The 42,330-nt window shown below is 61.7% G+C and carries 36 protein-coding genes; 26 read left to right on the forward strand and 10 right to left on the reverse strand.

Translation table 11 applies throughout. The features are described 5' to 3' along the window. Window positions 1-410: 410 nt before the first annotated feature. The 4 genes from HB376_RS37000 to HB376_RS37015 all read left to right on the forward strand — a co-directional run bounded on the left by HB376_RS37000 (window position 411) and on the right by HB376_RS37015 (window position 4,417). Complete coding sequence (locus tag HB376_RS37000; protein WP_213768651.1) at window positions 411-1,313, forward strand: phosphoribosylaminoimidazolesuccinocarboxamide synthase; 903 nt, start codon at window positions 411-413, stop codon at window positions 1,311-1,313. Between the two features lie 298 nt (window positions 1,314-1,611). Continuing rightward, window positions 1,612-2,139, forward strand: coding sequence for a 5-(carboxyamino)imidazole ribonucleotide mutase (purE, locus tag HB376_RS37005; protein WP_097265832.1), 528 nt, complete (start codon window positions 1,612-1,614; stop codon window positions 2,137-2,139). Window positions 2,140-2,207: 68 nt separating this feature from the next. After that, window positions 2,208-3,395: a 5-(carboxyamino)imidazole ribonucleotide synthase gene (locus HB376_RS37010; protein WP_213768652.1), complete on the forward strand. Its 1,188-nt coding sequence runs from the start codon at window positions 2,208-2,210 to the stop codon at window positions 3,393-3,395. 5 nt (window positions 3,396-3,400) lie between these two features. Then, window positions 3,401-4,417, forward strand: a complete 1,017-nt coding sequence (locus tag HB376_RS37015) for an L-threonylcarbamoyladenylate synthase (RefSeq protein ID WP_213768653.1) — start codon at window positions 3,401-3,403, stop codon at window positions 4,415-4,417. Between the two features lie 60 nt (window positions 4,418-4,477). On the opposite strand, the gene HB376_RS37020 is transcribed toward HB376_RS37015, so the two are convergent. From HB376_RS37020 to HB376_RS37035, 4 genes are all read right to left on the reverse strand, one after another. Continuing rightward, on the reverse strand, window positions 4,478-4,729 hold the full coding sequence (locus HB376_RS37020) for a ParD-like family protein (RefSeq protein ID WP_255631791.1): 252 nt from the start codon (window positions 4,727-4,729) through the stop codon (window positions 4,478-4,480). 172 nt (window positions 4,730-4,901) lie between these two features. Beyond that, on the reverse strand, window positions 4,902-6,092 hold the full coding sequence (locus HB376_RS37025) for an SGNH/GDSL hydrolase family protein (RefSeq protein ID WP_255631792.1): 1,191 nt from the start codon (window positions 6,090-6,092) through the stop codon (window positions 4,902-4,904). Window positions 6,093-6,347: 255 nt separating this feature from the next. Next, complete coding sequence (gene dacB, locus HB376_RS37030; protein WP_213768655.1) at window positions 6,348-7,847, reverse strand: D-alanyl-D-alanine carboxypeptidase/D-alanyl-D-alanine-endopeptidase; 1,500 nt, start codon at window positions 7,845-7,847, stop codon at window positions 6,348-6,350. Window positions 7,848-8,093: 246 nt separating this feature from the next. Then, the gene (locus HB376_RS37035) at window positions 8,094-9,062 is read right to left on the reverse strand and encodes a LysR family transcriptional regulator (protein WP_031359589.1); all 969 of its coding nucleotides are present in this window, start codon (window positions 9,060-9,062) and stop codon (window positions 8,094-8,096) included. 127 nt (window positions 9,063-9,189) lie between these two features. Between HB376_RS37035 and HB376_RS37040 the strand changes: the two genes are divergently transcribed. The 9 genes from HB376_RS37040 (at window position 9,190) to HB376_RS37080 (ending at window position 18,886) form a co-directional block, all read left to right on the forward strand. Continuing rightward, a complete protein-coding gene (locus tag HB376_RS37040; protein ID WP_213768656.1) occupies window positions 9,190-10,500 on the forward strand; it encodes an MFS transporter in 1,311 nt (436 codons plus the stop codon). 19 nt (window positions 10,501-10,519) lie between these two features. Next, a complete protein-coding gene (locus HB376_RS37045) occupies window positions 10,520-11,764 on the forward strand; it encodes a Zn-dependent hydrolase (protein WP_213768657.1) in 1,245 nt (414 codons plus the stop codon). 13 nt (window positions 11,765-11,777) lie between these two features. Further along, window positions 11,778-12,800 carry a histone deacetylase family protein gene (locus tag HB376_RS37050; RefSeq protein WP_213768658.1) on the forward strand — a complete coding sequence of 341 codons (1,023 nt, stop codon included), beginning with the start codon at window positions 11,778-11,780 and terminating at the stop codon, window positions 12,798-12,800. Between the two features lie 121 nt (window positions 12,801-12,921). After that, a complete protein-coding gene (locus HB376_RS37055; protein ID WP_213768659.1) occupies window positions 12,922-13,584 on the forward strand; it encodes a response regulator in 663 nt (220 codons plus the stop codon). Then, window positions 13,584-14,909, forward strand: coding sequence for an ATP-binding protein (locus tag HB376_RS37060; RefSeq protein ID WP_213768660.1), 1,326 nt, complete (start codon window positions 13,584-13,586; stop codon window positions 14,907-14,909). Before HB376_RS37055 ends, HB376_RS37060 begins: the two co-directional genes overlap by 1 nt. Before the next feature lie 65 nt (window positions 14,910-14,974). Further along, window positions 14,975-16,510, forward strand: a complete 1,536-nt coding sequence (locus HB376_RS37065; protein ID WP_213768661.1) for a DegQ family serine endoprotease — start codon at window positions 14,975-14,977, stop codon at window positions 16,508-16,510. A gap of 243 nt (window positions 16,511-16,753) precedes the next feature. After that, window positions 16,754-17,314: a carboxypeptidase regulatory-like domain-containing protein gene (locus HB376_RS37070; protein ID WP_346730653.1), complete on the forward strand. Its 561-nt coding sequence runs from the start codon at window positions 16,754-16,756 to the stop codon at window positions 17,312-17,314. Between the two features lie 262 nt (window positions 17,315-17,576). Next, the gene (locus tag HB376_RS37075) at window positions 17,577-17,939 is read left to right on the forward strand and encodes a DUF427 domain-containing protein (protein ID WP_213768662.1); all 363 of its coding nucleotides are present in this window, start codon (window positions 17,577-17,579) and stop codon (window positions 17,937-17,939) included. 182 nt (window positions 17,940-18,121) lie between these two features. After that, entirely contained in the window at window positions 18,122-18,886 is a 765-nt protein-coding gene (locus HB376_RS37080) for an SRPBCC domain-containing protein (RefSeq protein WP_213768663.1), read from the forward strand. A 29-nt stretch (window positions 18,887-18,915) separates the two neighbouring features. On the opposite strand, the gene HB376_RS37085 is transcribed toward HB376_RS37080, so the two are convergent. Beyond that, complete coding sequence (locus tag HB376_RS37085) at window positions 18,916-19,566, reverse strand: TetR family transcriptional regulator (RefSeq protein ID WP_213768664.1); 651 nt, start codon at window positions 19,564-19,566, stop codon at window positions 18,916-18,918. A 455-nt stretch (window positions 19,567-20,021) separates the two neighbouring features. Between HB376_RS37085 and HB376_RS37090 the strand changes: the two genes are divergently transcribed. From HB376_RS37090 to HB376_RS37100, 3 genes are read left to right on the forward strand one after another with little or no spacing between them, the layout of a single operon-like run. Further along, entirely contained in the window at window positions 20,022-21,275 is a 1,254-nt protein-coding gene (locus HB376_RS37090) for an efflux RND transporter periplasmic adaptor subunit (RefSeq protein WP_213768665.1), read from the forward strand. 28 nt (window positions 21,276-21,303) lie between these two features. Further along, entirely contained in the window at window positions 21,304-24,495 is a 3,192-nt protein-coding gene (locus HB376_RS37095) for an efflux RND transporter permease subunit (protein WP_213768666.1), read from the forward strand. 1 nt (window position 24,496) lies between these two features. After that, entirely contained in the window at window positions 24,497-26,137 is a 1,641-nt protein-coding gene (locus HB376_RS37100; protein WP_213768667.1) for an efflux transporter outer membrane subunit, read from the forward strand. Window positions 26,138-26,264: 127 nt separating this feature from the next. Here HB376_RS37100 and HB376_RS37105 read toward each other — a convergent pair whose 3' ends face one another. Beyond that, window positions 26,265-27,638, reverse strand: coding sequence for a nucleobase:cation symporter-2 family protein (locus tag HB376_RS37105; protein WP_213768668.1), 1,374 nt, complete (start codon window positions 27,636-27,638; stop codon window positions 26,265-26,267). Window positions 27,639-28,025: 387 nt separating this feature from the next. Here HB376_RS37105 and HB376_RS37110 point away from each other — a divergent pair, with 387 nt between their 5' ends. The 4 genes from HB376_RS37110 (at window position 28,026) to fghA (ending at window position 32,847) form a co-directional block, all read left to right on the forward strand. Next, window positions 28,026-29,456: an FGGY family carbohydrate kinase gene (locus tag HB376_RS37110; protein ID WP_213768669.1), complete on the forward strand. Its 1,431-nt coding sequence runs from the start codon at window positions 28,026-28,028 to the stop codon at window positions 29,454-29,456. Between the two features lie 76 nt (window positions 29,457-29,532). Next, window positions 29,533-30,765 (forward strand): AGE family epimerase/isomerase, encoded by a 1,233-nt coding sequence (locus tag HB376_RS37115; RefSeq protein WP_213768670.1) that lies wholly within the window; start codon window positions 29,533-29,535, stop codon window positions 30,763-30,765. A 58-nt stretch (window positions 30,766-30,823) separates the two neighbouring features. Further along, window positions 30,824-31,930, forward strand: a complete 1,107-nt coding sequence (locus tag HB376_RS37120; RefSeq protein WP_213768671.1) for an S-(hydroxymethyl)glutathione dehydrogenase/class III alcohol dehydrogenase — start codon at window positions 30,824-30,826, stop codon at window positions 31,928-31,930. A 71-nt stretch (window positions 31,931-32,001) separates the two neighbouring features. Continuing rightward, window positions 32,002-32,847, forward strand: coding sequence for an S-formylglutathione hydrolase (gene fghA, locus HB376_RS37125; protein WP_213768672.1), 846 nt, complete (start codon window positions 32,002-32,004; stop codon window positions 32,845-32,847). Between the two features lie 7 nt (window positions 32,848-32,854). On the opposite strand, the gene HB376_RS37130 is transcribed toward fghA, so the two are convergent. The 4 genes from HB376_RS37130 to HB376_RS37145 are packed head-to-tail and all read right to left on the reverse strand — an operon-like array spanning window position 32,855 to window position 35,657. After that, the gene (locus HB376_RS37130) at window positions 32,855-33,046 is read right to left on the reverse strand and encodes a hypothetical protein (RefSeq protein WP_213768673.1); all 192 of its coding nucleotides are present in this window, start codon (window positions 33,044-33,046) and stop codon (window positions 32,855-32,857) included. Then, window positions 33,043-33,825: a metal ABC transporter permease gene (locus HB376_RS37135; RefSeq protein WP_213768674.1), complete on the reverse strand. Its 783-nt coding sequence runs from the start codon at window positions 33,823-33,825 to the stop codon at window positions 33,043-33,045. The genes HB376_RS37130 and HB376_RS37135 overlap by 4 nt, the downstream gene beginning before the upstream one ends. Continuing rightward, the gene (locus HB376_RS37140) at window positions 33,818-34,717 is read right to left on the reverse strand and encodes an ABC transporter ATP-binding protein (protein ID WP_213768675.1); all 900 of its coding nucleotides are present in this window, start codon (window positions 34,715-34,717) and stop codon (window positions 33,818-33,820) included. The genes HB376_RS37135 and HB376_RS37140 overlap by 8 nt, the downstream gene beginning before the upstream one ends. A gap of 43 nt (window positions 34,718-34,760) precedes the next feature. Then, entirely contained in the window at window positions 34,761-35,657 is an 897-nt protein-coding gene (locus tag HB376_RS37145; protein ID WP_213768676.1) for a metal ABC transporter solute-binding protein, read from the reverse strand. Window positions 35,658-36,085: 428 nt separating this feature from the next. Here HB376_RS37145 and HB376_RS37150 point away from each other — a divergent pair, with 428 nt between their 5' ends. From HB376_RS37150 to ugpC, 6 genes are all read left to right on the forward strand, one after another. Next, window positions 36,086-36,859, forward strand: coding sequence for an L-iditol 2-dehydrogenase (locus tag HB376_RS37150; RefSeq protein ID WP_213768677.1), 774 nt, complete (start codon window positions 36,086-36,088; stop codon window positions 36,857-36,859). Between the two features lie 192 nt (window positions 36,860-37,051). Continuing rightward, window positions 37,052-38,359: a sugar ABC transporter substrate-binding protein gene (locus HB376_RS37155; RefSeq protein ID WP_255631794.1), complete on the forward strand. Its 1,308-nt coding sequence runs from the start codon at window positions 37,052-37,054 to the stop codon at window positions 38,357-38,359. Window positions 38,360-38,559: 200 nt separating this feature from the next. Continuing rightward, window positions 38,560-39,402, forward strand: a complete 843-nt coding sequence (locus tag HB376_RS37160) for a sugar ABC transporter permease (RefSeq protein WP_255631795.1) — start codon at window positions 38,560-38,562, stop codon at window positions 39,400-39,402. Beyond that, window positions 39,399-40,247 carry a carbohydrate ABC transporter permease gene (locus HB376_RS37165; protein WP_213768680.1) on the forward strand — a complete coding sequence of 283 codons (849 nt, stop codon included), beginning with the start codon at window positions 39,399-39,401 and terminating at the stop codon, window positions 40,245-40,247. The genes HB376_RS37160 and HB376_RS37165 overlap by 4 nt, the downstream gene beginning before the upstream one ends. A 34-nt stretch (window positions 40,248-40,281) precedes the next feature. Then, the gene (locus HB376_RS37170; RefSeq protein WP_213768684.1) at window positions 40,282-41,010 is read left to right on the forward strand and encodes an HAD family phosphatase; all 729 of its coding nucleotides are present in this window, start codon (window positions 40,282-40,284) and stop codon (window positions 41,008-41,010) included. Window positions 41,011-41,059: 49 nt separating this feature from the next. Next, window positions 41,060-42,181, forward strand: a complete 1,122-nt coding sequence (gene ugpC, locus HB376_RS37175) for a sn-glycerol-3-phosphate ABC transporter ATP-binding protein UgpC (protein ID WP_213768681.1) — start codon at window positions 41,060-41,062, stop codon at window positions 42,179-42,181. Window positions 42,182-42,330: the final 149 nt, after the last annotated feature.

A 42,330-nucleotide genomic window follows, 5' to 3' on the forward strand; every position in this document is an offset into this window, starting at 1 on the left:
ACACCAACCCGGCATTGACTCTGACCGCTAACCCCAGAACCGACCACCCCGGCATTGACCCCTGACCACTGGACGACTGGACGACTGGACGACTGGACGACTGGACGACTGGACGACTGGACGACTTTTTTTGAGATAGCCATCCTCAACAGCATAGCGGGCGGTTTCGCCGAAAACCTTACCCTCGATGAACCAAAACCGGGCCGTCCGCCCGACCGGTTTACAATAGCGGTGAGTCGCGCTTGTCGCCCGGTTTTGCGCCGGGCATCAATACGAAGAATGAATGCAAAGGCTGACCCCGGGCGCATGACAGGGCCAGTCGACACGAACCGCCGTTCCCGCAATTCCGGGGAACGGCGTGTTGGTTTTTTCTCTCAGCCTGATTTGCGGCACTTTTCCGGTAGATGACGATGTCCACCTCACATTCCCCGCTGTACGAATCCACGCTGAAATCGTTGCCCCTGCTGGGGCGCGGCAAGGTCCGCGACAACTACGCAGTCGGCAACGACAAGCTCCTGATCGTCACGACCGATCGCCTCTCGGCGTTCGACGTGATCATGGGCGAGCCCATTCCGAACAAGGGCCGCGTCCTGAACCAGATGGCCGATTTCTGGTTCGCGAAGCTCTCGCACATCGTGCCGAACCACAATACCGGTATCGATCCGGCAACGGTTGTCGCCGCCGATGAAGCCGATCAGGTCAAAGGCCGCGCCGTCGTGGTGAAGCGCCTCGAGCCAATCCTGGTGGAAGCGGTCGTGCGCGGTTATCTGGCCGGCAGCGGCTGGAAGGACTATCAGGCAACGGGTTCGGTCTGCGGCGTGACATTGCCGCCGGGCCTGAAGAACGCCGAAAAGCTGCCCGAGCCGATTTTCACGCCGGCAGCGAAAGCGGAAATGGGCCATCACGACGAAAACATCACCTACGATGAGATGGAACGCCGGATCGGCACGGAACTTTCGGCGACCATCCGCGAGATTTCGATCAAGCTGTATAAGGAAGCGGCCGAGTACGCGGCGACGCGCGGCATCATCATCGCGGACACGAAGTTCGAATTCGGGCTGGACACGCGCGGCGAACTGTTCCTGATGGACGAAGTGCTGACGGCGGATTCATCACGCTTCTGGCCGGCCGATGGGTATCAGGTCGGCACGAACCCGCCATCGTTCGACAAACAATTCGTGCGCGACTGGCTCGAAACGCAATCGTGGGGCAAAACGCCTCCGGCGCCGAAGCTCCCCGACGATGTCATCGCGAAAACGGCCGAGAAGTACGAAGAAGCGCTGCAACGGTTGACCGGGCAGTCGCTGGCGTAATTTTTTAGGCGGGGCCGGCCTGGCGCGCAATTCCGCTCGATTCTGCGGGCGGGTCCGGTGGCTCAAACGTGATAACGGTGACGGCAAAAGCTGTCCGGAATCAGCGCACGAGAGCAACGGACCGAAGCAACGGACCGAAGCAACCGGGCCGAAGCAACGGACCCGATTAACGGACCCCGGCGTCCGGCCCTGCAGCGCCCAGTCCCCAAAGCCGTTCCATGACGACTGAAATGCTTTCTATCCGCATCACCCGAAAAAGGCCGCCAAAGGCCTGTCCACCCCAAAGGAATGCAGCACGATGAGCGAAGTCCAGACCGCCACCGCGGCCCACACGCATGACGCACCGTTGATCGGCGTGTTAATGGGTTCCAGTTCCGACTGGGACGTGATGAAAAACGCGGTCGCGATCCTCCAGGAATTCGGCGTGCCTTACGAAGCCAAGGTGGTGTCGGCTCATCGCATGCCCGACGAAATGTTCGCCTACGCCGAAAGTGCGCGCACGCGCGGGCTGGCCGCGATCATCGCGGGGGCGGGCGGCGCGGCGCATCTGCCGGGCATGCTCGCCGCCAAAACCACGGTGCCGGTGCTGGGCGTGCCGGTATCGAGTAAATATTTGAAGGGTGTGGACTCGTTGCATTCGATCGTGCAGATGCCCAAGGGCGTGCCGGTGGCGACGTTTGCTATCGGCGAGGCGGGCGCGGCGAACGCGGCGTTGTTCGCGGTTTCCATACTCGCTGTCACCCAAACCGCTTACGCGGACAAACTCGCGGCATTCCGCGCGCGCCAGAACGACGCGGCGCACGCCATGGTCCTGCCGCCGCTATAAACGCAGCAGTTTTACGGAACACCTCCGGCACTATTTCCGGCCCGAGACCGACTGACCGACCCCACAAGATGAACGCACACACCCAACCCAGTTCTCCCATCCAGCCGGGCGCATGGCTCGGCATGGTCGGCGGCGGCCAGCTCGGCCGCATGTTCTGTTTCGCCGCACAGTCCATGGGCTATCGCGTGGCGGTCCTCGATCCGGACGAGACGAGTCCGGCCGGTTCCGTCGCCGATAAACACATCCGCGCCGCGTACGACGACCCTTCCGCGCTGACCGAACTCGCGCGTTTGTGCGCGGCGGTATCGACGGAATTCGAGAACGTGCCGTCCGCCAGCCTCGATTTCCTCGCGAAAACGACCTTCGTGAGCCCCGCCGGCCGGTGCGTCGCCATCGCGCAGGATCGCGTGGCGGAGAAGCGGTTTATCGCGAGCACTGGCGTGCCTGTGGCGCCGCATGTGGTGATCGAGTCGCCCGAGGCGCTGGCCGCTTTAAGCGACGAACAGATCGCCGCCGTGCTGCCGGGCATTCTGAAAACGGCCCGTCTCGGTTATGACGGCAAAGGCCAGACGAGCGTGCGCAACGTCGATGAAGTGCGCACCGCGTACGGTTCGCTCGCGGGCGTGCCTTGCGTGCTCGAAAAGCGCATGCCGCTCAAGTTCGAGGTGTCCGTGCTGATCGCGCGTGCCGGCGACGGGAAGTCGGTCGTCTTTCCGCTCGCGCAGAACGAACACGTCGGCGGCATCCTGGCGAAGACCGTCGTGCCGGCGCCGGACGCGTCGCCCGCGCTCGTCGCCCAGGCACAGGACGCGGCGCTCACGATCGCCGCGAAGCTGGATTACGTCGGCGTGCTGTGCGTGGAGTTTTTCATCTTGGAAGACGGCACGCTGATCGCCAATGAAATGGCGCCGCGTCCGCATAATTCCGGCCATTACACCGTCGATGCCTGCGCTACCAGCCAGTTCGAACAGCAAGTCCGCGCGATGACCGGCATGCCGCTTGGCGACACACGTCAGCATTCGCCGGCCGCCATGCTGAATATTCTCGGCGACATCTGGTTCGAGGGCACGAAAGCGCGCACGCCGCCGTGGCATGACGTGATCGCGTTGCCGACCGCGCGGCTGCATCTGTACGGCAAGGAGGAAGCGCGGGCCGGCCGGAAGATGGGCCACGTGAATTTCACCGGCGCCACGCTGGAAGAAGTGCGCACGGCGGCGCGCGATTGCGCCCGCATGCTGCACATTGCGCTGGATTAACGTTGATGACTTTCGAAGCTCCCACCGTCGCGCAGATCCAGGAGGCGGCCGCGTTGCTCGATGCCGGGCAACTCGTCGCGTTTCCGACTGAAACCGTCTACGGACTGGGCGGCGATGCCGAGAATCCCGAGGCCATCGCAAGGATCTATGCGGCGAAAGGAAGGCCGTCGAATCATCCGGTGATCGTGCATCTCGCGCCCGGCAGCGACCCGGCGTACTGGGTTCAATCCCTTTCAGCCGATGCGCAGAAACTGATCGATGCCTTCTGGCCCGGCCCGCTCACGCTAATTCTGAAGCGCGCGGCGCACGTGCCGGCGGCTGTCAGCGGCGGGCAGGATTCCGTCGCTATCCGCTGTCCGTCGCATCCAGTCGCGCAGGCGCTGCTCACGACCTTCAGCACTTTGCGCGATGGTCATGGCGGCGTGGCGGGGCCATCGGCGAACCGGTTTGGGCATGTCAGCCCGACCACGGCGCAACATGTCCGCGATGAATTCGGCGCAAGCGTGCATGTGCTGGATGGCGGGGCGGCGAAGGTGGGTATCGAATCGACGATTCTGGATTTATCGCGGGGCTTTCCCGCCTTGCTCCGGCCGGGACATGTGAGTCCGATCGAGATTGCCGATGTGCTTGGCGTGATGCCACGTCTGCCCGATGGCACCGACGCCAGCGCGCCGCGCGCCTCCGGCACACTGAAGGCGCATTACGCGCCGCGCACGCCGCTCAGCTTGTTGCCGTTCGCGGCGCTGGAACCGTTGCTCGCTGCGCATCCGTTCGATGCCAGCAAGAAGCTGGCGCTGGTCGCGCGGGCATCGAGCGCGGGTAAATGGGCGGACGCGCCGAACGTGCATTTCATCGCCGCGCCCGACGATCCGCAGAGCTACGCCCGCGAACTGTACGGGCTGCTGCGCGCGCTCGATTGCGCTGATGTCGAGAGGATTCTGATCGAGACGCTGCCGGTATCGGCGGAATGGAGCGCGGTGAACGACCGGCTGGGGCGTGCGGCAGCGGCGTTTGAGGGGTAGAGGCGCGGCGGGCTGGTGTCCTGCAAAGCAGGATTAGCTAAAAAACCTTTCGAAGTGTCATCACGAAGAGAATTGATATTCCGCTAGCTGACCCGCTTTGGCTTCTTCGACCGCGAGGAGCGTGACCTGGATGAACTGGACGGGAAGCTCAGGATTCTCTTCAACCGCCTTTCCGAGTCTCGCCCAATACTCGATTTGCTTTGGAACCGAGCAATTTTTTGCCGTCGCATGCGGCTTCGCAATCTCGATCAGTTCATCCGATAGTTTGAGTGGCACCGCCATGATGAAGGCCTTCTGAAGTAGGAGAAGCATTATGGCTGATATGCGATTTTTGCAGCCTGCGTGCCCGGAGATTATGGCTTTCTGATCAAAGGCCGCCATCCTCGCGAAGACCGTCGAATAGAGCCTCGGCCGCCCCTCCAAAAAGCAAAACGCCCGGTCTTCCGACCGGGCGTTTCAACATCATCGGCTCATCCGGCCGCGCTTATTTCCCCAGCCCGCTCGCAGCAATCTGCTGTTCCACGTACGTGGAGAACAGCGCATGCAGATGCGTCGTCGGATGGACCGTATCGGCGTACATATACGTCTGGTCCGCGCCGGCAACCGTGTAGGTTTGCGGCGAGCAGAACAGCGACGTAGCGAATGCCGAGGGGTCCGGCTCGCCCAGCTTGGTCGCGGCGGCGGTCATCGCGGCGAGATTACAGGCGGTGTCCGTATTCGATACCGTGAAGCCGTTCGCCTGAAAGTTCGCCTGGATGCCGTCGACCCAGGTGTAGGCATCGACGTAGACCACCTTCGACAACAAGCCCGACTGCTGCAGCGCGCCTTTCAGCGTGCCGTTGAACAACTGCGTTACTTGCGACAAAGTCACGCCTTTATCGGCGCTGGCCAAGCCCTCAGGCGATCCGCCGATGTCAGGAATCGCCGATACCACCACGTGTGTCGCGCCGGCTTGGACCACCCGGCCAACGACCGTCGCCAGGTCGATTGCCGCCTGGCTGATGGCGGTCGTCGCGGCGGTCGTCGCAACAGTGCCCGCTGCCGTAGCCTGCGCCGGCGTGATGGTTCCCGCGGCGAGCTGGGCCTCGATGTCGGCGGCAGTCGCTTGCTCCACGGTCAGGTTGTAGAAGATGTCGTTGGCGCCGCCGTTCACCAGCACGAGCTGGTTCGCGTTGAACGTGCCATAGGTCCCAATGTACTGGGTCACCTGGTCGTTGATCGGGACAGTCGTGGCCTGCGCAAAGTCGGCGTTCGCCGTGCCCGGGGTGGCGTGGCCAACGCCCGGTTGCGACGTCACGCGTGAGCCGCCTTGTGCATAGCCCAAACCGCCGGCCGGCGAAAGCGGGATGCCGAAGCCGCCGGTGTTCGCCGCCGTCAGCGTGCTGCCGTAATACTGCGCCACGTTCTGGGTCCAGATCTGGCCGGGGTTCGTCGTGAAGCGGCCGCCGCCGAAGCTTGCCGTTGCGACTGGTGCATACGTGCCGACGTCCGAGAGACTGTCGCCGAACGACACCGCTTGCAGTTTCACGCCGCCCGCTGGCGTGTTGTTATTGTTGTTATCGCTGCCGCCGCCGCACGCGGCCAGCATGGCGAACGCGGCGCACGCAGTGGCCGTCTGGATAGCGAGCAGCCAGCGCGTTTGACGCGCGGCGGGTTTCGTCAGGGCGGGTTTCATCGACTTCATCTCCTCGTTCCTCGTTTATCTGGTCATGTGGTCTGCACGCCGCTTCGAGGTTGCTGTCGGCTGGCTTTCCGCTTGAGCGTTGGCTTCGAATCTTCGAACAACATGCACTGCGAACAATGCGTGTCGTCGGCCAAGCGTGGCGATAGCTTACCGAATCTTTAAGAGGATTTGAGATTGTTTCCTACGAGGGTTTGCCTGTGCTTGCAGACCGCGCGCCCTCGGGTTCTAAGTCGGCCAGGAAGCGGCTCATTCAGCCGGTCCCGTGCGGCGCGCGCCCTCGTAAACCCACTCGAGCAGCGCGTCATGCGCCGCCCGGGCCGCTTCGGCACGCGGGTCGTTGATAAAACTCACCACCACGTAGCTCTCGCCATTCTCCGCGCCCACGTAGCCGGCGATGGCCCGCACGTCGCGCAGCGTGCCCGTCTTGATGTGGGCGTTGCCGCCCGCGCCCGCGTTGGTGAGCCGGTTGCGCATGGTGCCGTCCACGCCCGCGATAGGCAACGACTCCACGAAGACCTGCGCCACCGGGCTCGAATTCGCGGCCGTGAGCAGGTCGGCGAGCGATTGCGCCGTGATGTGTTCTTCGCGTGACAGGCCCGAGCCGTTATCGAGGTAAAGGTCGGTCATGGGCAGCGCGTTGTGATGCAGGAACGCCGTGATCGCCGCCGATGATTTCTGCGTGGTCGCGGGCGGTTTGCCCATCGCGGCGCCGATGGTCAGGAACAGGTTGCGCGCCATCACGTTGTTGCTGAACTTGTTGATGTCGCGAACGATGTCCGACAGCACCGGGCTGCGGTGCGTGCCGACGAGCCGCGCGCTGACCGGCGTCGGGCCTTCGCGGGTGGTGCCGTTGAAGGTGCCGCCCGCCTGTTTCCAGAGCGCGAGGAAGCCGCCGGCAAAGAAGGTGGAATGGTCTAGCGCAGCGACGTTGATGGTGCGCGGGCCGCAGCGCAGCGGATAGTCGCCGATAAACGACGCCTGCACAAAACCGCCCGTGGTTTGCGCCACGCTCGGCGACGCCGCCGGCAGCGAGCCCGCGCAAGCGCCGCGCGTGACCTTGAGTTCGTTGTCGATCTGCAACTGCGCGAGTTGCGGCAGCACATCGATTGCAACCTGGCCGTCGGGGCTCGGCGTCAACGTGAACGACAGCGACTTGAACGCATACAGCAGCGGGTCCGGGCCGACGTTGTAGGGTGCGCTTTCGTCGGAGTCGAAGGCTGGGAGATCGCGCGTGGAGGCATCGAAGTAACGTTTGTCCAGGACCAGCGCGCCGTCAATGCCCGTAATGCCGTTGCGGCGGATCTGGTCCACCAGGTCGATGAGTTCTTCCGGCACGAGTTTCGGGTCGCCGGTGCCCTGGATGTACAGGTTGCCGTGAAGGACGCCGTTTGCATCGACTTCACCGTCGGCGTAGGCCGTGGTTTTCCAGCGGTAATCCGGACCCAATAACGACAAGCCCGAGTACGTGGTGACCAGCTTCATGGTGGAGGCGGGCATCATCGGCTGGTTGGCGTTGATCGCAACGAGCGGCACGCCGCCGCTGCCAATTCGCTCGACCACGACGCTCATCGACGAAAGCGGCACGTGGGCGCGTGCAAGCGCCGCCATGACAGTGGCCGGCAGCGGACCGGCGGGGACCGCGACGCGCTGGAATTTCGTCTTCTTCGCCGTTGCGCGTTTCGGCGTTGGTTTCTGCGTTTCCGCCTTCGAGCCGCCACCACCGCGGGCCTCGACGGGCGTGTTCATCGCAAAGGTGAAAGTGGCTGCGGCTATAACCAGGGTCGCGGCTGCGCGCCAACGTTTGGCAAGTGGATTTGTCCTGTGCAAAAAGGGTGCTCTATACATGTGGTCGGATCGTGATGTGGTGCGGTTTTGCAGATTGCAGGGCGAGGGTGCCCCAAGCGGTGCGGCTATTGTATGGGGGTTCTGCTTACGGTTTAAGGTTTGCGGGCTTTCAACCGGCAGCGGGTGCGACGCCTTGGCGCTTGGGCCTCAGCGCGGGGCGAGCCGTTCGGGCAGTGAATAACGCTGCATCGTGCGCTCCATGCCATCGAGGAACGCCTGCTCCGCCGCGTTCATCTTGCGTCCGCGATGCCACAGCAGATCGACGTCGACATCGACCAGACCCTCTTCCGGCGGCAAACGCCACAGGCGCTGCTGCGTAAGGTCGTCACGGACAATGTGCTCGGGCAGGCAGCCGATGCCATACCCCGCGAAGATCAGCCGCCGCACTTCGTCCAGACTGGGCGACGCCGCCACGATCCGTCCCGTGAACCCACGCTGGTCGCGAAAGACGGTCAGCGGCGACAGGCTGTCGCCAATCTGGTCGCTCGTGAATGACACGAAGTTCTCCGCGAGCAAATCTTCCATGGTCAGCCCATGCCGCCCGAACAGCCGATGGTACCGGCCACAAAAAATGGCATATCGCTGGCGCAGGAAACAACGCTGCTCGAGTTTATCGATAGGTGTACGGCACAGGCTGAGCCCCGCCGTCGCGGTTTTTTGCAGCAGAGACGAAATGATGTCCGACGACCGCATTACCTCGATATGCAAGTCGATACGCGGATAAGTCCGGTGGAATTCGCCGAGAAACTCGTCGTACACGCCTGAATCGATGCGGCTCACCGTGAGCAGGCGGATCGAACCGGTGATGTCTTCGCTGCGGTCATCGAGCTCGGTTTCGAGCCTCGACATATGGCCGTAGATATCGCTTGCGATCCGGTACACCTCTTCGCCCGCGTGCGTTGGCTCGAAGTGCGGGCCACGGCGCTGGATCAGGTTGCGCCCGAGCGTGTCTTCCAGGCGCTTGAGCGCCTGGCTCACCGCCGGTTGCGTCAGATGCAGGCGCGCGGCGGCGCGGCTCACGCTGCGCTCCTGCATGATGACGAGGAAGGTCCGCAGCAGGTTCCAGTCGAGCCGGTCGTTCAGGAACCGCGCAATATCTACACGCCGTTGAGCCATGGGGAAATGTCCTGGATATTAGTAAAACTTATACGGCGAATAATAAATCGAAATTGGACTAATGTTTTATGGCTGGCGATAAAACGCCCTGACTATCTGCATTAAAACAAGCGAATCAGGAGCCACCGTGACCCCAACACTCAGTCCGACTCGCCAGCCCGTGCGCGCGGCGGCCGCCGCTTTCATCGGTACGATGATCGAGTGGTACGACTTTTATATCTACGCCACCGCCGCCGCGCTTGTGTTCGGTGAGCTGTATTTTCCGTCGCACGATCCGTTCATCAGCACGATGGCGTCGTTCGCCACGTTCGCCGTCGGGTTCTTCGCGCGGCCCTTGGGCGGGCTGATCTTCGGTCATCTCGGCGACAAGATCGGCCGCAAGAAAGCGCTGATGACCACGCTGATGATGATGGGTGTGGCGACCGTATGCGTCGGCTTGCTGCCGGCTTACGCGAAGGTCGGTCTGCTCGCGCCGGTGCTGCTGGTGTTGCTGCGCGTGGTGCAGGGCATTGCGGTGGGCGGCGAATGGGGCGGGGCGGTGCTGATGGCGGCCGAACACGCGCCTAAAGGGAGGCGGACGTTTTTCGCATCGTTCGCGCAACTCGGCAGCCCGGCCGGACTGATTCTTTCGCTCGTCGCGTTTCGCGCGGTGACGTCGATGCCGCATGAGGCGTTCATCGCGTGGGGCTGGCGCCTGCCGTTTCTGGTGAGCGCGGTGTTGCTTGTGGTCGGCATCTTGATTCGAATGGGCGTGAACGAGTCGCCGGAATTCGAGCGCGAGAAGCTGTCCAGGCGCACGGTGGAATTGCCGATTGCCGAAGTGTTCCGTTCGTCGGGCGCGCTGGTCGCGTTCTGCATCGGCGCGAATACGATTGGTATTGCCGGCGTGTATTTCACCAATACCTTCATGATTTCGTACACCACACAGTATGTGGGCGTGACGAAATCGCTGATCCTCGATTGCCTGTTTGCGGTTGCGATCATCCAGTTCCTCACGCAGCCGCTAGCCGCGTTGCTCGCCGAAAAGATCGGCAGTGCGCGCTTCCTGAAGCTCACGGCCCTGTGCGCGATGATCTCGCCGTACCCCATGTTTATCCTCGTGCAAAGCGGCAACATGGTGTCGATAATTATTGGCATCGCGATTGCCGTGGTCTGCATGGCGAGCTTTTATTCGGTCATCGCGGGTTTTGTCAGCGGCGTGTTCCCGGTGCGTGTGCGCTACTCCGCGATCTCGATTTCGTATCAGGTCTGCGGCGCGATTGCGGGCGGCTTGACGCCGCTTGTAGGTACCTGGCTTGCACATAAATTCACCGGGCAATGGTGGCCGCTGGCGGTGTTTTATACGTGTCTCGCCGGGATTTCGCTGCTGTCGATCGTCGCGCTTGATGCATTGAAACATCGTCGCGCCGATGCACCGGAAGCACTGGCTACTCGCTGAATCTAGAGGATAACGAAGCATGTTGAAAATCGACGGCCCACGCCTGTGGGCGACCCTGACGGAGATGGCGAAAATCGGCGCGACGCCCAAGGGCGGCGTGCGTCGTCTTGCGCTGACGGAAGAAGACCGGCGCGGCCGCGAGTTGTTCGCCACGTGGTGCAGCGAAGCGGGAATGACGGTGCGTACCGATGAAGTCGGCAACCTGTTCGCGCGTCGTGACGGCTCGAATGCGAAAGCGAAACCCGTGCTGATCGGCAGTCATCTGGATACGCAGCCTGAAGGCGGTCGCTTCGATGGCGTCTACGGCGTTCTGGCCGCGCTCGAAGTCGTGCGCACGTTGAACGATCACGGCGTGGTGACGGAGAAGCCCATCGAGATTGTCTCGTGGACGAACGAAGAGGGCGCGCGTTTCACACCGGCCATGCTTGGCTCGGCGGTGTTTGTCGGCGCGACGCCGCTGGAAACTGCATTGCAGACGAAGGACGCAGACGGCGTGACGTTGCGCGAGGCTTTGAATGAAAGCGGTTGCGCCGGAACGCGCGGACTTGGCGTAGAAAACGTTGATTCGTATTTCGAAGCGCATATCGAACAAGGGCCGATTCTGGAGAGCCACGGCAATCCTATCGGCGTTGTTACAGGCGGTCAGGCGATCCGCTGGCTTGATGTCGAAGTGACGGGCGTGGCCGCCCACGCTGGCACGACGCCGATGCCGTATCGGAAGGACGCGTTGTTTGCGAGCGCGGCGATGGCGCTTGAACTTGAAGCTATCGCGCAACGTTTCGCGCCGCTCGGCTTGGTCACGATTGGTCAGGTGGACGTGCCGAATTCATCGCGTAACACCATTGCCGGGCGCGTTGCGTTCACCGTCGATCTGCGTCATCCGGATGACAAGAAAATCGACGCGATGGAACACGAAGTCCGCACGGCCTTCGGCAAGATCGCCGGGGATCGTGGGCTTGAAGCCGCCATCGCAACATACTGGAAAAGCCCTGCCACGCCGTTTGATTCCGCGTGCGTAGATCTTGTGGAAGAAGCCGCGGAAGGCTTCGGCTACGCATACGAGCGTATTGTCAGCGGCGCGGGTCACGACGCCATCCACCTCGCGCGGCACGTGCCCACGGCGATGGTTTTTATCCCGTGCGTAGATGGTCTTTCGCACAACGAAGCCGAGGACGCGCTCCCCGAAGACGTCACCTGCGGCGCGAATGTTTTGATCAATGCGGTACTGGCGCGCGCGGTGATCGGCTCGACGGTTGACGCATAACAAGGACCGGACAATGCTGACTTATTTCCACCCCTCACAACTGAAACATCATCCACGCACGTACCTTTCTCGTGGTCAGATGCGCACGCCGCAGGAGATTGCCGAGCGCGCGTTGCGGCTGGTCGAGGCGTCGAAGGCCATGGGTTTCGATGTCCGCGAACCCGCCGACTTTGGCGCTGCGCCGCTCGCTGCCGTGCATGGCATGAACTACTTGCGCTTCCTTGAGGAAGCGCATCGCGAGTGGAAGAAGGTGCCGGCTGAATGGGGCGACGAAGTAATGTCGAATGTGTATATCCGCGAGAACAATCCGCTGCGTGGCGTGCTTGGACAAGCAGCACGTTATCTCGCCGATGGCAGCTGCCCGGTCGGCCCCGACACGTACGAATCCGCCTACTGGTCGGCGCAAAGTGCGCTGGCGGGGGCGAACGCGATCATCGAAGGCGCGCGCGAGGCGTATGCGTTGTGCCGGCCGCCGGGGCATCATGCGCGCGCTGAAGCCGCGGGCGGTTTCTGTTACCTGAACAACGCAGCAATCGCGGCACAGGCGCTGCGTGGGAAATACGGCCGCGTCGCCATCCTCGATACCGACATGCACCATGGCCAGGGCATACAGGAAATCTTCTACGATCGCAGCGACGTGCTGTATGTCTCCATCCACGGCGACCCGACGAACTTCTACCCGGTCGTGGCCGGCTTTGACGACGAGCGCGGCGAGGCCGCCGGCGAAGGATACAACGTGAATTTGCCGATGCCGCATGGGTCATCGGAGGAAGTGTTTTTTGATTCCCTCGATACCGCCACGCGTGTGCTTGAGCGCTTCCAGCCGGACGTTCTGGTGCTGGCGCTGGGCTTTGACATCTACAAGGACGATCCCCAGTCGATGGTCGCGGTGACAACCAAGGGTTTCGGCAAGCTGGGCGCTCAGATTGGCGCGCTGAAATTGCCGACGTTGATCGTGCAGGAGGGCGGGTATCACATCGATACGCTGGAGGTGAATGCGCGCGCATTCTTCGATGGGTTTGGCGCGGGACGTTGAAGCAAGGGGAGGGGGGAAACCGCTGCCCCTTGTCTTAAGGCCCCTTTAAGCCCGCCTTAACTCGTCCCGGCTAGAATGAACGTCCGGGCTGCAAAGCCAAGACAAGCCGTGACCCAAATCGATGCGAATCCTACTGGTAGAAGACGACCGAATGATTGCGGAAGGCGTCCGCAAGGCGCTGCGCAACGACGGATTCGCGGTGGACTGGGTGCAGGACGGTGAAGCGGCCCTGACGGCGGTAGGCGGCGAACCTTACGATCTCATGCTGCTGGACCTGGGCCTGCCGAAACGCGACGGTCTCGATGTCCTCAAAAGCCTGAGAGCAAAAGGCAACGCATTGCCCGTGCTCATCGTCACCGCTCGGGACGCCATTGCCGACCGCGTAAAAGGCCTGGACGCCGGCGCCGACGACTATCTGGTCAAGCCCTTTGACCTCGACGAACTGGGCGCCCGCATGCGCGCCCTGATCCGCCGCCACGCCGGCCGCGGCGACTCCCTGATCCGACACGGCGCATTAACGCTGGACCCCGTGGGCCACCAGGTCACCCTGGAAGGCAACCCCATTGCCCTCTCCGCCCGCGAATTCGCGCTGCTCGAAGCCCTGATGGCACGCCCGGGCGCGGTTTTATCGAAGAGCCAGCTTGAAGAAAAAATCTACGGCTGGGGTGAGGAAATCGGCAGTAACACGGTCGAGGTCTACATCCATTCGCTGCGCAAAAAGCTCGGGCCTGACCTCATCCGCAATGTCCGTGGACTCGGTTACATGGTATCGAAGGAAGCCTGATGCATTCCATTCGCCGCCAATTGCTGGTCTGGCTGCTGGCACTGGTGATCGTCGGCGTGGGGTTTGCGGGCTGGCTGATCTATCGTCAGGCGCTGGCCGAAGCGAACGAACTGTTTGATTATCAACTGGAACAGATTGCGGCCGCGCTGCCGTCGGAACCGTTTTCGTCCGTGCTGCAATCGCGCAGCGACAGCGACGAAGGCGTCGTGATCCAGATCTGGAACCGCAACGGCGTGCTCATGTATTACTCGCACCCGCGCGTACCGCTTGCGCCGCATGCGGAGCTGGGGTTTTCCACCGAATCCACGCCGCGCGGCGTATGGCGCGTCTACAGCGCGATTGTCGGCGATAACGTCGTCCAGCTCGCGCAGCCGGTGTCCATCCGCAATCGGCTGGCGGCCGGTGTGGCATGGCGGACCTTATGGCCCCTGGTAGTGCTGCTGCCGCTGCTCGGCCTGGCAATATGGATCATCGTCGGACGGGGTTTGAAGCCGCTGCAGCGCGTCACCCGCGCGCTCGACACGCGTCATCCCGAAGCGCTGGAGCCTTTACCCGACAACCGTTTGCCGGAAGAAGTCGTGCCCGTCGTGCGCGCGTTGAACGCGCTGCTCGTTCGCCTCGCGACCGCGCTGGATACGCAAAAGGCTTTCGTCGCCGACGCCGCCCACGAGCTTCGCACGCCGCTCGCCGCCGTGCAGATCCAGTCGCAACTGGTGGCGCGCGCGAAGGACGACGAGTCGCGCAAGGAAGCGCTCGACGACCTGCAAGCGGGTATCACGCGCGCCACGCGTCTGGCCGAGCAACTGCTTGCACTTGCGCGCTCCGAACCCGACGGCAAGCGTGAAACCAAGCCCGTGGACCTGCACGCGCTGCTGGATGAATGCGTTGGCGCGTCCGTGCTGGTGGCGCAACAGCGCGGTGTCGACCTGGGCATTGAAGCGAACGAACCGGCAACCATTTCCGGCGATGCCAACGCGTTGCGCGTGATGTTCAACAATCTCATCGACAACGCCACGAAATACACGCCCGACGGCGGACGGGTGGACGTCTGCCTGCAGGTGGACAACGGCACTCCCACGGTGGAAATCGCCGATACGGGCCCGGGCATTCCCGCCGATGAGCGCGAGCGGGTGTTCGACCGGTTTTATCGAGCGGGAATGGGCGCCAGCCGGGCGCGCACGGACGTGGCGGGCAGCGGCCTGGGCCTCGCGATCGTGCGCCGGATCGCGATGCAGCATGACGCGAAAGTTTCGCTCGCCGAATCGAAAAGCGGCGGTTTGCTGGTCTCCATTCAATTCAAATCTGCTTTAAATACCCCGCTTTAAGTGCCCTTTAAGCGGCGCCTCGTAATCTTCGTTTCATTCTGAAGCGCATCCCCGAGGAGCACACGATGAATTCGAAGATCATTTCCCGCAGCGCCATTGCGGTAGCCGTTGCCGCCGCCTTGTCGGCGGGTTACGTCGCAGGAAACCGGAACGTCCCGGCACCGCAGGTCATCACACCGGCACAAGCCGCCATGATGCCGGCCGAAGCCGCTGCAAAGACCGGTATTCCGGATTTCTCCGGCCTGGTCGAAACCTACGGCCCGGCGGTCGTCAACATCAGCGCGAAGCACGTGGTCAAGACCGCGTCGCGCCGCAACGGCATGAATGGCGGCGGGAATGGCGGCAATCCGCAATTGCCGATTGATCCGAGCGATCCGTTCTACCAGTTCTTCAAGCACTTCTACGGTAATGGCGTGCCGGGCATGGGCGGCAACGACGGCCAGAACGCCGCCGATACCCCCAGCGAAAGCCTGGGTTCGGGCTTTATCGTGAGCAGCGATGGTTACATCCTGACCAATGCACACGTGGTGGATGGCGCGAACGTCGTCACGGTCAAGACCACCGACAAACGCGAATACCGCGCGAAAGTAATCGGCTCGGACAAGCAGTCGGATGTCGCCGTGCTGAAGATCGATGCGAAGAACCTGCCGACCGTCAAGATTGGCGATCCGAACGGCAGCAAGGTCGGCCAGTGGGTGGTTGCGATCGGCTCTCCTTACGGGTTCGATAACACCGTGACGTCCGGCATCATCAGCGCGAAATCGCGCTCGTTGCCGAACGAGAACTACACACCGTTCATCCAGACCGACGTGCCGGTGAATCCGGGTAATTCCGGTGGTCCGCTCTTCAACCTGCAAGGCGAAGTGATCGGCATCAACTCGATGATCTATTCGCAGACCGGTGGCTTCCAGGGGCTTTCGTTCGCAATCCCGATCAATGAAGCCATGAAGGTGAAAGACGCGCTGGTGAAGACGGGCCATGTGGATCGCGGCCGTCTTGGCGTGACTGTGCAGGGCATGGACCAGACGCTCGCGAAGTCGTTCGGCCTGCAAAGCCCGAATGGCGCGCTCGTGAGTTCGGTCGAAGCGGGCGGTCCGGCGGCGAAGGCCGGCCTGCAGCCCGGCGACGTGATCCTCTCAGTCGATGGCCAGCCGGTTGCGGATTCGAACGCGTTGCCGTCGCAGGTGGCGGCGCTCGCGCCGGGCACCACGACGAAGGTGCAGGTCTGGCGTGACAAGGCTACGAAGGACCTGAGCGTGACCGTGGGGACGTTGTCCGATGCCAAGACCGCAAGCGCGGGGCAGGGTGCCGACAAGGCCGATTCGGCATCGCAGGATGCGCGGTTGGGCGTTGCGGTCCGGCCACTGACGCCTGAAGAGAAGCAGAGTGCATCGCTGTCGCGTGGTCTGCTCGTGCAACAGGCGGGCGGCGCGGCGGAAAGCGCAGGCATCCAGGCGGGCGACGTGATCCTGGCGGTCAACGGCCAGCCTGTCACGACCGTGCAGCAATTGAAGACGATGGTGGCTCACGCTGGCGACAGCATCGCGTTGCTGATCCAGCGCGACGATGCGCAAATCTTCGTGCCGGTGGATCTCGGCTGATTGGGGATGATTGCCGGGTGATTTATTTAAATGTCGACTGAACGTCGGCCGATGCGGGAACAGGGCGGCGCCGGGTAGGCAACGGCGCCGCCCTGAAAATAGGGTGGATGCAGGTACGAACCGTGCTCATAGCTTCTCTCCCGAACCGCTTCGGCCCGACTGCCTGAAACATCGTGTGCTGGACGGCGGGAGACAAGCGGAACGCCGATGAAGGCGTCTGAAGTCCATAAGGAGCCGATCACGATGACCAAGACGACTAAAGCAGCGATTGAAGCAACTACCGAGTCAAACACTGAAGCAAACACCGGCGCGTTGACTAAACACCACAGGTCCGCCGTGAGAAAGGCGTCCATTGCCCTGCTAGCGGCCGTGACGACGTTCGGGATGGCTGGCGGTGCATTCGCGCAGACCGTGGGCGGGGGAACGAGCGACACGAGCAGCGCCGGCAACACGAACGGCGGCGGGCTGCCGCAGATCCAGACACAGGGCGACGTGTCGTTCACGTCCGGCGGCGTGGGGCTGGACGAATCGCACGCGCTGATTCGCGAGCAGGCGCATTGGCCGCTTTCGTTGCGTTTCACGGGGCCGACGTCGGACTATCTCTCTGACGTCCACGTGCGGATTGCCGATGCAAAGAACGCCGAAGTCCTCAAGACCGACGCCATGGGTCCGTACATGCTGGTGAAGCTGCCTCCAGGCCACTACACGGTCTATGCCCGCTACAAGGATTCAGAAAAGAAGCAAGGGGTGACGGTGGCCGGTAACGGTGGAGCGAAGGCTGATTTCCATTGGTCCATGCAATAAACGGTTTAAACACCATCAGACGCACCATGCGCCGCAGTGGGAAACCGTACGCAAAACCGCATATGAAACAAACGACTGCGGCGATGCTTTAAATATGGCCCAGGGTGTGGCGCAGGTACCAAAGACGTTGGCGGGGCTTGCACAGGCACCCCAAAGTTGTCTCATAATGAAAGCCACGGGTCCCGGAAAACCCGTGGTTTTTTTATGTCGCTGCTGCAAACGCGGCGGTGGCGGTTTAGTTTTTTTGTACCGGGAGCGCGCGATGAGCACCGACACCCATCACATTGAAATCTCGCTGAATACGCGACGCCATCGCGTGATTCATCAGGGCGTGACATTCGCCGACACCCGCGCAGCCTTGACGCTGATCGAAACAGGCAACGATCCGGTGCATTATTTCCCGCGCGCCGACGTCAATCTGGCACGGCTCTCAAAATCCACGCATACCTCGCATTGCCCCTACAAGGGCGATGCTACGTACTACCATCTGCTGACGGAGGACGGTCCGGTCGAAAACGCCGTCTGGAGTTACGAGCAGCCGAAAGAAGGCGTCGCGCAAATTAAAAATTATCTGGCGTTTTATCCGTCGCGGATCGATCGTATCGACGAGACGGCGGGTACCTGAAACCCCAGGTCGAAATCAAAACAGTCGACTGGCATGAGACCAGAGCAAGCGCTATGGGACCAGAGTAGGCGCTGAAGCGCCAACTCTGGTCGACACGCTAACTCTGGTCGACCGCAGATACCTGCATGGGACCAGAGTAAGCGCTGAAGCGCCAACTCTGGTCGACACAACGGGAGGGCCCGATGGAAGTAGCCGATGCCTTATGCATTCCGCTCGAACCCGCTCAGGTGCGCGAGGCTTTGGGAGATCTTGCGCTGGTGCGCGCGAGTATCGATAACTGCGAATCGCTGGTGCGTCTTGCCGGTGGCGAATACACGTTGAGGCTGACGGTGCCGCTTGGCGCGTTGCGGGCGCACTACGCGATTCGGGCACATGTTGCCGACGCAACCCGTTTGCCGCGCCATGATGGCCAATCCGGCGATGTCGACGCGCAAACCCTCAGTTTCAAGGCGCGTGGCGAAGGCGTGGGATCGTTGCGCGGACAAATCGCGGTGGCGCTGATTCCGGACGCGAACAGCGCATCGACGTGGATTGAATACACCGTCTGGGCGACGCTCACCGGGCCGCTGGCAGGTTTGCCGGCACGCCAGATCGAAAACTCGCTGCGCGAAGTTGCCGACGATTTTTTTATCGAATTCTGCGAAGTCGTACGCGCGAAGCATGGTCAGCCGCCAGCGGTTGTGCCCGGCCCCGCTGTTTCGCGCCGGCACGTATTCTTGCGACCGATCTCCATGTCGGCGGCGTTCGCGCGTCACGGCACGCCGGCCGCGCAAAAATCCCGCACGGCGGCAACCGCCGATGCTATTGGCGGTGTATTGCGCCACCGGTTGCCCGGTCACGCGCCTCGCCATCCTCATCCGCACAGCCTGCCCGCATGGGCGTGGGTCGCGATGATCTGCTGTGTCGCCGTGTTCCTGTTTCTCGCGCAGCGCTACGGCCTGCGATAGCACCGCCGGCATTTTCGGCTAGCCCGCGGTTACAGAGGTCCGGCGGGACGCAGCAGCATGTGGGGGCTGTAGCGCATGACGTCGAAACAGGAATCGATCAGGCGCTCGGCATCATTCTTGAGGTCGATGCTCTCGGGCCACATCAGTGAGTCGTACAGAATGCCGGTGAAGAGCGCGTGCAGGATGGTGGTGGCGTGATGTGTATCGAGCAACGCCGGCAACTGGCCTTTATCAACCGCATTGCGCAGTCCGCGCTCGATCTTCTCTTTCCCCTCGCGCATGTTCGTCTGATGCCGCTCGCGCACCGGCCCCATGTCTTCCACGAACTCACATTTCAGAAACAGGATGTCGAATACGCGCCGGCGCTGCTCGTCGAGCGCGATATTGCGCATGCACCAGATGAAGATGTCGCGGATCCGGCCAAGCGGATCGGCCTCTTTGGTGTCGAGCGTTGCTTCGACCAGTTCATCCAGCGGCAACAGGCTGCGGTCGAACATGGCGGTGAACAGGTCGCCCTTGTTTGCAAAATGCCAATAGATTGCGCCGCGCGTAACGCCGGCTTCCAGCGCGATGTCGGCTAGTGTGGTGCGCGAAACGCCTTTCTCGAAAAAAACCCGTTCTGCCGCATCGAGAATACTATTGCGCGTCTCCGCCGCTTCTTCCTTGGTTCGTCTGACCATTGTTTCGTGGGTCCCAGCTAGCTCGCCTCGGCGCGATAAATGAGCGCCGTCTTACATTTGTACTGCAGCGACGTCAACCATTTGTTCATCGCTCGCCAGCCCTTCGAGACGATTCCCCTCGCACTGCTCTTGTTCACGTACGATCGTCTCTTTTACGTTCATTCATGAATGTATATACAATACCATCCGTCCAACGATAGCCCAAGTAGCACTGACCGGTTAATATCCGACACAGCTTTCATTCCGCCGTCCGTCCGCGTGGTCCATCCCTAAGGTCGTTGTCAGCGGCAGCCGTACATAGAGACGGCTCCCGGCGCGGAGGAACAATGATGGTCGGGGCACTGGTTTTTGCGCCCAATGGCTACTGGTAAGCGTCTTCAGACGCTCGTAGCGGCCCGCCCGTAGAAGGCGGCCGCGCACTTATTTCAATCTCAGTCTTTGACAGAGGTCGCTCCATGCGCGTCGAACGGGTTCCATTCCGCTTAATCAGTGCCGCGACGGCTGCCGTGATTCTTGCAGCCTGCGGACAAAAACAATCAGCACCGCCGCCCCAGACGCCCGAAGTCGGGGTCGTCACGATTCAACCCACCACCGTTCCTGTCGTGAGCGAACTGCCCGGCCGCACGAGCGCGTTTCTTGTCGCCCAGGTTCGTGCACGGGTCGACGGCATTGTGTTGCGCCGTGATTTCACGGAAGGCGCGGACGTGAAGGCCGGCGATCGACTTTACAAGATTGATCCGGCGCCGTACATCGCGGCCCTGAATACCGCCAAGGCGACGCTCGCCAAGGCGCAGGCCAACGTGATCACGCAGAACGCCCTGGCGGCGCGCTACAAGATCCTCGTCGCGGCAAACGCGGTCAGCAAGCAGGACTACGACAACGCCGTGGCGACTCAAGGGCAGGCCGTGGCCGACGTTGCGTCGGGCAAGGCCGCAGTAGACACCGCGCAGATCAACCTCGGTTATACGGACGTAGTGTCGCCTATCACGGGCCGCACGGGTTTGTCGCAGGTCACGCCGGGTGCTTACGTGCAGGCTAGCGCCGCGACGCTGCTGACCACCGTGCAACAACTCGATCCGGTCTATGTCGACCTGACGCAATCGAGCGTGGACGGTCTGAAGCTGCGCCGCGATATCCAGGAAGGCCGCTTGCAAACCAGCGGCGCCAACGCCGCCAAGGTGACGTTGATTCTCGAAGACGGCCGCGCGTATCCGGAAGCGGGCAAGTTGCAGTTCTCCGACGTGAGCGTGGACCAGGGCACCGGTTCGGTCACGGTGCGCGCGATTTTCCCGAACAAGGACCGCGTGCTGCTGCCGGGCATGTTCGTGCGCGCCAGTATTGACGAGGGTGTGAACGACAAGGCGCTGGTGGTCCCGCAAGTCGGCGTGACGCATGACCAGAAGGGCCAGCCGACGGCGCTGGTGGTCGGCCCGGACAACAAGGTCGTGTTGCGTCAACTGGTGACGTCGGGTACCTACGGCGACAAGTGGGTCGTGGATAGCGGCCTGAATCCGGGCGATCGCGTGATCGTGCAGGGGACGGAAAAAGCCCGGCCCGGTGCAACCGTGAAGGCTGTCGATGCACAACTGCCGGCTCAGGCGGCGTCAGACGCTGGCGCGGGCGCGGCTCCGGCTGCTGCCGTCGCTGGCGCAAGCGGCGCGGCGGCTTCGAGCAATCCGGCACCCGCATCCGCGGCATCAGGCGCGTAATCAGGCGCAATAAAAGGGAGCCTGTTTCATGGCAAAGTTCTTTATCGATCGCCCGATTTTTGCGTGGGTGATCGCCATTATTCTGATGCTGGCGGGGATCGCTTCGATCTTCACCTTGCCGGTCGCGCAGTATCCGACCATCGCACCGCCGGCCATTCAGATCAGTGCTACGTACCCGGGCGCGTCCGCCAGCACGGTGGAAAACACGGTAACGCAGGTGATCGAGCAGCAGATGAGCGGCCTCGATCACTTGCTCTACCTGTCTTCCACCAGTGATGACTCCGGCACGGCCACCATTACGCTGACCTTCGCGGCCGGTACGAATCCGGACATCGCGCAGGTTCAGGTGCAGAACAAGCTGCAACTCGCGACGCCGCTCTTGCCGCAAGCCGTTCAGCAGCTCGGCTCCAAGGTGACGAAGTCGAGCAGCAGCTTCTTGATGGTGATGGCATTCGTTTCCACGGACGGCAGCATGGGCCGTTACGACCTCGCTAACTACGTGGCGTCGAAGGTGGAAGATCCGGTCAGCCGTATCGACGGGGTGGGGACGGTGACGTTGTTCGGCTCGCAATTCGCCATGCGGATCTGGCTGGATGCGACCAAGCTGAACAACTTCGCGTTGACGCCGCTCGACGTGACGAACGCTGTCGCCGCGCAGAACGTGCAGGTGGCAGGCGGCGGCCTGGGCGGTACGCCGGCGGTGCCGGGCCAGATGCTGCAGGCGACCATTACGGAAGCCACGTTGCTGCAAACGCCTGAGCAGTTCGGCAACATCCTGCTGAAGGTGAATCAGGATGGCTCGCAAGTGCGCCTGAAGGACGTGTCGCGCATCGAGCTGGGCGGTGAAAACTACAACTTCGACACGAAGTACAACGGTCAGCCGACCGCCGGCTTCGGTATCCAGCTCGCCACGGGCGCCAACGCGCTGAACACGGCGAAACTGGTGCGCGCGAAGATCGACGACCTGTCGAAGTATTTCCCGCCGGGCCTGGTCGTGAAGTATCCGTACGACACCACGCCGTTCGTGAAGCTGTCTATTGAGGAAGTGGTCAAGACGCTGATCGAAGGGATCGTGCTGGTGTTCCTGGTCATGTATCTGTTCCTGCAGAACCTGCGGGCTACGCTGATCCCGACCATCGCCGTGCCGGTCGTGTTGCTGGGTACCTTTGCGGTCATGGGGCTGGTGGGTTTCTCCATCAATACGCTCTCCATGTTCGGGCTGGTGCTCGCCATCGGCTTGCTGGTGGACGATGCGATCGTGGTGGTGGAAAACGTCGAGCGGGTGATGGCCGAGGAGGGCTTGTCTCCAAGGGATGCCACCCGCAAGGCGATGGACCAGATTACCGGCGCGCTGGTGGGCGTCGCGCTCGTGCTGTCGGCCGTGTTCGTGCCGGTGGCGTTCTCGGGCGGGTCGGTGGGCGCGATCTACCGGCAGTTTTCGCTGACCATTGTTGCGGCCATGATCTTGTCCGTGCTGACCGCGTTGATTCTGACGCCGGCATTGTGCGCGACCCTCCTGAAGCCAATCGAGAAGGGTCATCACGACGAGAAGAAGGGGTTCTTCGGCTGGTTCAACCGCACTTTCGCCAAGAGCCAGGACAAGTATCACAGCGGCGTGCAGCACGTTATCCGCCGCTCGGGCCGTTGGCTGATCATCTATCTGGTCGTGATCGTCGCGGTGGGTTTCCTGTTCGTCCGCCTGCCGAAGTCGTTCTTGCCTGACGAAGACCAGGGCACGATGTTCGTGCTCGTCCAGGCGCCAGCGGGTTCGACGCAGGAGCGTACGGCCAAGGTGCTCGCCGACGTAACCAACTGGCTGCTGACGGACCAGAAAGACATCGTCGAAGCGGTCTTTACGGTGAACGGCTTCAGCTTCGCGGGCCGCGGCCAGAACGCGGGCCTGGTGTTCGTGCGGATGAAGGATTACGGCGAACGGCAGCGCGCGGACCAGAAGGTGGGCGCGCTGGTCGGACGCATGTTCGGGCACTTCGCGGGCTATAAGGACGCGATGATCATCCCGGTCAATCCGCCGTCCATTCCGGAACTGGGCACGGCGTCGGGCTTCGACTTCGAGTTGGAGGATCGCTCGGGTGTTGGTCACGCAAAGCTGATGGAAGCGCGCAACATGCTGCTCGGCATGGCGGCGAAAGACCCCACGCTCGCGCAGGTTCGTCCTAACGGCCTGAACGATACGCCGCAGTTCAAGGTGAACGTGGATCGCGAGAAGGCGAATGCGCTGGGTCTGTCGCCTGCGACCATCGACAACGTGTTCTCGATCGCGTGGGCTTCGTCGTACGTGAACAACTTCCTGGACGTCGATAACCGGATCAAGAAGGTCTACGTACAGGGCGACGCGCAGTTCCGCATGAGCCCGGAAGACCTGAACAAGTGGTACGTGCGCAATAGTGCCGGCGCGATGGTTCCGTTCGGTGCGTTCGGTACGGGCGAATGGATCTACGGTTCGCCGAAGCTCGAACGCTACAACGGTATTTCAGCGGTTGAAATCCAGGGTGCGGCAGCGCCGGGTAAATCGACGGGTCAGGCCATGCAGGCCATCGAGGCGATCGCGGCGAAGTTGCCGGCCGGTATTGGTTACGAATGGACGGGCTTGTCGCTGCAGGAACGCCAGTCGGGTTCGCAGGCGCCAATTCTTTACGGCATCTCGATTCTCGTCGTGTTCCTGTGTCTCGCGGCGTTGTATGAAAGCTGGTCGATTCCGTTCTCGGTGATCATGGTCGTGCCGCTCGGTATTTTGGGCGCGTTGCTCGCGGCCACTTTGCGCGGGCTCGAAAACGACGTGTTCTTCCAGGTCGGCTTGCTGACTACGGTGGGGTTGTCGGCGAAAAACGCGATTTTGATCGTGGAATTCGCACGCGATTTGCGCAGTCAGGGCAGGACTACGGTCGAAGCGGCAATGGAAGCGGCGCGCTTGCGGTTGCGCCCGATTCTGATGACGTCGCTGGCGTTCATTCTCGGCGTGCTGCCGCTTGCAATCAGTAACGGCGCGGGTTCAGCCAGCCAGCACGCAATTGGTACAGGCGTGATCGGCGGGATGTTGACCGCAACCTTCCTGGCAATTTTCATGATCCCGATGTTCTTTGTGGTGATCAGCAAAATCAGCCACGACAAGGGTACGCCGCACCACGAACACGACGGCGATGGCAACGGCGGCAATGGTGACCACGGCGGCACGCCTGCTCCGGCCAAGGAAGGACATTGAGATGCTAAAACACTCCTTGATAGCGGCAGCGGTCGCGCTTTTTGCGGCTGGCTGCACGATGGCGCCGAAGTACGAGCGCCCGGCGGCGCCCGTCGACCAGACGTTCCCGACGGGCGGCATCTATGACAGGCAGCCGGACGCGGCTTCGCCAGGCGGCGCGGCGCAGGCAAAGCCGGCGGTGGACATCGGCTGGCGCGATTTCTTCGTCGACGCGCGCTTGCAGCAGATCGTTGCAATCGCGCTGAAGAACAACCGCGATCTGCGGGTGTCCATGCTTAACGTGGCCGCGGCGCGCTCGCAGTATCAGATCACGCGTTCCGAGTTGCTGCCCACGCTTGACGCAGTCGGGTCGCAGACCAAGACGCGAACGCCGAGGGATCTGTCGTTGTTTAATCAGACGCTCTCTACCGACTATTCGGTCGGGGTGAACGCGTCCTGGGAAATCGACTTCTTCGGGCGGATTCAGAGCTTGAAGGATCAGGCGCTCGAGCAGTATTTCGCGCTTGCGGAAACACGCAAGGCGGCGGAAATCTCGCTGGTGTCGCAAGTCGCCGACCAGTACCTGACCATGCTTTCGGACGACGACCAGCTCACCGTCACGCGCAATACGCTGAAGACGGCGCAGGAGTCGTATCGGATCACGAAGCTGCAATTCGATAACGGCGTGGGCACCGAGCTCGACGTGACTCAGTCCGAGGGCATCCTGCAGCAGGCTGCCGCCAACCTGCAGTCGCAATTGCGTCTGCGGGCGCAGGCCGAGAATGCGCTGGTGCTGCTGATCGGTGAGCCGTTGCCGGCAGATTTGCCGCCGGGCCTGCCGCTCGACAGCCAGAACCTGCTCGCCGATATCCCCGCCGGGCTGCCTTCGGACCTGCTTGTGCGGCGCCCGGATATTGCGTCGGCGGAGCATTCGCTGCTCGCGGCGAACGCGAATATCGGTGCGGCGCGTGCGGCGTTTTTCCCGAAGATTTCACTGACGGGTAACTTCGGGACGCTCGCGCCTTCGCTTGGCACGTTGTTCAAGCCGGGTTCGGCGGCGTGGTCGTTCGCACCGCAAATCTCGATTCCGATTTTCGAGGGCGGCGCTAACCTGGCCAACCTGGATTTGGCTCAGATCCAGAAGCGCATCGAGATCGCGAATTACGAGAAGGCGATCCAGACGGCGTTCCGCGAAGTAGCGGACGGGCTGGCCGCGCGCGGCACGTACGACGAGCAGATCAGGGCGCTGGAGTTGTATGTGAAGTCGCAGGCTCGCGGGCTGGAGCTGTCGGATATGCGGTATCGCAACGGCGTGGACAACTATCTGAGCGTGCTGACGGCCCAGACGAACCTGTACACCGCGCAGCAGTTGCTGATTACGGCGCGGCTGAACCGGGTGACGAATCTCGTCGATTTGTATCGTGAGCTGGGCGGCGGCTGGGTCGAGCATGCGGGCGATCAGCCACGTCCTTCGGATGCAATGCCGAATTACCGTGATATCGGCACGCCGACGGCAGCTGTTGCGCCTGCGGCTTCCGGTACGACGGTCAGCTCGGCTTCGGCTTCGGCGGGTTCTGCGAAGCTGGTACCGGTACAACATCTGGTGCCGGCGGCGAAGCCGCAGGTTGATGCCGAGGGGAAAACAGTGGGATCGGCAGGGTAAATTTGTAGGTGATTCAGATGTTGAAAAACCGCAGCCTTTTGGGGCTGCGGTTTTTTTATTGGTCTCTCAGGTTTGCACTGACATCGATTCGCGCAAGGAATTTTATGAATGGTCTTGATGCGTTTCCTCAGTGCTTCACCTTCGCCGTCCCATCGAAATCCCTTCCGGCATGACGGATCGCGCAGGTCGCGTCGCGTTCCTTCTTCACCCCGTTAAACACAATATTCAGCAGCACCGCCGACACCGACGCCAGCAAGATTCCGCTATGAAGAATGGGTTCCAGCGCGTGCGGTAACTGCGAGAAGAACTTCGGCGCGACCACCGGCACGAGTCCCAGGCCAATACTCACCGCGACGATAAACAAGTTGTGGTGGTTCTTGACGAAGTCGACCTTCGACAGCACCTTGATCCCGTTCGCCGCGACCATGCCGAACATGACGATGCCCGCGCCGCCGAGCACGAACGGCGGTACCGATGCCACCACCTGCGCCATCTTCGGAAACAGCCCGAGCGCCACGAGGATCACGCCGCCGGTCGCACAGACGAAGCGGCTCTTCACACCCGTGACGCCGATCAGCCCGACGTTCTGCGAGAACGACGTATGCGGAAACGAGTTGAAGATCCCGCCAATCAGCGTGCCCAATCCATCCACTCTCAGTCCGCGCACCAGCGCATCCTGATCGACGGGACGCTCGACCATGTCACCGACGGCCAGGAACATGCCCGTCGATTCGATGAAGGTCACGAACATGACGATGACCATCGTTGCAATGGAAAGCGGGTCGAAGTGCGGCAAGCCGAAGTGAAACGGCAACACGATGCCGACCCACGGCGCGTTCGTCACGCCGTTGAGATCGACGCGCCCAAGCGACATGGCAATCCCGAACCCCGCCACGATCCCGAGCAACACCGAAATATTCGCGACAAACCCGCGTGCAAATTTGTTGATCATCAGGATCAAGGTGAGCACGACAAGCGCCAGCAGCAGATAAACCGGATTGCCGTACTCGGGGTTCCCGACACCGCCGGCCGCCCAGTTGATACCCACGCCCATCAGCGACAAACCGATCACCGCGATCACCGTGCCGACCACCACGGGCGGGAAAAAGCGCAGCAATTTGCCGATCATCGGCGCGAGAAAAATCCCCACCACGCCCGCTGCGATCGTCGCGCCGAATATGTCGAGAATGCCGAGCCCCGGATTCGTGCCGATAGCGACCATCGGGCCGACGGCGGCAAACGTGCAGCCCATGATGACCGGCAAGCGGATGCCGAAGATCCACAGGCCCAACGTCTGGATAAGAGTCGCGACGCCGCACGAGAACAGATCGGCGCTGATGAGGAACGCGATCTGGTCTTTCGGCAGCTTGAGCGCCGCGCCGAGAATCAGCGGGACCGCGACGGCGCCTGCGTACATCACGAGTACATGCTGAATGCCTAGCGTAAGTAGCTGGGCGGCGGGTAACCGTTCGTCGCACGGGTGAACCGGGATTGATGCCATGTCGTTTCTGTCTCCAATGTCGACCGGAGTTGGCGCTTTAGCGCCTTACTCCGGTCCCATGCAATTGTTTGCGTTGATCCGAGCGTGTCCCTCGAATTAGTGATTCAAGGTAAGCGGCGCAAAAAATGAGAACAAGTCGACGTTGGCGTATGGCCCCCTTAGCCGCGCTGATATGCCGCGAGTGCCTTAATATCGCGTCTGGCGCAGTGAAGCCACGGCTGGCGGGCGAAGGACGATTTGCGTCGCGCTTGGCAAGGCGTCCAGATACGAGGCGTGGTTATGATGGTTATCCGCCGCACCGCATAGTCTGTTTTCCAGAGGCGCGGCGCGGGCAGCGGGTAAACCCGTCGCAACCCGTTTTTTCAGCTTATTTTTCTACGAATCTCCATGCGATTTCTTGGCATCGATCTGGGCACGGCATCGCTGAAACTCGCTATCGTCGATGAAGACGGTCACGAACGTGCCTTCGCGAGCGCCGCGTACGCAGTCGTGACGCCGTTTCCCGGCTGGGCCGAAACGCCCGTGGAATCCTGGTGGAATGCACTGCGCGATGCAGCCGCACGCCTGCCCGCACATGAGCGCGAGCAGGTGAATGCAATCGGTTTCTCCGGGCAGATGCATGGCGTCGTAGTCGCCGACGAGAACAACCACGCGCTGCGTCCCGCTATGTTGTGGCCCGATACCCGCGCGCTCGATTTGCTCGACGCGTGGCGCCCGCCGCAACCGAATCCCGTCGCGCCCGGCATGGCGGGGCCACTGCTGCGCTGGCTCGTGGTGAACGAGCCCGCAGTGATGAGCAAGACGCGCTGGGCCTTGCAGCCGAAAGACTGGCTGCGCACGGCGTTGGGCGGCGAAGTCTGCACTGATCCGTCGGACGCGTGCGCCACCGCGCTCGCCGCACCTTCGGGCGTGTGGGACGACGCGCTTATCGCGGAAATCGGGCTGCGGCGGGAGTGGTTCGCGCCGCTCGCGCCATCGTATGCAGCGGCCGGCACGTTGAACGCCGAGGGCGCAAAACTGCTCGGGCTGCGCGCCGGAATAGTGCTGGCCGTGGGCGCGGGCGACACTGCTTGCGCCGCGCTCGGCAGTGGTCTTTTTGCCGATGGCGACGCGTTGCTGACCACTGGCAGCGGCGGGCAGGTCGTGGTGATGTCGACGGATGCGCCGGCCTCTGTCATCGGCCTGCACGCGTATCGTGCGGCGACTGACCAGTGGTATCGGATGGCTGCGATGCAGAACGTGGGCGTGGCGCTCGAAGCGGTGCGCGGCTGGCTCGGCTACACGAACTGGCCGAGCGCTTATGAAGATGCGTTCAGTGCGCCCGCATCCACGCGCGTGACGTTTTTGCCGTACGTGAGCGGCGAACGTTCGCCGTGGATGAATCCATCGGCGAGGGGCGGGTGGCTCGGCTTGGGTCTTGGCGACACACGCGGCACGATGATGCGGGCGGCTTTCGAAGGCGTAGCGTTTGCCTTGCGTGCCGGCCTCGATGCCATTCGTCTGAACGCGGGACCCTCGGCCGCGGTACGAACCCTGCGGCTTGCCGGCGGCGGCTCGATCGATTCGCGCTGGCGTCAGCTTCTTGCCGACGCGCTGGACGCCGACCTGCAAGCCGTCGATTGCCCGAACGCGGCGACGCGCGGCGCGGCGATCCTTGGCGGCATCGCGCTCGGGTCCTGGCACGCGGCGGATCTGGCGGCGCTGGCGCCGTCGGCGACGCTGGTTGCATCGCCGGGTGGTGCAGATAGCGACGGGGCTTTGGCGCTCCGTCATACGCGTTTCATCGATTTATACCAGCGTAACGCGAGCTGGTTTTAGCGCTCGTTTCGACCTCCGCTTACACTAACGCTCGCCCAAGCGAATCCAAAGACAGCACGAACAGCCTCATACGAATATGTCCGATACAACCACGTCCCCGGCTACACATCCCGACCATCCCGACTTTCGCTCGCGTGAGTTCCTGCTCGATCACGCACTGCGGACCATGACGTTTTATCATCCGCACTGCATGGACCCGGCGGGCGGTTTCTATCATTTCTACAAAGATGACGGCACGATTTATGACCGCAAGTCGCGGCATCTGGTGTCGAGCACGCGCTTCGTTTTCAACTATGCAATGGCGTACAAGCACTTTGGCCTCGATGAGTATCGCGGCGGCGTGCGTCATGGCATTGAATACTTGCGTGAGTTTCATCGTAACCCGCAGACCGGTGGTTATGCGTGGACGCTCAGCGGCCGCGATGTCACCGATGCCACCAATCATTGCTACGGCCTCGCGTTCGTCGTGCTGGCGTATGCGAAGGCGCTGGAAGCAGGGTTTGAAGAAGCGCGCGGGTACCTGGAAGAAACCTGGGACCTGATGGAAACGCACTTCTGGGACGCGGCTCACGGCCTGTACAAAGACGAAGCGAGTGCGGACTGGGTGGTGTCGGACTATCGCGGACAAAACGCCAACATGCATGCCTGCGAAGCGATGCTCGCTGCGTTCGAGGCGTCGCAGGATGTGCGTTACCTGGACCGTGCCGCGCTGCTTGCGGACAACATGGTGAATCGTCAGGCTGAGCTTGCCGGCGGCCTGGTCTGGGAGCACTACAAGCCGGACTGGTCGGTCGACTGGGAATACAACAAGGGCGACAAGACCAACATCTTCCGGCCATGGGGATTCCAGCCGGGCCATCAGACCGAATGGGCGAAGCTGCTGCTGATTCTCGACCGGCATCGTCCGGACCCGTGGCACGTCACGCGCGCACGAGAACTGTTTGATCGTGCGCTGGAATTTTCCTGGGACCACGAACACGGCGGGATGGTTTACGGCTTCGATATCAAGGGCGAGTTCTACGACGAAGACAAGTATTTCTGGGTCCAGGCAGAGTCATTGGCCGCTGCCGCGTTGCTCGCCGATCAAGCCGCGCAAGCCGGAGATTCGGCTACGGCAGCGCGTTACTGGACCGATTACGACCGTTTGTGGACCTACAGCTGGGACCATTTCGTCGATCACAAATGGGGCGCGTGGTACCGGATACTCGCACGCGACAACACGAAATACAGCAACGAAAAAAGTCCGGCCGGCAAGGTCGACTATCACACCATGGGTGCATGCTACGAAGTACTAAATGTTGTGTCATGACATGGTACGACGCACTGCCTGCCCACTCTGAATCAACGATCAACGAAAGGAGTCAGACATGAAGACCAAAGCCGCCATTGCATGGGAAGCCGGAAAGCCGCTCACCATCGAGGAAGTGGATCTCGAAGGGCCGCGCGCCGGTGAAGTGCTGATTGAACTGAAAGCGACCGGCATTTGCCATACCGACTACTACACGCTCTCGGGCGCCGATCCGGAAGGCATCTTCCCGGCAATTCTCGGGCATGAAGGCGCGGGTATCGTGGTCGATGTCGGCCCGGGCGTGGGCACGTTGAGAAAGGGCGATCACGTCATTCCGCTCTATACGCCTGAATGCCGCCAGTGCAAGTTCTGTCTGTCGCGCAAGACTAATCTGTGCCAGGCCATTCGTTCCACGCAAGGCCGCGGCTTGATGCCGGATGCCACGTCGCGCTTTTTCATCGGCGGGAAGCCGCTGTTCCATTACATGGGTACATCGACGTTTTCGAACTACATCGTCGTGCCGGAAATCGCGGTGGCGAAGGTGCGTGAAGATGCGCCCTTCGACAAGATCTGCTACATCGGCTGTGGCGTGACGACAGGCGTGGGCGCGGTCGTGTATTCGGCGAAAGTCGAAGCCGGCGCGAACGTGGTGGTGTTCGGGCTGGGCGGTATCGGCTTGAACGTGATCCAGGGCGCGAAGATGGTCGGGGCGGACAAGATCATCGGCGTTGACCTGAACCCGCGCCGCGTTGAACTCGCGAAGAAGTTCGGCATGACGCACTTCATCAACCCGAACGAAGTGCCGAATGTCGTCGACCACATCGTGCAGTTGACCGATGGCGGCGCGGACTATTCGTTCGAATGTATCGGCAACACGAAGGTGATGCGCCAGGCGCTGGAATGCACGCACAAGGGATGGGGCCAGTCGTTCATCATCGGCGTGGCGGCGGCGGGCGAGGAGATCAGCACGCGGCCGTTCCAGCTGGTCACGGGCCGTGAGTGGAAGGGCTCGGCGTTCGGCGGCGCACGTGGGCGTACCGACGTGCCGAAGATCGTGGACTGGTACATGGAAGGCAAGATCAATATCGACGATCTGATCACGCATACGCTGCCGCTCGAACGCATCAATGAAGGTTTCGACCTGATGAAGAAGGGCGAATCGATCCGCTCGGTGGTGTTGTATTAAGCGAAGCGCCAACTGAGGCGGCGCGCCAAAAACGGCGCGCTGTCCCGGCGAAAAAAAGAAGGGGTGAAGCAATGCTGGAACTTGTGGAAGAACATCGGTGCTACGGCGGCGTGCAGCGAACCTATAAACACGACTCGCAATCGATCGGCTTGCCGATGCGGTTCTCGGTGTTTTTGCCAGCCGAGGCATCGACCGGCAAAGTGCCCGCGTTGTTCTATCTCGCTGGCCTCACTTGCACGGAAGAGACCTTTCCGATCAAGGCCGGCGCGCAGCGTTATGCCTCTGAGCATGGCATCGCGTTGATCGCGCCGGATACGAGCCCGCGCGGTGCGGGCGTACCGAACGAAAGCGCTGCGTGGGACTTCGGCGTAGGTGCGGGGTTTTACGTCGATGCCACGCAGGAACCGTGGGCGCGTAATTATCGGATGTACTCGTATGTGACGCAGGATCTGCGCACGGCGGTGCTTGCCGAATTGCCGGTGCGTGAGGATCGGCTGGGTATTTTCGGACACTCGATGGGCGGCCACGGCGCGCTGGTTCTCGCGTTGAAGAACCCGGACATTTATAAGTCGGTGTCCGCGTTCGCGCCGATCGCTGCGCCCGCGCAATGTCCTTGGGGCGTGAAGGCGTTTTCAGGCTATCTCGGCGAGGATCGGGAAACGTGGAAGCAGTATGACGCGAGCGAACTGGTGAAGAACGCGGCGTCGAACTTTGCAGCAGGGATCCTGATCGACCAGGGTCTCGCCGATAACTTCCTCGCAGCGCAGTTACATCCGGAGTTATTCGAAGCGGCGGCGCAGGCCGCAGGGCAGAAGGTGACCGTGCGCAGGCATGATGGCTATGACCACGGGTATTACTTCATCTCGACGTTTATCGGCGAGCATATTGCGTTTCATGCACGCACGCTGTGTGCTTGAGAGTGGGTCAGGCGGAAGCGCGTGGGGCGCTTTCGCTTGCGATTTCATCGTCCGGGTTTTCAGGCGGTTCTGCCCACCCGTCGAACGGATCACGGGCATAGATCCCTTGATTACGGTCTTCCATGCTCAGGAAACCCTCGGGCACGTCAACGTCTTTAAGCAACGCGAAGAACTCATTCCAGTCAGCGGCTCGATTCATTTTCGTCCCAACAAACTCAACCCATACACCCCTGCCGCGAGGATCGTGATCCAGAAGCTTGTCGGCCAGTCGGTGTAATACGCCAGCGTCAATCCCAACCACGCCTGCACCAGCGCAAAAACCGCCGCGAGCAGTACGCCGGTCGATAGCCGCATCGCCAGGTTTTGTGCCGCTGCGGCCGGTCCCACCATCAACGCGAAGACGAGCAAAACGCCCACTATCTGCGTCGATGCCGCCACCGCCAGCGCCGTGATCGCGAGGAACAGGATGGACACGAGGCGCAGCGATACCCCTTTGGCTTCGGCCAATTCGGGTTGGAGCGAAGCGAACAACAACGGCCGCATGATGATCGCGAGCGCGCCGAGACTGACCACCGCGAGCCCGGCCAGCACCACGAGCGTGTCATGGTTCACGCCGAGCACGTTGCCGAACAGCAGCGCCGTTGCCTGACTCGCATACGCGGTGAAGAAGTGCAGGAACAGCAAGCCGAAGCCGAGCGACAACGTGAGGATCACGCCGATAGCGACATCGCGTCCGGTCAGCTTTTCGCCGAGCGCGCCCATGCCGATACCCGCCGCGAGCGTGAAGCCGATCATCCCCCAGAGCGGCGACATGCCGACCAGCACCGCGCCGGTCGCGCCGGTGAAACCCACGTGCGATAACGCGTGACCCGCAAAGGTCTGGCCGCGCAGCACGAGGAAGTAGCCGACCACGCCCGCGAGCACCGCGACAATCCCCGACGCCGCGAAGGCGTTTTGCATGAACTCGTATTCAAACATCGTGGGAATGCGTTCCGGTGTGGTGGTGAGCGTGACTGTGATCGTGGTCGTGGTCGTGGGAATGTCCGTTCGGACCGTCCTCGTGCGCGTGGTCGAGCTTGTCGACTTCCACGTCGCCGGCCATCACGAAGATGCGGCCGTTCACGCGCATCACGTCAATCGGCGATCCATATAGCTGCGATAAAACCGGCTTCGTGATGACTTCATCGATCGTACCGAGCGCCGCGCGCCCATTGCCGAGATACAGCACCCGGTCGATGGAGTTCAGCAGCGGGTTGAGCTCGTGCGCCGAGAACAGCACGGTAATGCCGAGTTCGCGCTGCACGCTCCGCACGAGATCGACCACGCCGGTTTGATGTCGCGGATCGAGACTGATCAGGGGTTCATCGAGGAGCAGGAGTTTGGGGTCGCCGAGCAGGCATTGTGCGAGCAGCAAACGCTGCCGTTCTCCGCCCGACAACTCTGATAACGGCCGCATGGCGAGCGAGCGTCCACCGACCAGATCGAGTACGCGATCGACATCGGCACGCGCCGCGGCGCTTGCGCGCGGCAGGCCCCAGCGATGACCATCGGCGGCCATGGCGATGAAGTCGCGGCCGCGCAGATGCCGGCCGGCAAGACCGCTGCGCGTTTGCGGCATGTAGCCAACGGACGGATTACCCCGCACGACCGCCGCGCCGTTCACGCGTATCGTTCCCTTCGATAACGGCAGCAACCCCAGCATCGCGCGCATCAGCGTGGTCTTGCCGGCGCCGTTCGGACCCAGCACGCCGATAAACTCGCCCGCCGCCACGCTGAAGCTGGCGTCCTTCAGGATCGATCGTCCGCCAAGTTCGAGCGCAACGTGCTCGACTTCCAGCGCACCGGCTTTACCTCGTGTGGAACCCGTCATTGCAACGCGCCTGCAAGCGCGAACGTCCTATTGCCACATCCCGTCATTGTGTCTTTCCCTGCAGCGCAACCGACAACGCGTCGAGCTGCGACGTCATCCATGTCTGGAAGGTCTTGCCGGCGGGCAGCGTCTCGGTGACGCTGATGCTCGGCACGTGTGAATCGTGGGCCACTTTCAACATGCGCTTCGTGAGTGCTTCCGTCGCCTGACTGTTATAGATCAGCACGTGCACGCGACGCTCGCGCAGATCTTTTTCGAACGCGGCGATATCCGTTGCGCTCGGTTCCGTGTCGTTCATCGCGGCCAGCTGGAAGCGGTTATTGCGCATGTCGAGGCCGATCGCGTCCGACATATAACCGAACACCGGTTCCGTCGCTGTCACGGGTACACCCTTATATTGGCTCTTGAGCGCGGCAACCTTGTCGTCGATGGGTTTCACCGATGCCAGGAACGTCGCCAGACGCGCGTCGTAGTCACCCTTGTGCGCCGGGTCCGCCTGGACCAGATAGTCGCTCACCGCTTTCGCCACCGTCGGCATGGTCGCCGGGTCGTACCAGAGATGCGGATTATCGCCGGATTTCCTGCCCATCAGTTGCGCCGCGACGATAGTCGTGCGCCCCTTGCCCTTCGATGCCGACAGCAGCTTGTCCATCCACGGATCGTAGTCGGCGCCGTTATACACGACAAGCGCCGCATTCTGCAACGCGCGCGCGGTCTTCGGGCTGGCTTCGAACAGATGCGGATCTTCGTCGGGGTTGCTCAGGATGCTCGTCACCTGGACATGATTGCCGCCGAGCTGGCGCACGACATCGCCGTAGAAATTCTCGGCCGCGACCACCGGCACCACGCCTGTGGACGCCGTTTGCGCCGTGGCTGTGCCGCACAAGCTGGCAGATAAAAGGGCGGCGCAGCTCAGGATGACGGCGGCAAGTTTGCTCATGGTGTTTCCTGGAATAAGGGTGGATAGAGGCTGACGGTGTGCGTAGCGTCCGCGTTCTGCATGCCCACTGTGCAGGCGTGACTGCCGGCGTGACCTTCTCGGCTACGCCCGTTCGAATCGATCGTGATGATATAACGTATCACTGCATTTTGCATCCACTGACGTATTACGAAAGCCTATCCGGGCCTTGTTCCAGACACTCGCCCATAACCCGCAAACCCGCGCCGGTTGGGGTTTTCCCGCAGTTTTGAGGTGCTTTGCGCGCCGCAGCATCGAAACATGGCGGCGTGCCTTGACACCGCCTCACACCTCACCGATCATTCGACCAAACAGAGAGCAATTGATCGCGCATAGAGCGTTCGCTCACTATCGCGTGTTTCAAGTGTGCAATTTCAAGTAGCCGAATCAGAGACGAACCGGAGACAACCGTGAGACTGCAGGACAAGGTAGCAATCGTGACGGGTGCGGCAAGCGGGATTGGCGAAGCGGTCACGAAGCGATTTCTGGACGAAGGCGCGAAGGTCGTCGTCGTCGATCTGAAGGACGAAACCGAGTTGGCGCAGCGTTTTGCGGACCACGCTGACCGCGTGCTGGCCATCAAGGCCGATGTCACGAAGCGCGAGGACCTGGAGCGCATTGTCGCGACCTCCGTCGATAAATTCGGCGGTATCGACATCCTGTTCAACAACGCGGCGCTCTTCGACATGCGCCCGATCCTCGACGAATCCTGGGACATCTTCGACCGCCTCTTCTCGGTCAACGTGAAGGGCATGTTCTTCCTGATGCAACTCGTCGCGCAACGCATGGTGGAGCAGGGCCGTGGCGGCAAGATCGTGAACATGTCGTCGCAGGCCGGGCGTCGCGGCGAGGCGCTAGTTTCCCACTATTGCGCAACCAAAGCCGCCGTGATCAGCTACACGCAATCAGCCGCGCTGGGGCTCGCCCAGCATGGCATCAACGTGAACAGCATCGCACCAGGTGTTGTCGATACCCCGATGTGGGAGACGGTCGACGCGCTCTTCGCGAAGTACGAAAACCGCCCGCTGGGTGAGAAAAAACGGCTGGTTGGCGAGGCCGTGCCGCTCGGCCGCATGGGCCTGCCGAACGATTTGACGGGCGCGGCGCTGTTCCTCGTATCGGCGGATTCGGACTACATCACGGCACAAACGCTGAACGTTGACGGCGGCAACTGGATGAGTTGACGGCGCGCGTTGCATGCGTGCATCAGGACGCCGTCGCAGGGAAGATCGCCAGTGAAGATCAATTAACGCAACACCTGTACTACCCGAGTATCGACTGCTTCAAGCAACGCCACGCAAGACCAGCGCCCGTGCTAACGATAAAGGAGACGAAACAACATGAAACGCGCCAACTTCACCCTCAAGACCCTACCGATGCGCTCGCTCGCATTCGCCGCATTCGCCGTCGCCGCGATTGCACCAATTGCCGCGAAGGCCGCGACCGTGACGATCGCGACGCTCAACAACCCGGACATGATCGAGTTGAAGAAGTTGTCGCCGGCGTTCGAAAAAGCGAATCCGGACATTCAACTGAAGTGGGTCATCCTCGAAGAAAACGTGCTGCGCCAGCGCGCCACCACCGACATCACCACGAACAGCGGCCAGTTCGACGTGATGGCGATCGGCACCTATGAAGCGCCGCAGTGGGGCAAGCGCGGCTGGCTCGCACCGATGACGAACCTGCCGGCCAATTACGATATCGACGACGTGGTGAAGACCGCCCGCGACGGCCTCTCGTATAACGGCCAGTTGTATGCGTTGCCGTTCTACGTCGAAAGCTCGATGACTTATTACCGCAAGGACCTGTTCGATGCCGCCGGCCTGAAGATGCCCGACCAGCCGACCTACGACCAGATCAAGCAATTCGCCGACAAGCTCACCGACAAATCCAAAGGCCAGTACGGCATCTGCTTGCGCGGCAAAGCGGGTTGGGGCGAGAACATGGCGTTTTTCTCAACCGTCGTGAATACGTTCGGCGGCCGCTGGTTCGACGAGAAATGGCAAGCACAGCTCAATACTCCGGAATGGCACAAGGCCCTCACGTTCTACTCGGACCTGCTGAAGAACGACGGCCCGCCGGGAGCCAGCTCGAACGGTTTCAACGAGAACCTGACGCTGATGTCGTCGGGCAAGTGCGCAATGTGGATCGACGCGACGGTGGCGGCGGGCATGTTGTACAACAAGGCACAGTCGCAAGTGGCTGACAAGATCGGCTTCGCGGCAGCACCGGTCGCGGTCACGCCGAAGGGCTCGCACTGGTTGTGGTCATGGTCGCTCGCGATTCCGAAGACCTCGAAGTCGCAGGACGCCGCGAAGAAGTTCGCGACGTGGGCTACGTCGAAGGAGTACATCGAACTGGTTGCCAAGGACGAAGGCTGGGCCTCGGTTCCCCCGGGCACACGCAAGTCGACCTACGCCAATCCGGAGTACAAGAAGGCGGCGCCGTTCGGCGACTTCGTGCTGAGCGCTATCGAATCGGCGAACCCGAACGATGCAACGCTGCAAAAGGTGCCGTACACCGGTGTCCAGTTCGTCGGGATTCCTGAATTCCAGTCGTTCGGAACCGTGGTTGGCCAGTCGATCGCCGGTGTGGTTGCCGGACAGACGACGGTCGATGCCGCGCTGACAGCCGGCAACGCTGCAGCGAATCGTGCCGTGAAGCAAGCCGGGTACCAGAAATAAGGGCTCAAAGCAGCAACTTGTTGCGCCTAACGTAGGACAGCGGGCCGCGCCGCTTCTGTGAAGAAGCCTGGTGCGCGGCCTGCGCATCATCGAGAGGTGACACGATCATGAGTCAACTTAATCCCCCCCTCACAGACGGTTACGCGGAATCCGCCGCAGCGCGCGACAAGAAGCGCGCGAAGTCGGTCCGCTGGCTCATCATGCCGTCGACCGCTGTACTGTTCCTGTGGATGGCCATCCCGCTCGCGATGACCATCTGGTATTCGTTCTCGCGATACAACCTGCTCAACCCCGATGTCAAAGGGTTCGCCGGTCTCGATAACTATGAATTCCTGGCCACCGATCCGGCCTTCCTGCCGTCGATTGTTCATACGCTGACGCTGATTGGATCGGTGTTGCTGATTACCGTAATTGGCGGCGTGCTGCTTGCCGTGCTGTTCGACCGCAAGTTCTATGGTCAGGGCATTGCGCGGCTGCTGGTCATTGCACCGTTCTTTGTCATGCCTACGGTCAGCGCGCTGATCTGGAAGAACATGATCTTGCATCCGGTGTATGGCCTGATCGCCGCGTTGATGCGGTCGTTGGGGCTTCAGCCGATCGATTGGTTTGGCGACTATCCACTCTTTGCTGTGATCGTGATTGTTGCGTGGCAGTGGCTGCCGTTCGCGTTCCTGATTCTCTTCACGGCGATCCAGTCGCTGGATCAGGAGCAAAAGGAAGCGGCGCGCATCGACGGTGCCGGCGCGTTCTCCATGTTCTTCTACATCACGCTGCCGCACTTGAAGCGCGCGATTGCCGTGGTGGTGATGATGGAAACCATTTTCCTGCTCTCCATCTTCGCTGAAATCTATACGACGACCGGCGGCGGCCCGGGCACCGCGACCACCATCCTGTCGTACCTGATCTACGCGCTCGGCTTGCAGCAATTCGACGTCGGCCTGGCTTCCGCCGGCGGCATTCTGGCGGTCGTGCTGGCGAACGTCGTTGCGTTCTTCCTGGTGCGCATGCTCTCGAAGAACCTGAAAGGGGAGTACGAATCATGAGCCATCCCGTTACCGCAACAACGTCCGTGCCGATCCTCGACACGCTCAAGCGCGGCGTGCTCGGTGTGATCGCGTGGCTGTTCGCGCTGCTGCTGTTTTTCCCGATCTTCTGGATGACCATCACGGCGTTCAAGACCGAGCAGCAGGCGTATTCGTCATCGCTGATTTTCACGCCCACGCTCGACAGTTTCCGCGAGGTGTTCGCGCGCAGTAATTACTTTGCGTTCGCGTGGAACTCTATCCTGATCTCGGTCGGCGTCACGGTGATCTGCTTGCTGTTCGCTGTGCCGTGCGCGTACGCCATGGCGTTTTTCCCGACCAAGAAAACGCAGAAAGTGCTGCTGTGGATGCTCTCGACGAAGATGATGCCGTCGGTCGGCGTGCTCGTGCCGATCTACCTGCTGTGGAAAAACACCGGCATGCTCGACACGGTGTGGGGTTTGATCGTCGTCTATACGCTGATCAACTTGCCGATCGCGGTCTGGATGTCCTACACGTACTTCAACGAAATCCCGCGTGACATCCTGGAAGCCGGGCGTATAGACGGCGCGGCGACGTGGCAGGAAATCGTCTATCTGCTGATGCCGATGTCGCTACCCGGGCTTGCGTCCACCGCGTTGCTGCTCGTGATCCTTTCGTGGAACGAGGCGTTCTGGAGCATCAACTTGTCGAGTTCGAACGCGGCGCCGCTGACGGTGTTCATTGCGTCGTATTCGAGCCCGGAAGGTTTGTTCTGGGCCAAGCTCTCGGCGGCTTCACTGCTGGCCGTGGCGCCGATCCTGATTGTCGGCTGGTTATCGCAGAAGCAACTGGTGCGCGGCCTGACCTTCGGCGCGGTGAAATGAAGCTTAACCCGAGGTCGATCCAGTGAACCTGAACTTGTCCCAAGCCGGCGTACCGGACGCGCTCGCTCCAGCCGATGTCCTCGACGGGCATCTGCTGATCTGCGACTGTGACGGCGTATTGATCGACAGCGAAGCGATTGCGGGACGTGTGCTCGTGCAGCAGATGGAGGCGCTCTGGCCCGGCGTGGATGCCGAGCCAATCGTCACGCCGCTGCTCGGGCTGCGGATCGAAACAGTGCTGCTGCGCACGGCCGAAGCGCTCGGCCGGACGCTCGATTCAGCCCAGATCGATGCAATCCGGGTGGTCGTTGAAGCCGCGGCCGTGGAAGGGCCGGCAGTCGACGGAATCGAGGCCGCGCTGGCCGCGATTTCCTTGCGCAAGGCCTGTGCGAGCAACAGCTTTACGTCGTATGTAGAAGCCGTGCTGAGCCGCACGGGCCTCGTGCGGTTTTTCGGCGAGCGTCTGTTTTGCGCCGATAAAGTACCAAACCCGAAACCCGCGCCCGACGTGTACCTCGCGGCGGCGCGGACCTTGCGGGTGGCGCCCGAACGCTGCGTGGTGGTCGAAGACAGCGTGACCGGCGTCACGGCGGCAGCGGCGGCGGGCATGACCGTGCTCGGTTTCGTGGGCGCCGGTCATGCAACTGAAGGACAAATTGATGCGCTGAAACGTGCTGGCGCAAGTGTCGTGTTCGACGAGATGGGGCAACTCCCCGCGCTCGTTGGGCAGTGGCTGCAAAACGCAAGCTTCGAACTGCCGTGAGCCTCTTGCTCGCAGAAAACGAAGCCAAGTTAAAGACGGAGACTCCATCATGGCAAGCCTGAATCTGCGTAACATCAACAAGCGCTACGAAGAAACCGAAGTGATTCGCAGCGTGAACCTCGATATCGCCGATGGCGAATTCGTCGTGTTCGTGGGCCCAAGCGGTTGCGGCAAATCCACGCTGATGCGGATGATCGCGGGTCTGGAAGATATCAGCGGCGGCGACCTGATGATCGACGGCGTGCGCGTGAACGACGTGCAGCCGGCCAAACGCGGCATTGCGATGGTGTTCCAGTCGTACGCGCTGTATCCGCACATGACGCTGTACGACAACATGGCGTTTGGCCTGAAGCTTGCCGGCACGAAGAAGCCGGAGATTGATGCAGCGGTCAAGCAGGCAGCGAAGATCCTGCATATCGATCATTTGCTCGATAGGAAACCTAAGCAATTGTCGGGCGGCCAGCGTCAGCGGGTGGCGATCGGCCGCGCGATCACGCGCAAGCCGAAGGTGTTCCTCTTCGACGAGCCGCTGTCCAACCTGGACGCCGCGTTGCGCGTGAAGATGCGTCTGGAGTTTGCGCGTCTGCACGACGAGTTGAAGACCACGATGATCTATGTGACGCATGATCAGGTGGAGGCCATGACGCTGGCTGACAAGATCGTGGTGTTGTCGGCGGGGAATGTGGAGCAGGTCGGAACGCCTAACCAGCTTTATCACGCGCCGCAGAACAAGTTCGTGGCGGGTTTTATCGGCTCGCCGAAGATGAATTTCTTTAACGCCGAAATTACGCAGGTGTTAAGCGATGGCGTGCTGGTGAAGTATGCGACAGGTGAGACCCAACTGACGGCGGTCGAGCCGGGTAGTGCGAAGGTCGGCGATTCGGTGACGGTCGGGATTCGTCCGGAGCATTTGCATGCAGGGACGGCGGCGACGGTGGAGCACGGGGTATCGGCGAAGACGATGGCCGTGGAGTCGCTCGGGGATGCCGCTTATCTGTACTCGGAGTCGACGGTGGCGCCGGAGGGGATCATCGCCCGGATTCCGCCGCTTGAGCGCCATTCGCGTGGCGAGGTGCTGAAGCTTGGCGCTTTGCCTGAGCATTGCCATTTGTTTAATGCTGATGGGATTGCTTATCAGCGGAAGATTGTTGAGGTGTTGTCGGCGGCGTAGGGGGGTGCTCGCGCCGGTGGACGGGGGGGGCTTTGGCGAGTGGCGGGGATTTCGGCGTTAGTGGTCGGGGTTAATGCCGGGTTGCTGCTTTCGGTGTTAGTGGTCTGCGAGAGTCGGATTTTCTCTTTATCACTATTAGCCACTGTGCG

It is taken from the genome of Caballeronia sp. dw_19, from assembly GCF_018449515.1.
In the GTDB taxonomy this organism is placed as follows: Bacteria; Pseudomonadota; Gammaproteobacteria; order Burkholderiales; family Burkholderiaceae; genus Caballeronia.

Excerpts from the sequence above, each read along its gene's own strand:
- HB376_RS37045 (WP_213768657.1), top strand. The coding sequence starts at position 10,520 with ATGTTGAAAATCGACGGCCCACGCCTGTGGGCGACCCTGACGGAGATG.
- HB376_RS37090 (WP_213768665.1), top strand. The coding sequence starts at position 20,022 with ATGCGCGTCGAACGGGTTCCATTCCGCTTAATCAGTGCCGCGACGGCT.
- HB376_RS37015 (WP_213768653.1), top strand. The coding sequence starts at position 3,401 with ATGACTTTCGAAGCTCCCACCGTCGCGCAGATCCAGGAGGCGGCCGCG.
- HB376_RS37160 (WP_255631795.1), top strand. The coding sequence starts at position 38,560 with ATGCCGTCGACCGCTGTACTGTTCCTGTGGATGGCCATCCCGCTCGCG.
- HB376_RS37080 (WP_213768663.1), top strand. The coding sequence starts at position 18,122 with ATGGAAGTAGCCGATGCCTTATGCATTCCGCTCGAACCCGCTCAGGTG.
- ugpC (WP_213768681.1), top strand. The coding sequence starts at position 41,060 with ATGGCAAGCCTGAATCTGCGTAACATCAACAAGCGCTACGAAGAAACC.
- fghA (WP_213768672.1), top strand. The coding sequence starts at position 32,002 with ATGCTGGAACTTGTGGAAGAACATCGGTGCTACGGCGGCGTGCAGCGA.
- dacB (WP_213768655.1), bottom strand. The coding sequence starts at position 7,847 with ATGAACACGCCCGTCGAGGCCCGCGGTGGTGGCGGCTCGAAGGCGGAA.
- HB376_RS37095 (WP_213768666.1), top strand. The coding sequence starts at position 21,304 with ATGGCAAAGTTCTTTATCGATCGCCCGATTTTTGCGTGGGTGATCGCC.
- HB376_RS37155 (WP_255631794.1), top strand. The coding sequence starts at position 37,052 with ATGCGCTCGCTCGCATTCGCCGCATTCGCCGTCGCCGCGATTGCACCA.
- HB376_RS37100 (WP_213768667.1), top strand. The coding sequence starts at position 24,497 with ATGCTAAAACACTCCTTGATAGCGGCAGCGGTCGCGCTTTTTGCGGCT.
- HB376_RS37115 (WP_213768670.1), top strand. The coding sequence starts at position 29,533 with ATGTCCGATACAACCACGTCCCCGGCTACACATCCCGACCATCCCGAC.
- HB376_RS37060 (WP_213768660.1), top strand. The coding sequence starts at position 13,584 with ATGCATTCCATTCGCCGCCAATTGCTGGTCTGGCTGCTGGCACTGGTG.
- HB376_RS37140 (WP_213768675.1), bottom strand. The coding sequence starts at position 34,717 with ATGACGGGTTCCACACGAGGTAAAGCCGGTGCGCTGGAAGTCGAGCAC.
- HB376_RS37120 (WP_213768671.1), top strand. The coding sequence starts at position 30,824 with ATGAAGACCAAAGCCGCCATTGCATGGGAAGCCGGAAAGCCGCTCACC.
- HB376_RS37130 (WP_213768673.1), bottom strand. The coding sequence starts at position 33,046 with ATGAATCGAGCCGCTGACTGGAATGAGTTCTTCGCGTTGCTTAAAGAC.
- HB376_RS37135 (WP_213768674.1), bottom strand. The coding sequence starts at position 33,825 with ATGTTTGAATACGAGTTCATGCAAAACGCCTTCGCGGCGTCGGGGATT.
- HB376_RS37035 (WP_031359589.1), bottom strand. The coding sequence starts at position 9,062 with ATGGCTCAACGGCGTGTAGATATTGCGCGGTTCCTGAACGACCGGCTC.
- HB376_RS37165 (WP_213768680.1), top strand. The coding sequence starts at position 39,399 with ATGAGCCATCCCGTTACCGCAACAACGTCCGTGCCGATCCTCGACACG.
- HB376_RS37025 (WP_255631792.1), bottom strand. The coding sequence starts at position 6,092 with ATGAAACCCGCCCTGACGAAACCCGCCGCGCGTCAAACGCGCTGGCTG.
- HB376_RS37055 (WP_213768659.1), top strand. The coding sequence starts at position 12,922 with ATGCGAATCCTACTGGTAGAAGACGACCGAATGATTGCGGAAGGCGTC.
- HB376_RS37110 (WP_213768669.1), top strand. The coding sequence starts at position 28,026 with ATGCGATTTCTTGGCATCGATCTGGGCACGGCATCGCTGAAACTCGCT.
- HB376_RS37105 (WP_213768668.1), bottom strand. The coding sequence starts at position 27,638 with ATGGCATCAATCCCGGTTCACCCGTGCGACGAACGGTTACCCGCCGCC.
- HB376_RS37010 (WP_213768652.1), top strand. The coding sequence starts at position 2,208 with ATGAACGCACACACCCAACCCAGTTCTCCCATCCAGCCGGGCGCATGG.
- purE (WP_097265832.1), top strand. The coding sequence starts at position 1,612 with ATGAGCGAAGTCCAGACCGCCACCGCGGCCCACACGCATGACGCACCG.
- HB376_RS37050 (WP_213768658.1), top strand. The coding sequence starts at position 11,778 with ATGCTGACTTATTTCCACCCCTCACAACTGAAACATCATCCACGCACG.
- HB376_RS37000 (WP_213768651.1), top strand. The coding sequence starts at position 411 with ATGTCCACCTCACATTCCCCGCTGTACGAATCCACGCTGAAATCGTTG.
- HB376_RS37020 (WP_255631791.1), bottom strand. The coding sequence starts at position 4,729 with ATGCTTCTCCTACTTCAGAAGGCCTTCATCATGGCGGTGCCACTCAAA.
- HB376_RS37145 (WP_213768676.1), bottom strand. The coding sequence starts at position 35,657 with ATGAGCAAACTTGCCGCCGTCATCCTGAGCTGCGCCGCCCTTTTATCT.
- HB376_RS37085 (WP_213768664.1), bottom strand. The coding sequence starts at position 19,566 with ATGGTCAGACGAACCAAGGAAGAAGCGGCGGAGACGCGCAATAGTATT.
- HB376_RS37070 (WP_346730653.1), top strand. The coding sequence starts at position 16,754 with ATGACCAAGACGACTAAAGCAGCGATTGAAGCAACTACCGAGTCAAAC.
- HB376_RS37065 (WP_213768661.1), top strand. The coding sequence starts at position 14,975 with ATGAATTCGAAGATCATTTCCCGCAGCGCCATTGCGGTAGCCGTTGCC.
- HB376_RS37075 (WP_213768662.1), top strand. The coding sequence starts at position 17,577 with ATGAGCACCGACACCCATCACATTGAAATCTCGCTGAATACGCGACGC.